The organism is Peptoniphilus lacrimalis DSM 7455 (genome assembly GCF_000378725.1).
Classification (GTDB): Bacteria; Bacillota; Clostridia; order Tissierellales; family Peptoniphilaceae; genus Peptoniphilus_A; species Peptoniphilus_A lacrimalis.
The window spans coordinates 1-57,671 of the sequence record NZ_KB900369.1; the positions used below are offsets into that span (position 1 = coordinate 1).

At 29.6% G+C, this 57,671-nt stretch carries 52 protein-coding genes and 5 pseudogenes (1 of these 57 running past the window's edge); 52 read left to right on the top strand and 5 right to left on the bottom strand.

The features are described 5' to 3' along the window. From metG to F594_RS0102870, 3 genes are all read left to right on the top strand, one after another. Positions 1 to 380: methionine--tRNA ligase subunit beta (gene metG / locus F594_RS09195; protein WP_019034479.1), on the top strand; the 380-nt coding region annotated here is incomplete at its 5' end. Between the two features lie 290 nt (positions 381 to 670). After that, positions 671 to 889 carry a helix-turn-helix domain-containing protein gene (locus tag F594_RS0102865; RefSeq protein WP_002839984.1) on the top strand — a complete coding sequence of 73 codons (219 nt, stop codon included), beginning with the start codon at positions 671 to 673 and terminating at the stop codon, positions 887 to 889. A 429-nt stretch (positions 890 to 1,318) separates the two neighbouring features. Then, a complete protein-coding gene (locus F594_RS0102870) occupies positions 1,319 to 1,813 on the top strand; it encodes a hypothetical protein (protein WP_019034480.1) in 495 nt (164 codons plus the stop codon). A 259-nt stretch (positions 1,814 to 2,072) separates the two neighbouring features. On the opposite strand, the pseudogene F594_RS09200 reads toward F594_RS0102870, so the two are convergent. Then, positions 2,073 to 2,789, bottom strand: a pseudogene (locus tag F594_RS09200) (helix-turn-helix domain-containing protein); the annotation flags it as partial. Positions 2,790 to 2,801: 12 nt separating this feature from the next. Between F594_RS09200 and mobQ the strand changes: the two are divergent. From mobQ to F594_RS0102915, 8 genes and pseudogenes are all read left to right on the top strand, one after another. Next, positions 2,802 to 4,440: pseudogene (gene mobQ, locus F594_RS0102880) on the top strand (MobQ family relaxase). Between the two features lie 73 nt (positions 4,441 to 4,513). After that, on the top strand, positions 4,514 to 4,687 hold the full coding sequence (locus F594_RS09725) for a hypothetical protein (RefSeq protein ID WP_019034483.1): 174 nt from the start codon (positions 4,514 to 4,516) through the stop codon (positions 4,685 to 4,687). Positions 4,688 to 4,817: 130 nt separating this feature from the next. Then, positions 4,818 to 4,931, top strand: a pseudogene (locus F594_RS09930) (PcfB family protein); the annotation flags it as partial. Positions 4,932 to 4,981: 50 nt separating this feature from the next. Further along, positions 4,982 to 6,241, top strand: a complete 1,260-nt coding sequence (locus F594_RS0102895; protein WP_019034484.1) for an erythromycin esterase family protein — start codon at positions 4,982 to 4,984, stop codon at positions 6,239 to 6,241. Between the two features lie 250 nt (positions 6,242 to 6,491). Beyond that, a complete protein-coding gene (locus tag F594_RS0102900) occupies positions 6,492 to 7,103 on the top strand; it encodes a class I SAM-dependent methyltransferase (RefSeq protein WP_019034485.1) in 612 nt (203 codons plus the stop codon). Positions 7,104 to 7,106: 3 nt separating this feature from the next. Continuing rightward, positions 7,107 to 7,313: pseudogene (locus F594_RS0102905) on the top strand (tyrosine-type recombinase/integrase); the annotation flags it as partial. A 30-nt stretch (positions 7,314 to 7,343) separates the two neighbouring features. After that, positions 7,344 to 7,811 (top strand): annotated as a pseudogene (locus F594_RS0102910) (lysine--tRNA ligase); the annotation flags it as partial. Positions 7,812 to 7,988: 177 nt separating this feature from the next. After that, positions 7,989 to 8,621 (top strand): L-2-amino-thiazoline-4-carboxylic acid hydrolase, encoded by a 633-nt coding sequence (locus tag F594_RS0102915; RefSeq protein ID WP_019034488.1) that lies wholly within the window; start codon positions 7,989 to 7,991, stop codon positions 8,619 to 8,621. A gap of 100 nt (positions 8,622 to 8,721) precedes the next feature. On the opposite strand, the gene F594_RS0102920 is transcribed toward F594_RS0102915, so the two are convergent. Both F594_RS0102920 and F594_RS0102925 read right to left on the bottom strand, forming a co-directional pair. Next, entirely contained in the window at positions 8,722 to 9,639 is a 918-nt protein-coding gene (locus tag F594_RS0102920) for a copper amine oxidase N-terminal domain-containing protein (protein ID WP_019034489.1), read from the bottom strand. Positions 9,640 to 9,648: 9 nt separating this feature from the next. Beyond that, the gene (locus F594_RS0102925; RefSeq protein WP_004824472.1) at positions 9,649 to 10,155 is read right to left on the bottom strand and encodes a hypothetical protein; all 507 of its coding nucleotides are present in this window, start codon (positions 10,153 to 10,155) and stop codon (positions 9,649 to 9,651) included. A gap of 132 nt (positions 10,156 to 10,287) precedes the next feature. Between F594_RS0102925 and F594_RS0102930 the strand changes: the two genes are divergently transcribed. The 5 genes from F594_RS0102930 to F594_RS0102950 are packed head-to-tail and all read left to right on the top strand — an operon-like array spanning position 10,288 to position 16,068. Next, complete coding sequence (locus F594_RS0102930) at positions 10,288 to 11,625, top strand: CCA tRNA nucleotidyltransferase (protein WP_019034490.1); 1,338 nt, start codon at positions 10,288 to 10,290, stop codon at positions 11,623 to 11,625. Beyond that, positions 11,618 to 12,961 (top strand): phosphoglucosamine mutase, encoded by a 1,344-nt coding sequence (gene glmM, locus F594_RS0102935; protein WP_019034491.1) that lies wholly within the window; start codon positions 11,618 to 11,620, stop codon positions 12,959 to 12,961. The genes F594_RS0102930 and glmM overlap by 8 nt, the downstream gene beginning before the upstream one ends. An 8-nt stretch (positions 12,962 to 12,969) precedes the next feature. Continuing rightward, a complete protein-coding gene (locus F594_RS0102940; RefSeq protein WP_019034492.1) occupies positions 12,970 to 13,806 on the top strand; it encodes a DegV family protein in 837 nt (278 codons plus the stop codon). 8 nt (positions 13,807 to 13,814) lie between these two features. Beyond that, complete coding sequence (locus F594_RS0102945; RefSeq protein WP_019034493.1) at positions 13,815 to 14,963, top strand: 5-bromo-4-chloroindolyl phosphate hydrolysis family protein; 1,149 nt, start codon at positions 13,815 to 13,817, stop codon at positions 14,961 to 14,963. Next, on the top strand, positions 14,947 to 16,068 hold the full coding sequence (locus F594_RS0102950; protein WP_019034494.1) for a toxic anion resistance protein: 1,122 nt from the start codon (positions 14,947 to 14,949) through the stop codon (positions 16,066 to 16,068). The genes F594_RS0102945 and F594_RS0102950 overlap by 17 nt, the downstream gene beginning before the upstream one ends. A gap of 277 nt (positions 16,069 to 16,345) precedes the next feature. Here the strand turns inward: F594_RS0102950 and F594_RS0102955 are convergent, their stop codons facing one another. After that, positions 16,346 to 17,362, bottom strand: coding sequence for a PTS transporter subunit IIC (locus F594_RS0102955; RefSeq protein WP_019034495.1), 1,017 nt, complete (start codon positions 17,360 to 17,362; stop codon positions 16,346 to 16,348). A gap of 317 nt (positions 17,363 to 17,679) precedes the next feature. On the opposite strand from F594_RS0102955, the gene F594_RS09500 reads away from it, so the two are divergent. Together F594_RS09500 and F594_RS0102965 are read left to right on the top strand one after the other, a co-directional pair. Next, a complete protein-coding gene (locus tag F594_RS09500) occupies positions 17,680 to 19,608 on the top strand; it encodes an acyl-CoA dehydrogenase family protein (RefSeq protein ID WP_019034496.1) in 1,929 nt (642 codons plus the stop codon). A 9-nt stretch (positions 19,609 to 19,617) separates the two neighbouring features. Beyond that, entirely contained in the window at positions 19,618 to 20,871 is a 1,254-nt protein-coding gene (locus F594_RS0102965; protein ID WP_019034497.1) for an FprA family A-type flavoprotein, read from the top strand. Between the two features lie 419 nt (positions 20,872 to 21,290). Here F594_RS0102965 and F594_RS0102970 read toward each other — a convergent pair whose 3' ends face one another. Further along, on the bottom strand, positions 21,291 to 27,014 hold the full coding sequence (locus tag F594_RS0102970) for an S-layer homology domain-containing protein (protein WP_019034498.1): 5,724 nt from the start codon (positions 27,012 to 27,014) through the stop codon (positions 21,291 to 21,293). A gap of 305 nt (positions 27,015 to 27,319) precedes the next feature. Between F594_RS0102970 and prfB the strand changes: the two genes are divergently transcribed. The 34 genes from prfB to F594_RS0103140 form a co-directional block, all read left to right on the top strand. Further along, entirely contained in the window at positions 27,320 to 28,432 is a 1,113-nt protein-coding gene (gene prfB / locus F594_RS0102975) for a peptide chain release factor 2 (protein ID WP_019034499.1), read from the top strand. A gap of 3 nt (positions 28,433 to 28,435) precedes the next feature. Continuing rightward, positions 28,436 to 29,137 carry an orotidine-5'-phosphate decarboxylase gene (pyrF, locus tag F594_RS0102980; RefSeq protein WP_019034500.1) on the top strand — a complete coding sequence of 234 codons (702 nt, stop codon included), beginning with the start codon at positions 28,436 to 28,438 and terminating at the stop codon, positions 29,135 to 29,137. Positions 29,138 to 29,139: 2 nt separating this feature from the next. After that, on the top strand, positions 29,140 to 29,766 hold the full coding sequence (gene pyrE / locus F594_RS0102985; RefSeq protein WP_019034501.1) for an orotate phosphoribosyltransferase: 627 nt from the start codon (positions 29,140 to 29,142) through the stop codon (positions 29,764 to 29,766). A gap of 301 nt (positions 29,767 to 30,067) precedes the next feature. Beyond that, entirely contained in the window at positions 30,068 to 30,901 is an 834-nt protein-coding gene (locus F594_RS0102990; protein ID WP_019034502.1) for an energy-coupling factor transporter ATPase, read from the top strand. Then, complete coding sequence (locus F594_RS0102995; protein ID WP_009346361.1) at positions 30,889 to 31,752, top strand: energy-coupling factor transporter ATPase; 864 nt, start codon at positions 30,889 to 30,891, stop codon at positions 31,750 to 31,752. Before F594_RS0102990 ends, F594_RS0102995 begins: the two co-directional genes overlap by 13 nt. Continuing rightward, positions 31,745 to 32,542, top strand: coding sequence for an energy-coupling factor transporter transmembrane component T family protein (locus F594_RS0103000; protein WP_019034503.1), 798 nt, complete (start codon positions 31,745 to 31,747; stop codon positions 32,540 to 32,542). Before F594_RS0102995 ends, F594_RS0103000 begins: the two co-directional genes overlap by 8 nt. Next, positions 32,539 to 33,270 carry a tRNA pseudouridine(38-40) synthase TruA gene (gene truA / locus F594_RS0103005; RefSeq protein WP_009346366.1) on the top strand — a complete coding sequence of 244 codons (732 nt, stop codon included), beginning with the start codon at positions 32,539 to 32,541 and terminating at the stop codon, positions 33,268 to 33,270. The genes F594_RS0103000 and truA overlap by 4 nt, the downstream gene beginning before the upstream one ends. A gap of 80 nt (positions 33,271 to 33,350) precedes the next feature. After that, a complete protein-coding gene (locus F594_RS0103010; RefSeq protein ID WP_019034504.1) occupies positions 33,351 to 34,295 on the top strand; it encodes an aromatic acid exporter family protein in 945 nt (314 codons plus the stop codon). 242 nt (positions 34,296 to 34,537) lie between these two features. Continuing rightward, positions 34,538 to 35,935, top strand: coding sequence for an alanine/glycine:cation symporter family protein (locus tag F594_RS0103015; protein ID WP_019034505.1), 1,398 nt, complete (start codon positions 34,538 to 34,540; stop codon positions 35,933 to 35,935). A 108-nt stretch (positions 35,936 to 36,043) separates the two neighbouring features. After that, positions 36,044 to 37,438 (top strand): alanine/glycine:cation symporter family protein, encoded by a 1,395-nt coding sequence (locus tag F594_RS0103020; protein ID WP_019034506.1) that lies wholly within the window; start codon positions 36,044 to 36,046, stop codon positions 37,436 to 37,438. Between the two features lie 106 nt (positions 37,439 to 37,544). Then, positions 37,545 to 37,928: an Asp23/Gls24 family envelope stress response protein gene (locus F594_RS0103025; RefSeq protein WP_009346385.1), complete on the top strand. Its 384-nt coding sequence runs from the start codon at positions 37,545 to 37,547 to the stop codon at positions 37,926 to 37,928. Positions 37,929 to 37,932: 4 nt separating this feature from the next. Continuing rightward, positions 37,933 to 38,352 carry a transcription antitermination factor NusB gene (gene nusB / locus F594_RS0103030; protein WP_019034507.1) on the top strand — a complete coding sequence of 140 codons (420 nt, stop codon included), beginning with the start codon at positions 37,933 to 37,935 and terminating at the stop codon, positions 38,350 to 38,352. Continuing rightward, positions 38,333 to 39,937 (top strand): exodeoxyribonuclease VII large subunit, encoded by a 1,605-nt coding sequence (xseA, locus tag F594_RS0103035; RefSeq protein ID WP_019034508.1) that lies wholly within the window; start codon positions 38,333 to 38,335, stop codon positions 39,935 to 39,937. Before nusB ends, xseA begins: the two co-directional genes overlap by 20 nt. Then, on the top strand, positions 39,921 to 40,127 hold the full coding sequence (xseB, locus tag F594_RS0103040; RefSeq protein WP_009346367.1) for an exodeoxyribonuclease VII small subunit: 207 nt from the start codon (positions 39,921 to 39,923) through the stop codon (positions 40,125 to 40,127). The genes xseA and xseB overlap by 17 nt, the downstream gene beginning before the upstream one ends. Position 40,128: 1 nt before the next feature. Further along, positions 40,129 to 40,998 (top strand): polyprenyl synthetase family protein, encoded by an 870-nt coding sequence (locus F594_RS0103045; RefSeq protein ID WP_009346374.1) that lies wholly within the window; start codon positions 40,129 to 40,131, stop codon positions 40,996 to 40,998. Further along, positions 40,998 to 41,798: a TlyA family RNA methyltransferase gene (locus F594_RS0103050; RefSeq protein ID WP_019034509.1), complete on the top strand. Its 801-nt coding sequence runs from the start codon at positions 40,998 to 41,000 to the stop codon at positions 41,796 to 41,798. The genes F594_RS0103045 and F594_RS0103050 overlap by 1 nt, the downstream gene beginning before the upstream one ends. Before the next feature lie 9 nt (positions 41,799 to 41,807). Then, positions 41,808 to 43,475: a DNA repair protein RecN gene (gene recN, locus F594_RS0103055; RefSeq protein ID WP_019034510.1), complete on the top strand. Its 1,668-nt coding sequence runs from the start codon at positions 41,808 to 41,810 to the stop codon at positions 43,473 to 43,475. Continuing rightward, a complete protein-coding gene (locus tag F594_RS0103060; protein WP_019034511.1) occupies positions 43,475 to 44,008 on the top strand; it encodes an NUDIX hydrolase in 534 nt (177 codons plus the stop codon). Before recN ends, F594_RS0103060 begins: the two co-directional genes overlap by 1 nt. A gap of 2 nt (positions 44,009 to 44,010) precedes the next feature. After that, on the top strand, positions 44,011 to 44,832 hold the full coding sequence (locus tag F594_RS0103065) for a purine-nucleoside phosphorylase (RefSeq protein WP_019034512.1): 822 nt from the start codon (positions 44,011 to 44,013) through the stop codon (positions 44,830 to 44,832). Then, positions 44,813 to 45,457: a site-2 protease family protein gene (locus F594_RS0103070; RefSeq protein ID WP_019034513.1), complete on the top strand. Its 645-nt coding sequence runs from the start codon at positions 44,813 to 44,815 to the stop codon at positions 45,455 to 45,457. The genes F594_RS0103065 and F594_RS0103070 overlap by 20 nt, the downstream gene beginning before the upstream one ends. Next, positions 45,436 to 46,161: a segregation and condensation protein A gene (locus tag F594_RS0103075; protein ID WP_019034514.1), complete on the top strand. Its 726-nt coding sequence runs from the start codon at positions 45,436 to 45,438 to the stop codon at positions 46,159 to 46,161. The genes F594_RS0103070 and F594_RS0103075 overlap by 22 nt, the downstream gene beginning before the upstream one ends. Further along, positions 46,154 to 46,675 carry an SMC-Scp complex subunit ScpB gene (gene scpB / locus F594_RS0103080; RefSeq protein ID WP_004824111.1) on the top strand — a complete coding sequence of 174 codons (522 nt, stop codon included), beginning with the start codon at positions 46,154 to 46,156 and terminating at the stop codon, positions 46,673 to 46,675. Before F594_RS0103075 ends, scpB begins: the two co-directional genes overlap by 8 nt. Further along, a complete protein-coding gene (locus tag F594_RS0103085) occupies positions 46,675 to 47,382 on the top strand; it encodes a pseudouridine synthase (RefSeq protein WP_019034515.1) in 708 nt (235 codons plus the stop codon). Before scpB ends, F594_RS0103085 begins: the two co-directional genes overlap by 1 nt. Beyond that, positions 47,379 to 47,924 carry a tRNA (mnm(5)s(2)U34)-methyltransferase gene (locus F594_RS0103090; RefSeq protein WP_019034516.1) on the top strand — a complete coding sequence of 182 codons (546 nt, stop codon included), beginning with the start codon at positions 47,379 to 47,381 and terminating at the stop codon, positions 47,922 to 47,924. The genes F594_RS0103085 and F594_RS0103090 overlap by 4 nt, the downstream gene beginning before the upstream one ends. Next, a complete protein-coding gene (locus tag F594_RS0103095) occupies positions 47,924 to 49,111 on the top strand; it encodes a BaiN/RdsA family NAD(P)/FAD-dependent oxidoreductase (RefSeq protein WP_019034517.1) in 1,188 nt (395 codons plus the stop codon). The genes F594_RS0103090 and F594_RS0103095 overlap by 1 nt, the downstream gene beginning before the upstream one ends. 60 nt (positions 49,112 to 49,171) lie before the next feature. Continuing rightward, positions 49,172 to 49,795: a (d)CMP kinase gene (cmk, locus tag F594_RS0103100; protein WP_004824083.1), complete on the top strand. Its 624-nt coding sequence runs from the start codon at positions 49,172 to 49,174 to the stop codon at positions 49,793 to 49,795. Positions 49,796 to 49,798: 3 nt separating this feature from the next. Continuing rightward, positions 49,799 to 50,386 (top strand): lysophospholipid acyltransferase family protein, encoded by a 588-nt coding sequence (locus F594_RS0103105; protein ID WP_004824039.1) that lies wholly within the window; start codon positions 49,799 to 49,801, stop codon positions 50,384 to 50,386. Beyond that, entirely contained in the window at positions 50,352 to 52,544 is a 2,193-nt protein-coding gene (locus F594_RS0103110; protein WP_019034518.1) for a bifunctional 4-hydroxy-3-methylbut-2-enyl diphosphate reductase/30S ribosomal protein S1, read from the top strand. Before F594_RS0103105 ends, F594_RS0103110 begins: the two co-directional genes overlap by 35 nt. Positions 52,545 to 52,654: 110 nt before the next feature. Next, the gene (locus F594_RS0103115; protein ID WP_019034519.1) at positions 52,655 to 53,203 is read left to right on the top strand and encodes a DUF5317 domain-containing protein; all 549 of its coding nucleotides are present in this window, start codon (positions 52,655 to 52,657) and stop codon (positions 53,201 to 53,203) included. A 1-nt stretch (position 53,204) separates the two neighbouring features. Beyond that, on the top strand, positions 53,205 to 54,038 hold the full coding sequence (gene cdaA / locus F594_RS0103120) for a diadenylate cyclase CdaA (RefSeq protein ID WP_019034520.1): 834 nt from the start codon (positions 53,205 to 53,207) through the stop codon (positions 54,036 to 54,038). Further along, positions 54,028 to 55,230: a CdaR family protein gene (locus F594_RS0103125; RefSeq protein ID WP_019034521.1), complete on the top strand. Its 1,203-nt coding sequence runs from the start codon at positions 54,028 to 54,030 to the stop codon at positions 55,228 to 55,230. The genes cdaA and F594_RS0103125 overlap by 11 nt, the downstream gene beginning before the upstream one ends. A gap of 12 nt (positions 55,231 to 55,242) precedes the next feature. Beyond that, complete coding sequence (guaB, locus tag F594_RS0103130; RefSeq protein WP_019034522.1) at positions 55,243 to 56,694, top strand: IMP dehydrogenase; 1,452 nt, start codon at positions 55,243 to 55,245, stop codon at positions 56,692 to 56,694. Positions 56,695 to 56,867: 173 nt separating this feature from the next. Beyond that, entirely contained in the window at positions 56,868 to 57,557 is a 690-nt protein-coding gene (locus tag F594_RS0103135; protein ID WP_004824119.1) for a response regulator transcription factor, read from the top strand. Next, a protein-coding gene (locus F594_RS0103140) for a sensor histidine kinase (protein ID WP_019034523.1) crosses the window boundary here: on the top strand, positions 57,558 to 57,671 show its beginning. The gene runs 1,293 nt beyond the window's last position; the window shows 114 of its 1,407 coding nt (coding positions 1-114); its start codon is at positions 57,558 to 57,560; its stop codon lies off the right edge, out of view.

Below are 57,671 nucleotides of genomic sequence, written 5' to 3' on the forward strand. Positions count from 1 at the left end.
AAATCGACTTTTCAAAAGTAAAAGTAGAACCATTATTTGAAGATATGGTTGATTTTGATACATTCTCAAAATCTGATTTTAGAGTTGTAAAAGTTAATAACTGCGAAGAAGTTCCAAAGTCAAAAAAACTATTGAAATTTACATTAGATGATGGTAGTGGAAAAGAAAGAACCATCTTAAGTGGAATTAAGGAGTACTACTCAGCAGAAGAACTTATTGGAAAAACTTTGTTAGCAATTTGCAACCTTCCGCCAAGAAAGATGATGGGAATCGACTCAGAAGGTATGATTATATCTGCAATTTGTGAGTATGACGGAGAAGAAAAACTTAACTTAATAATGTTGGATAATAATATTCCAGCAGGATCAAAATTATATTAAAGAACACGCTAATTATGAAACTGGGGTTTGTAATGAATCCCAGTTTCATTTTTATAATTGGGTTATTAGAATTATTAAGCTATAAAACAAAATCAATTTAAAGAAAAATAAATATTAGATAATCTCAGACGATAGAAATTAAAACCTCTATCGTCTTTTTATACTAAAAATAAGGACGGAATAACACAACAAACACTCTAAAACAAATCACTAAATCAATGTAAGATTGAATGTAATCAATATTTATGCTATAATTAAATAAAACTAATGAAGAAAAAAAGAGGGATATTATGGCACTTAACTATAAACCATTATGGATACAGTTGGCAAAAAAAGGATTAAAGAAAACAGATGTAATAGCTATGGCAGGACTAACAACAAATGTTATGGCACAAATGGGTAAGGATAAACCAATTACATTTAAGAATTTAGAAAGAATATGTAAGGCTCTATCTTGCACTCCTAATGATATTATTAGTTTTGAAGATGAATTTGAAAAAGAGATTTAAATTCTTATAGTTCTTTACACTTGATTTACAAGGGATCAAAGAAAATCTTAATAAAGGTTTCTAAAATTTTATTGAAATAATGTATAATTTGTGATAGCTTACTTACAATTTTAGAATTGTAATCTTTATATAGGGTGTTTTTATATCTTGTCAATGATTTTGTAAATATCTTTTAGATTGGAATCCAAAGTTTTGTGAGTAATTTATTTGAGAATTTACAAAACTTCTTAATACATGACCTGTATGCGTATAATGACATTGACAATAAGACATCTGTGATTATAGATTTTAAACAACCATATAAATTGTAAAAAAGTATAGCACTAATACTAGCAAGAAAATTTATACGAATTTAGTTGACACAACTAAGAAAAATTGCTCCCATTTACGAAATGGTTTATACTTCAAGAGAGGAGGTAAACTAAATTGATGAAAACACTTGGTATGTTAACAATCATCTGCTTAACAGCATCAATTATGATGATGAATTTTATACTTATTATACCGAAATTTGGCTCGAAGCATTTCGGCGCACCTGATGATATCAAAGTTATGATGAGTAAGTTGCCAGATAAACCGATTTGGGTCAATATAATCGGCGGACTTATCATGATACTTGGATTGCTAGCCATTGCAGCCGTTCTAGGCTGGGCAATTGTTGATACAGTAAAATTTAGTTTAACTTTTCAGCAAGCATTTGTTAGATTTTTAATACTATTTGAAGGATATAAGCTTTTTGATATTATCTTTTTTGATTATCACATGCTTACCAAGTTAAAATTGCCGACTAAAGTTTACCCAGAAACGGTTGGTGCTAAGGGTTATGATAATTTTGGTTTTAATGGGAAAAGTCAGATTGCAAAAATTATAATCTTCTTTTTCGTGAGCCTAATTTTGGCATATTTACTGACCGTTTTGGTTTAACTAGAAATTCATAACTTATAATGTTCAATTCGACTTCTTGGCTATTTGTTTTAAGGGGCTGTAGCTTAAAAAAACCAATTATCAGAAATAGATATAAGCCATGAACAGTTATATGAAGATGGGTTAGAGTGAAATATAATCGAAAGAAACTTCAATCTAATGAATGTGAGCATATCTTAAAAACAAGACAAGAACCATTCCTATACAAATATCTATACATGCAAATTCATATAAGATAAAGGCGTATAAAAAAATTAGTTTAATCACAGCAATCACAATTTAAATTGTGATGTTCGCAAGCTAAACTACGGACTTCACTAGGAAGTTTCCCTTTGTATCTTTTGTAACAAATAGAAAATTTGCTATGGGATGCGTATCCAACAGATTGAGCTATTTCCTTTATAGGAAGTTTGGTATTTAAGAGAAGAGTCTCAGCCACGTTCATTCTTTTTCTTTGAGTATATTCTGTAATGCTTTGACCATATTTTTCTTTAAACAAATTTTTTAATTTTGTTCCGCTCATTTTAGATATTTTTTCAAGTGTACCTTGATTTATATTCATGGCGAAATGATCATCTAAGAATCTTGCTACATCTTCAAGTGCTTTATTATCATCAGACTCAATTTTATATTTTTTTCTATTTAAGTATGTGTCAATCACTATACTTATCCACTCATTTGCTTTGGCTTTAAAGAAAAAATCAGCAGCAGGAGCATCCATCTTACAATTTAATATTTCCATTGCCACTTTTTCTAAAGACTTTGTAAGTATTATTTGATTAGTTTGAAGTAAAGCCCTATAAAATGATTCCGGATCAATATTAATGGCTGATAGGTGGTTTTCCAAAAGCTCTTTTTTAAAGCCTATAGAAACAGAAAGATAATTTGAATTCTCGTGTAATAAAAACAGAAAGTCATCTTTTATATTATCAAAATCAAAAGTACATAAGGAGTTTGCAGTAAGTGTTTGATAAGGAAGTGATAAAAAATGGCAGACAGTTTTCATTTTTCAGTAAACATAATATCAAGAGGAAAAGGAAAAAGTGCAGTAGCAAGTGCAGCATATAAGTGGAGAAAAAATAAAAAATGAATGGGACGGAGTAACCCATGATTATACAAGAAAAGAAAAAGTATTAGTAAAAAATATAATATTGCCTGATCATATACCAAAAGAATTTAATGATAGGTCTACCTTATGTAATAAAGTAGAAATGGCAGAAAAAAATTCTAATGCACAACTAGCAAGACAATTCATAATTGGACAACCAAAAGAATTATCTTTAATTGAAAATAAAAACCTAGTTGAAAGATTTATAAAAGAAAATCTAACATCACAAGGAATGATAGTAGATTATGCAATTCATGATGAGAGTCAAGATAAAAATGGAAATATCCATTGTCATATAATGACCATAATGCGACCCATAAACGAAAAAGGAGAGTTCTTAGCAAAGTCAAAAAAAGAATATATCCTAGATGAAAAAGGAGAAAAGATTTTAAACAAAAATGGAAAACCAAAGACAAGAAAAGTAGAACTAACAACTTGGAATGATAAGGGCAATGTAGAAAAATGGAGAGAAAATTTTTCAGACCTTTGCAATGAATATCTAGCAAAAAACAAGATAGAAAAAAGAGTAGACCATAGGAGTTTTAAAAGACAAAATTCAGATTATCTACCGACAATCCATTTAGGATCAGCAGCAAGTGCAATGGAAAGAAAGGGAATAGAAACTGACAAAGGAAACTATAATAGAGAAATAAGAAAATATAATAACCTTGTAAAAACAATAAAAGAAGAGATAAAAACATTAAAGTGTTGGATAGGAAATTTATTAGATAACTTATCTACTGCTTATGAAAAATTTAAGGATATAGAAAGAGATAAGGTAATAGACAATCCTAAACTTTTCAATCTAACAAATTATCTATTAACTTATTCAGAAATTCAAAAAGAAAAAAGTAAATATCTAAAAGGATATGCCAAAACTAATAAAGAAAAATATGACTTCAAAAAGCTAACAAGTGCATATAGTTATTTAAGTAAAAATGACATAGAAACCATAGGTCAGTTGCAAACAAAAATAGAAACTTTAAAGTCTAATAGTTATACTCTAAATAAAAAAGCAAAGACAATCCATAAAGAAATGGAAGATGTAGAAAAGAAAATTTTATACTATGAAATCTACAAAGCCAAAAAAGAAGTTTATGAAGAATATCAAAAGAAAAATATATTCACAAAAGAAGCATTTTATAATAAACATAAGAAAGATATAGACCAATATAAGGTAGTAAGAGAGAAATTAAAAAAACTCCTATCAGATAAGGAAAAACTAAGTCCTAAAAAATGGAATGAAGAAAAAAATCTTTTAATGGCAAATCTTGAAGAAATAAATAAAGAAAAAGACAAGATAAAAGATGAATACCAGGAAATTAATCATATCAAATATGCAGTAAATTTTGTAAACAAAGAATTAGGTATAGATTTATCCATAGAAATAGATAAGCTTATAAAACAAGGCGAAAAACCAAGTGTAATAGCACAGATTAAAAAATTCCAAGACCAAGTTAATAAAGATAATGAATACAGAGAAATGATGAAAAATAAGAAAATGGATCAAGAAAGATAAGACATGGTAAATATATCTTATCCAAGCTATAATATAACCAAGAAAATAAAGGCAGATCTAGGAGGTAATAGAGATGAATAAAAGGCAAGAGCTAATAGATGAACTCATAAAAGCAGATCAAGATGGAACATACAAAACATATAAAAGCACAGAAGAAATAAAAGCAATCAACAATGAAGAAGTGCAGATTATATATTCCAACATGAAAAATTATCTATCAGACAAAAGAACACACATAAACTACTAAAGGTGGAAAGGCATTGTAAGCTATTTTAAAGTATAAAAGGTACAAATACCTAAGAAAGCTATATAAACATCAAAATAAGGCATTCCACCACTACCAACAACCAAATAAAAACAAGCAAAGAGAGAAAAACATGATAAACGAAGAAATAAGTAAAGAAGCAGGTCAAGCAGCACAAACCATAATAACATACACAATAAAGGCAGCAAAAGCGAAAATGGAAGCAGAAAAAGAAGCGGCAAAAGAAGAAGCAACAGTATGATAAAATATTAAAAAAATGTAGTAAGAGGTGAGAAAATGATAAAGAAAATATTTAAAGGAATTTTAATTTTTTTAGTATCCCTTATTATTCTTATAGGGATTGGAGATTTTTTATGGATTAATCTTCCGAAGTTAAATGCCAGAAAAAATATTTCTGATATAGAAGACTATGGCAAAGCTGTAAGCCAAATAAACTTAGATGACAATATACAAGTCGTTGGACTTGGGGAAGCGGCTCACGGGAATTCTGATTTTCAAGATTTAAAATTAGAAGTTTTAAAGACTTTAGTTGAAAAAAATAATTTAAAGAGCTTTGCTATTGAAGCTGATTTTGGCGAAGGAATGATAATCAACAATTACATTCACGGAAACAAGAGAGATGAAAATATTTCAAGAATTTTTTCTTTTAATATTTATCACACAAAGAATATGAGCGATCTTATAAATTATATGTTTGACTACAATCAAAAAGCCAAGGATGAGGACAAACTTTCTTTTTACGGCTTTGACATGCAAAATCCAGAAAAATCTATTGATTTAATATTAGATTTTTGTAAGGAAAATAATATATTACAAGAAAAAGACTTGAAAAAGGAGCTTTCTTTTATAAAAGATGAAAAAATTAAGATTTCACAGATAAAAGATAAGGAAGCTTTGTTGTTAGAGATAAAAGCTTATGCAGACGCCCTATCCTCTTCAGATGCAAAAATAGCTTCAAGAGCTCTTACAAATATATTAAATAGCATAAAATATTACGAATTAGATTTTAATGACTATGTAAAAGTAAATAATGTTAGAGATGAGCTTATGGCTGAGAATGTTAAATGGATAAGTGATTTTGAAAAATCAAAGGGAAATAAGATGCTTTTAATTTCTGGACACAACGGTCACATTGCAAAAAGTGAAAAATTTTATGAGCCAATGGGGTCTCACTTAAAGAAAATTTTTGGAGAAAAATATTTTATTATTGGAACAGACTTTTATAAGGGAATTGTTAATATCAATGTGGCTGGTCCAGATAACAAGAGGTCAAACCATGTCTTTGTATCTGCTGATCCTTTAGCTTACAGTGCGAGAAAATTTAAAGGAAAATATTATTTAGATTTTACAAAAGTTAAAGATGGAGAAACTTTTGACCTTATAAATAAAGAAATCAACATGATAAGTCTGGGTGAAGGATATTCTCCTCTTATGAAATTCATGCCAAGGACTTATAGGGTAAAGGAAGTTCCAAAAGATTTATATGACGCAATGATCTTTGTTTATTATGCAAAGCCAATTGCTGTTAATGATTAATATTATTTATGAAAGAGATGGAAGATGTTAGAAGTTCAAAATATAAAAAAGATATGACCTGAGAAATCTAAGGGAGTAACGAAAAGTTACACTCTTAAATAACCATAAAAAAAGACTTCCGAAAAGCGGAAATCAAGAATTTCGATTATCGAAAATCTGGAAAATATCAAGGTGGATAGGATATAAAATTGAATAAACATAAAATTTATGATAAAATTATACTGATAATATTTATCAATAGGAGATAAAAATGTTAAAAAAATTTTTTGAAAATGTAAAAAATCCGAAAAATAATTTCGGCGGTCGCTTCATGGTGAAAGGAATGAATATTGGTCACGAAAAATTGGCGAAATGGGGCAGATCTTTTCTGAATATTAAAAGCTCGGATGTGGTTTTAGATCTAGGATGTGGCGGTGGACGTAATGTTCAATACTTCTTAACAAAGGCTAAAAAAGTATATGGAATGGACTATTCTAAAACAAGTGTAGATATCGCAAGTTCAGTAAATAGCGAAGCTATAAGAGATGGCAGGTGTAAAATTATTGAAGCAGACGTGGCTAAACTACCTTTTGAAGATGAATCCATAAATATAGTAACTGCCTTTGAAACCATTTATTTTTGGAAGAATATAGAAGTATCTTTTAGGGAAATCCATCGTGTTCTAGTTAAGGACGGTCAGTTTCTAATATGCAACGAAGGAGCGTATAGAGAGCATAAAAACATAAAAAAATGGGCGGATATGTTAGAATTTGAAGTGTATTCCCCCAAATATCTAACAGAAACATTAAATAAGATAGGATTTAAATGCGAATACCATCTAGACGAGAAAGAGCATATAGTATTTTTAGCTAGAAAATTATAAAAAAATTTGAGAATAATGAAAAACAAATCTAAATCTAATGATATTTTATTAGTTCCACATTTAAGCAATCACATTTTTAGACACACCTTTACTACAAGGCTTAATGAACAAAATATAAATACAAAAGCAATGCAGTCTATTCTAGGTCATTCTGATATTAGTACAACAATGGATATATATGTAGAAGTACCTAAAAATAGACTTTTATAGAGATTTAGACAATTATCTAAGGTAGAGGGGATTTTCCCAACAATGAAGCCAATAGGTAAGGAAAAATCAGAAAATGAAGATTTTTCAAAAGAAACTGATAATAAACCTAAAATAGAAAAAATCGACTTTTCAAAAGTAAAAGTAGAACCATTATTTGAAGATATGGTTGATTTTGATACATTCTCAAAATCTGATTTTAGAGTTGTAAAAGTTTTAAACTGCGAAGAAGTTCCAAAGTCAAAAAAACTTTTAAAATTTACATTAGATGATGGTAGTGGAAAAGAAAGGATTATTTTATCAGGAATAAAGAATTTTTATAATGCTGAAGAATTAGTAGGAAAGACACTTCTTGCCATCACAAACCTAGCCCCAAGACAAATGATGGGATTAGAATCTTGTGGTATGCTTTTATCAGCAGTATGTGAATATGAAGGTGAAGAGCTTTTAAATCTTATTATGCTTGATTCTAAGATACCAGCAGGTGCTAAAATATATTGATTTATAAGAATTTTTAAGTGAGACTAATTTTAAATTAGTCTCATTTTTAATAATATATATGTAATTTTTTAAAAATTGTAAAAAATAATTGTTATAAAATGAAAAAAGTAGATAGTTGATAATAATAACAAAATTATTAAAATTTACATATTGATATTAGGACAGTGGAGGTTATATATGAAATACAAAGCTATTTATTGGTTTATCCTTTCACCATTTATAAAATCATATTTGAATATACATTTTAGTAAAAGTCAAACTAAAGAATTTACTAAAAAAGCCAAAAGCTTTTATAAAGATTTGTTGGCAAAGGCTGATGACATTGGTGAAAAAAATCCCATGGCTAGTAATCTCTATTTTGCTTTATTGCTATTTTCATTCTTTTTGCCAAATAAAGCTAATATTTCACTAGATATGTTTAAAGATTTAATGAATTATGTTTTGAACCATCCATTTATTTTATTTTTCACTAAATGTGACCTTAATAATGATAAGACAATGAATATGATTAATAAAAAAATTAAAAAATCGGCTTTATGGGCAGAGAAAAATAAAGATAAGTATCCACAAACATGGGAATTTAATTTTTATGATAAGCCAAGAGAAGGCTGTGCTTATTATTTTACTAAGTGTCCTATTGCAAAGTTTTTTAAGGATAATAATTATGAAGAGTACACTGAGCTTTTTTGCAATTTAGATTATATCAAAATTGCTCAAAGTAATGGTATTCTTATAAGAGAGCATACTATTGCACAGGGTGATGATATTTGTGATTTCTGGATTATTGGTAACAAGGCAAAAAAAGAGTAAATTTAAAATTTGTATAAAAAAAGACGCTCCTTAAATATGATTTAGCGAAAATATTAAGTGAATTACATATTTAATGGGAGCGTCCTTTTATATTAATTTTTTATTTACCAATTTGTTTCATAAGATTTTCTATTGTTTTATCAGCATTATCAGTATAGGCTTTGATATCTTCTCTTGCCTTATAATTTTCACCCTTAAGGTTAGCGTTATAGGCATCTTGAAGTTCAGTCATTTTTATTTGAAAATCTGTAAATAAATTGACTACTTTTTTTGCGACATCTTCATCTTTATTTATAATAGCTTCTTTTAAATCGGGAAGCATTGTTAAGGCTCTTTCATTGGCTTCCATAGCTTTATTATAAGTATCTCTAAATTTATCAGAAACATTTATATTTTTAAGCTCTGAAATTGCATCTGAAATTTCTTTGTTAGCCCTATTGTATTCTTTTTCTAAATCTTCTTTTGATAAAGTGCTAGCTTTTTCAAAGAATGATTTTTTTAAAGAAGTCATATTGTCTTCAATTATTTTTTGTTTACTTTGAAATTTATTTAAAAATTCTTTTTCGTCACCACTTAAACCAGTAATTCCATCGGTGATATTATCTTTTTGTGAGTTTATAATGACCTTTTTTTCTTTTCCATCCCAATTAACTTTAAGATTCATATTTTCTGCAACAAATCTCAGAGGCACATAGGTTCTGTCCTTTCTTATTAATGGGGCAACGTCATTTTTAATTTTTTCATTATTCACTGTGATATTTGTATCGCCAATTGTCATAAGGATTTGTCTATCATTATTTTTTATAGTAACAAGCTTCTTATCCTTATTCCAATCCACCTTATAATTTAGGGCTTCACCAATAAATCTGATGGGAACAAAAGTCCTATCTTTTTCTATAAAGGGTGCGGCATCAGTTTTAATAATTTTACCATCAATTTCTATTGAAGGTGCTTTTGCAAATACCGTAGTACTTATAAGTAGCAATGAAGCAAGAACTAAAGTTATTATTTTTTTCATATTTACCTCCTAATTACTTCCTGTTGTTACAAACTTTTCATTTAAATATATTAAATTGCTATCATTTTCATCTTTTATTTCAATAAAAGAATCATTTCCTCTAGTTGGTTCAATTTTTCCATTATCTCCATCCTTATAAAAAATTATATATTCTTTATTGGGTATTAGTGATTTTGGTAATTCAATTTCAACGTTTGATAAATCTCCTACATAATCTGTTAAGAAGTTTGATTCAAGACCATTTGTAGAGGAATTTTGTATTCTAACTCTTGAAATATAATTTGAGTTTTCAATCAGATTATCAACAAATTCCTTATCAAAAGCTGATGTTATAGGAGTATTTGCTGATTCTTTAGAATCTTCACTTTCTTTGTTTGAGGATGCGTTGCTATTTACAACAACTTTATTGGTGGAGCTACCAATTTTAACATTTGAATCTTTACTTTCGTTTTTTTTGCCACAAGCACTCAAAAATAAAGATAAAGCCAAAACAGAGATTAATAATTTGCCTTTCATATAGACCTCCTTTTTTTCATTTTATCATATAAACCTCTTATTTTAAATACTTTTAAAATTTCTGATTTACTTGTATGAATACAGTAAATTATTTTATTTATCGTGTCTACATGATATAATAAAACTGTTATTATGGATAAGGATGTATTTGATTTATTAGAAAAATTAGATAATCATGGTTATAAGTCATATATTGTTGGAGGTTGTCTTAGAGATATACTTCTGGGAATAAGACCTAATGATTTTGATATAACAACAAATGCTAGACCGAGTCAAGTAAAAGAAGTGTTCAGAGAATATAAAATATTTGATTATGGCATAAAATACGGAACGATTACAGTAGAATATAGAGATAGATTGTATGAAATAACAACTTTTAGATCAGAAGGAACTTATAGTGATAACAGAAGACCTGATAGGGTTTTATTTTTAGATTCTATTGATGATGACTTAGCTAGACGAGATTTTACAATTAATGCTATGGCAATGGATAAGTCTTATAATATCTATGACCCTTTCAATGGTATAAGGGATTTAAAAAATAAAATAATCAGAGCTTGTGGAGATGCTAACAAACGTATTGAAGAGGATGCATTAAGAATTTTAAGGGCAATAAGATTTGCCACTAGGTTTAAATTTTATCTTGACGAAGAATTATTTGATGCCATAAGCTTGAACAGAAATTTATTAAAAAACATAGCTAGGGAAAGAATATTTAGTGAAATTTGTAAAATAATTACTTATGATAATCCTTCTTATGGATTTTTGCTAATGGAGGAAACAGGAATCCTTGATATATTATTTCCAAGTCTAAGAAAAACTGTCGGCTTTGATCAAAAAACTCCATGGCACGATAGAAATCTTTTTGATCATCTTCTGTGCGTAATGGATAATGTTCCTAATGATTTATCTTTAAGATTTGCTGCCATATTTCATGATATCGCTAAACCTCTAACTCTTAAAATAGATGGTGACGGCACAGGACATTTTTTAGGTCATGATGCACTAGGAGCTACAATGGCTGAAGATATTTTAAAATATTACAAGGCACCTAAGGCATTAATTGAAAAAGTTTCTATTTTAATTAAGGAACATATGAAAGTTCAAGAAGTAATGACAGATAAAGCCCTAAGACGACAGATTAAAAGAGTAGGAAGAGAAAATATTTTAGACCTATACGAACTCTTATATGCAGATTGTGTATGCACAAGATATGATCGAGATGGAAGCTTTATTTTAAATAGAAAAAAAAGAATAGAGGAACTTTTAGATGAAAAAGAAATGAAAAAAGAAAAGTTTCTCGAAATTAATGGATATGATTTAATTGAACTTGGTTTTCATGGAAAAATAATAGGTCAAATTTTAAAATATGCTGAAAATTTAGTTCTCAGCGATACAAGTTTAAATAAAAAAGAAATACTTTTAGAAAAGATTAAAAATAATTTTATAAGCGGTGATAGAAATGGGTAAACTTTTTGGTACAGATGGTGTTAGAGGTATAGCAAATAAATTCCTCTCTCCTGATTTATGTTTTGAGTTGGGAAGATCAGCCGGATTTGTTCTTTCAAAAGAAAAAAAAGGTAAAGTTATTGTAGGTAGAGATACAAGGTATTCAGGAGATTTGATAGAATCATCCTTAGTAGCAGGACTTTTAAGTATAGGATTTGATGTTGATATTGCAGGAGTTATTCCAACTCCTGGTATTGCATATTTAACTAAAACTTATGATTATTTATTGGGAGTAGAAATTTCGGCATCTCACAATCCCTATGAATACAATGGTATAAAATTTTTCTCCAGCCAAGGTTTTAAACTTCCTGATGAAGTGGAAAATGAAATTGAATCTATTATTTTAGATGATATAAAACTTTATAAAGATTTAACTGGTGATAAAATTGGTAGAATTAATAGGAGCGATAAATTTGTAAACATATACAAAAATTATTTAAAGAATTTAGTCAAAATGGATTTAAAGGGCAAAAAAATTGCTCTTGATATAGGTAACGGTGCTCTTTATGATATAGCTAAAGAAGTTTTAGAATCTTATGGGGCAGAGGTAATTGTTATTAATGACAAACCCAATGGTAAAAATATTAATGATAATTGCGGCTCAACCAATCCGAACCTCATAAAAGAATTAGTAATAAAAGAAAAAGCTCTAATGGGTATGTCCTTTGATGGAGATGCAGATAGGATAATTGCAGTTGATGAAAAGGGAAGCATTGTCGATGGTGATCATATATTAGCCATATGTGCTAGCTATTTAAAAGAAAAAAACAAGTTAAAAAATAATGCTTGTGTCGGTACAATTATGTCTAATATGGGACTTGAAAAATATTTAAAATCAATAGGTGTAAATTTTGTCGCAACTAAAGTTGGCGACCGATATATTATTGAAGAAATGCGTAAAAGTGATTATATAGTTGGAGCTGAACAATCAGGTCATGTTATATTTTTAGAACATAATACAACAGGAGATGGTCTTGCAACAGGTATCAATCTTTTAAATATTATGGAAGATACTGGTAAAAAACTTTCCACTTTAAATGAACTTATGACATCTTACCCACAAGTTCTAGAAAATGCAAAAGTTCCAGACGAACTTAAGAGAAAAGTTTTAGAAGTTCCTGAAATTAAAGAAAAAATTAATAAAATTGAGGAAAAATATAAAGGTAATGGTAGAATAGTAATAAGACCATCAGGCACAGAACCTTTGGTTCGTGTTATGATAGAAGGTGAAGATATAGTTTCTATAGGAAAAGATGCTATAGAATTAAAAAATTTTATTGAAGAGAAACTTAATTAGGAGTAAATATGTTTAAGATAATAAGTGATTCAAGCTGTGATTTAACAAAAGAAGAAATTAATGACCTCGATGTTTCTTATGTACCATTTAAGATAACAATAGATGGAAAAGAATTTATTGACGATTATGATTTTAATCTGAATGATTTTCTTACTGATATGGAAAATACGAAAAACCCGATTACTACATCCTGTCCGTCACCTTTTGATTATATGGAAGAGATAGAAAAAAATAAGGATAGGGATATATATCTTGTAACAATATCTTCAAAACTTTCAGGTTCATTCAACGCTGCTCAGGTTGCAGCAAAAGAGGCAAAGGAAAAATATCCTGATATTAATATAGGACTTATTGATTCAAAATCAGCCTCTGCTGGACAGACTAGACTTGTCTTAAAATTGCTTGAATATTTGAAAGAGAATAATTCTTTTGAAGAAACAATGGATAAAATTACAAAATATATTGATTCGCAAATTACAATGTTTGTTTTGGAATCAATGCAAAATTTAATAAAAAATGGAAGAATTAAAAAGTCAGCAGGCTTAATAGCAAATGTTTTAAATATCAGACCCATTATGATGTCAAATGATGGCGAAATTGAGCTTTATGAAATGAACAGGGGAATGAAAAAATCCCTCGATAAGCTGATGTTAGCAATAGGAAAGTTGAATAAAAATACAGAAAATGGTGTTTTATCTATTTCCCATGTAAATGCAAAAGAAAGGGCAGAAAGCTTTGCTCAAAAAGCCAGGGAACTTTATAAGTTTAAAGATATAGTTGTACGTCAAACAAACGGATTATCAGCTGGCTATGCAGATATTGGAGGAATTGTAATAGCTTTTTAAGGAGATTTATGGCAAAAAATAATAATCACAATAATAATCACATAGAAGATTTTGAAAATTTAATAGACCATGCTATAAAAGAAGAAAATTTTAAAGAAATCAATGAATTTATATCACAAAGCTTAAATTCGGCTGTAAATATAACCAAATCATCTATCAACAAGCTTTTTAATAAGACCAATGATAACAGACCATATAGAGTATGTGAGGATGATAATATTATAAACCAAAAGCCTAAAGCTGAAAAAAAAGTTCGTGCTTGGTCAAATTTAGCAAAACTATCTTTAATCTTTCATGGTATTGGAGCAATTGCAATCTTAATAGATGGAGTATCTAGTTTTGATTTAGATTCATTAATGGTTTTTGCTTTATATTTTGTACCGGCTATTATATTTTCTTTATATATTTTGTATAGAACAGATAAATTAAAAAAGCAAATTATAAGATTTAGAAAATATAAACGAGAAATAGGAAACAATACAGTTATACCTGTAATGGATCTTGCTGTAGCTACATCTAAGGCAAAAGACTTTACTATAAGTGATTTATTAGATTTAATAGATAAGGATTTCTTTAGACAAGCTAGAATTGTTGAAAATGGAGAATTGTTGATTCTCGATTCAAAAACTTACAAATTATATAAAAAAGAAAAACTTAATAATTTTAATGAAGAAAATGAAGATCTAAAAGTTAATGATTTTAAAGCATCAGATAGGGAAGAAATACTTTCAAAAGCAAAAATTCAAATAACAAAGTTAGCAAATTCTGTAGATGCTTTAAAAGAGCCTATGAAATTTAAGATAACAAAACTTCTAGGAACTTTAAGAAGGATATTTTCCATCGTTAAAGAAAATGATGTTGATTTAAAAGATCTTTCAAAGTTCATTGATTATTATTTACCAACAACAACTAAACTTGTAGAAACTTATAAAGAGATGCAGGATTCACCGACACAATCAGTTGAAGTTTCCCTAAAAGAAATTGACAAAACAATGGATATTATTAACGAAGCTTTTTTAAAGCTTTTAGATAATATGTATGAAGATAAAGTGATTGATATATCCTCAGATATTTCTGTTTTAAAAACTATGTTGAAACAGGAAGGTCTACTCGATGATGATTTTATGTTAGGAGGAAATAATGCAAAGAGAAATTAAGCTATCCTTAGATGGTTTAGAAAATAATGAAGAAGATAAGCTTGAAATAATACCGGAAAAGGAAGTAGCAAAAAGAAAAGTGAATTTAAGTCCTGAAGAAGCAAAACAAGTTGAAGAATTTGCAAAACAAATTGATATTTCAAACTCCAATTTAGTTTTACAATATGGTGCAGGAGCTCAAAAAAAGATTGCTAATTTTTCTGAAAAAACTTTAGATTCTGTAAAAACTAAGGATTTAGGAGAGATTGGAGAACTCTTAGGAAATGTTGTTACTGAGCTTAAAAATTTTGAAATTGATGAAGAGGATAATAAATTAGTATCTTTTTTTAAAAAACAAGTTAATAAAGCTAATTCAATAAGAGTAAAATATGATAATGCTGAAAAAAATGTAGATAACATTATTAAAGCTTTGGAAAATCATCAAATGATTCTTATGAAAGATATTGCAACCTTGGACCAAATGTATGATTTGAACGAATCATATTACAAGGAACTTTCAATGTATATATTGGCTGGTAAGAAAAAACTTGAAGAAGCTAGAGAGCTTGAACTTCCGAAATTGCAAAAAGAAGCACAAAATTCTAACCTACCCATAGATGCACAAAAAGCTAATGACTATGTTAATTTAATTAATAGATTTGAAAAGAAACTTCATGATCTTGATTTAACAAGAATGGTTTCAATACAAATGGCACCCCAAATAAGGATGGTTCAATCTTCAAACACTATAATGGTCGAAAAAATTCAATCTATTATGGTTAATACAATTCCCCTATGGAAATCACAAATGGTTATAGCTATGGGAGCTAATCACTCTAAAGAAGCTGCTAAGACTACAAAAGAAGTAACCGATCTGACAAATAAACTATTAAGAAAAAATGCACAGAGCCTAAATCAACAATCCATTGAAACGGCAAATCTTTCCGAGCGAGGAATAGTTGATATTGAAACAATAAAATACACAAATGACCAGTTAATTTCAGCCTTAACAGAAGTGAGAAAAATTCAAGAACAAGGACACGAGAGAAGAATTCAAGCAGAAGAAGAACTTGCAAAAATTGAAGAAAATTTAAAAAGTTCATTGAGAGAAATAGCTAAAAAGTAAGACTTTTGTCTTGCTTTTTTTTGATTCAAACATTAGATTTACTTAAATCGCACTTTATGACTAAATTCTAATTTTTATATAATTCATGAGGCATAACTAAAATTAAAGTCTTATCTTTTTATTGATATATTTTTGTTTTATTACGTGGATACAATAAAAAGCGAAGTCTTTAATAAAGATATATAAGTTAAATAAATAAAAAACTAAATAAATATCACTTGATATGATAAATAAAAGCTGTAGCAGATTAATTTCCACTACAGCTTATTTAATTATATTAAAGTTCTAATTTTAAATCTCCTTCTTTTATCCAGTTAATTTTTCTTAATGGTATATAAATTATATAAGAAACTAAAGCTGGCAATAAAATGTGAAGTAATATTATTAAGAATAATAAATTAAAAAAGGGAACTTCAGGCATGGAAGTGAAAGTTGCAATTTGACCAACAAGTCCACAAGTACCCATACCTGCACCTATTGGAATATTTGTCATTTTAAATACAACAGTGGCTAAAGGTCCCAAAATGGCAGAGGCTAAAGTTGGTGGAATTGCAATTTTTGGATTTCTCACTATGTTAGGCATTTGTAACATACTAGTGCCTAAACCTTGAGCTACAAGCCCTTCAAAGCCGTTATCTCTGAATGATATTACTGCAAACCCAATCATTTGACAACAACAGCCAATTGTTGCGGCACCACCAGCAAGACCTGAAAGTGATAACATCATGCAAAGTGCGGCTGATGAAATTGGTAATGTTAAAACAATACCAACTATAACAGAAACCACAATACCCATAATAAAGGGTTGTTGTTCAGTAGCAATCATTATTATATTTCCAATACCTGTCATTATTGCATTTATTGTCGGGCCAATTAAATTCGCCAGGAAAACACCAACAAGAACTGTTACGACTGGAGTAATAACAATATCAATTTTTGTTTCTTTTGATACAATTTTACCAAATTCAACAGCAAATAAAGTTGCTATGTAAACTCCCATTGGTCCACCCAACTCATTAGCAGCTATTCCTACAACTGTAGAAGCAAAAATAACGAGGTTTGGAGCTCCAAGAGCATAAGCTATTGAAACTGCAATAGCAGGGCCGGTTGCTTCTTTAGCTAAAGGCCAAATAGTTTCTGATAAAAATTTAATATTTAGTGAAGTGCCGATGGAATTAAGAATAGTTCCAACTAAAAGAGTAGCAAATAGACCAAAGGCCATAGCACCCAAGGCATCCACGAAATATGTCTTTGGAGAAAGTGAAACATTCTTTCTCCTTAGAAAGGATATCATAATTTTTCTACCTCCTATATTTAAATACACGTTTACAATTATATCACTTAATAAGTAATAAGTTAAATATTATTAATTTTTTTATTAAAATTTAATTTGTAAAAATAATTATTTATAAAGAAATATTATGGGTATAAGAATTTTTGAAAGACAATATTTTTAATTTTAGGTCTTTATAAAATATTATTTAGATAATGTAAAAAAACTTTGACGAATGATGTTAGTTGTGGTATATTATGCACATAGTATACCGAGCTGGTATAGTTTATTTTTTAAAATGATATTTTTCAAACATTTTAATTTTAAGGAGGCAAATAATGTATAAGACAACAGATGAACATGAAGCCCTTCGTAAATCTATTAGAGAATTTGCTGAAGCGGAAATTAAGCCTAATGCCTTTGCAATGGATCAAGCAAATGAATTTCCTGATGAAATTGTAAAGAAAATGGGTGAAAACGGTTGGATGGGTATTCCTTATAGCAAAGAGTATGGTGGTGCAGGTCTTGATGCAATTTCCTATGCAATAGCTGTAGAAGAGTTATCAAGAGTAGATGCTGGTTGTGGGGTTATACTTTCTGCACATACTTCATTAGGATCTTATCCAATAGAAGCTTTTGGTACTGAAGAACAAAAGAAAAAATATTTAGTACCTCTTGCTAAAGGTGAAAAATTGGGTGCTTTTGGTTTGACTGAACCAAATGCAGGTAGTGATGCAGGTGGGACTCAAACAACTGCTGAACTTGATGGAGATTATTACATTTTAAATGGTGGAAAAATCTTTATCACAAATGCTCCTAAGGCTGATTTCTATGTAGTTTTCGCTGTAACTACACCAGGAATTGGAACTCATGGAATTTCTGCTTTTATTGTAGAGAAAGGATGGGACGGATTTACATTTGGAGACCATTATGACAAAATGGGTATCAGGTCATCTTCTACTGCCGAACTTACTTTTAATAAGGTTAAAGTTCCTAAAGAAAACTTACTTGGTCAAGAAGGTCAAGGATTCAGAATTGCTATGCAAACTCTTGATGGTGGTAGAATAGGTATCGCTTCTCAAGCTTTAGGTATTGCACAAGGTGCTTATGAAGCAGCACTTAAATATGCTAAGGAAAGAATCCAATTTGGTAGACCTATAGCTCAACAACAAGCAGTCGCATTTAAGATTGCAGATATGGCTACTAAAATTCGTGCAGCTAGACTATTGATTTATTCTGCTGCTGAAATGAAAACAAATCATGAAAAATATTCTATGGAAGCTGCTATGGCTAAGACTTATGCCTCTGAAACTGCACTATTCTGTGCAAATGAAGCACTACAAATTCACGGTGGTTCAGGCTATATGAAGGGCATGGAAGTTGAAAGATTCTATAGAGATGCAAAGATTACAACTATATATGAAGGTACAAGTGAAGTTCAAAGAGTAGTAGTTGCTAATAATATCATCGGGAAAACAAAGAGAAAAAAGGGTAAAGCTGCAGTAATTCAAAAATCACAAGAACCAATTACAGGTGTTAGAAAAAGAGAAATAATTACTGCAGATTCACCAAAAGAAGCGGTTGATGTTTTAGTACAAAATCTTAAGAAAGATGGTTATGATTTTTCAGTTGGTATTCCAATGGATACACCAATTTATGATGCTGAAAGAGTTGTTTCAATCGGTAAGGGAATAGGTTCTAAGGAAAATCTTCCAATGGCTGAACAATTAGCTAAAGCTGCCGGTGCTGCTATAGGTTGTTCAAGACCAACTGCAGAAACATTGAAAATTTTACCACTTGAAAGATATGTTGGTATGTCTGGACAAAAATTTAATGGTAACTTATATATTGCATGTGGTATTTCAGGTGCTATTCAACACTTAAAAGGTATCAAAAATGCATCAACTATTGTTGCTATTAATACTAATGCAGGTGCTCCAATATTTAAGAATTGTGACTACGGTATCGTTGGAGATATGTTTGAAATTATGCCTCTATTAACTGAAGCTTTAGGAACAGAAGATAAAAAGGAAGCTCCACCAATGAAAAAAGTTAGAAGGTCTAAACCGAGAAAACTTGCACCAAACTATTCAGTAATGGTTTGTCCAGGTTGTGGATATGAATATGATCCTGATCTTGGTGACCCAAATGGTGAAATTGATCCTGGTACTGAATTTGAAAGACTTCCAGATGATTGGTCTTGCCCAGATTGCCTAGAACCTAAAGAAAACTTTATAGAAGCTGAATTTACTGAAGATAGAAAGTAAGGAGGAGTTATGTTTACTGTAAGAAAAGTTGTAGATGATTTATATTATGTAGGCGGAAGCGACAGAAGACTTGAACTTTTTGAAAATTTATTCCCGATTCCTAGAGGAATTGCTTATAATTCCTACCTATTGTTAGACGAAAAAACAGTGCTTTTAGATGCAGTTGACTGGTCTATAGCACGTCAATATATCGATAATGTTGTAAGAGTATTAGATGGTCGTCCACTAGATTATCTAGTAATACACCATATGGAACCTGACCACTGCGGAACTATTGATGAAATGATTTTAAGATATCCTAATCTAAAGATTATCTCTTCTGAACAAGGTTTCCAAATTATGAGACAAATCGGTTACCACGTAAAGGAAGAAAATTGTATAGTTGTTGAAGAAGGCGACACAATTTCCTTTGGTAGACACGAATTGTTCTTTATAGAAGCACCTATGGTTCACTGGCCAGAAGTAATTATGTCACTTGATACAACAAACGGAGTGTTATTCTCAGCCGATGCTTTTGGTTCATTTGGAGCATTAGACGGACAAATATTTGCTGATGAAGTTGACTTTGAAAGAGATTGGCTTGATGACGCAAGAAGATATTTAACAAATATTGTTGGCAAATATGGTCCTTTCATAACAAATGTTTTGAAAAAAGCTGCAACTGTTGATATTAAAGTTATTTGTCCACTTCACGGTCTAGTATGGAGAAAAGATTTGGGATGGTTCATCAACAAATATGCAACATGGGCATCATATACTCCTGAAGTTGAAGGTGTACTAATCTGTTATGGTTCAATGTACGGAAATACTGAATTTGCTGCACAATCTTTAGCTACAGCACTTTGTGAAAAAGGAATGACTAATGTTAAGTGCTATGATGTTTCAAAAACTCACTATTCTTATTTAATAAGTGAAGCATTCAAATATTCTCATATTGTTTTGGCTAGTCCAACTTATAACTTGGGAATTTACCCTAACATGAAGAATTTTATAATGGATATGGCTGCCTTAAACTTACAAAATAGAACCGTTGGTATAATTGAAAATGGTTCTTGGGCTTGTACTGTTGGAGATAAACTTGAAGAATTCCTTGATGAAAATTGCAAGTTGATGGATGTTCTTCCAGAAAGAATTACTCTTAACACTTCATTAAATGCCGTTCAATTAAATGATATTGATACTATGGCTAATGCTATCTTAGAATCAATGAAAAATTTAAGAGAACTCCATGCAAAACTTGAACAAGGTAAAGGGGAAAAATAAAAAATAAGATTAATTTTTAATAGAAAAATTATAATTTAATGGTTATAGGTTAAGGTCAACATTTGATGTAAGCGTATTGGAAAAAACTTTTAAGAACACTCTATATATCTTTGGTGGTAACAATAGTCATCGCAAATCTTTCTATGTGATAATTATTATATGTAACTTAACCAAGATAAATTTGAAAAAAGAGAATTTTTTGCAAGGGTGATTTTCCATAAAAAGCTTAAAATTGATATGGTTCAAGATTTAAAAGAACTAGAATAAAAATATTTAAAAATTTTTGCTGATTTAAGTAAAGATGGAAATTTAGCTTTTGTTAAACCTTATCACAAACTATTAAAAATTTTAGTTTTGAATAAATAAAAATAAAGGGGGCTTATAAATTGAGCCTCCTTTATTTTTTAGCATATTAAATTTTACCTAAGCACTCTTTCGAATTTTTTTTGCTTGATTTCAAAATCATTAGTATCAATATTAAATGAGTTTTTGCTATCCTTATTCGCGTGTGCCTTTATAGCATTGCCTTGGTACAAGAAAGTATTGCTTGCACAAATAATATCAGCATAAGACCACATATTTTCATTGACATCTTTGAAGTTTATTAGGTTCTTACTATTCTTTGCAATGTAGTCCTTATCAACAAATCTTTTAAAGGCCTTGTTAGAAATAGATACAACTTCTTCTCTTGTTATAAATTTATCACCCTCATACTTAACCTTTCCTTCTTCATAAATCTCTAGCCAGCCTTCCTTGTATGCGGCTTCCACATCACTAATTGCCCAGTGTCCAGTCTTTAAATTCATATGGTTGCCATTTGAATTTCCAAGTTCTTGAAATCTCTTTAGAGTTGAAATCCATTCATTTCTTGTAATCTTATTTTGTGGTTTGAAATTTCCATCATTATAACCTGAAAATACTTTTGCTTGGCTTACAATTTTAATAGCTTTGGTGTACCAAGCTTCTCCAATGTCCTTATAAGAAATTTTGAAATCATTATGGTACTTGTAGCCATCTTCAATTAAGACATTTGCAAGTATTTGTGCAGCTTCTGCACGAGTAAGACCATCCTTAGGTCTAAAATTACCATTGAAACCTTGAATATATCCAACTTCTTTGAAATAAGAATTATCTGTAGGATTTTTTTCGACTTTATTTTGAAAATTTGCTTCTTTATTTACTTCTGCATATTTTTGATTATTAAAACTATCCGCAATAACAGAGTATTCAAAATTATTATCTTTATCAATCACAGGATAATTAGGATCATTATCTTTTGGAGTAAATTGAATTTCTGGTTCTAAATCTTCTGGATAATTTGGCTTGTCATCACCAGGAGTTAGTGGAAATTTAGGTTCTGAATCATCTGAGTCTTCAGGTTTTTGTCTATTTGAGGGATTTTGTTTATTATCATCTGATTCATTTGGCTTTGGTTTATCACTTGGCTTATCAGGTTGTTCCGGTAATTCTGGTTTTTCTTTTGTTCCTGGATTTTCTGGTTTATCCGGTGTATCTGGAATAGATGGAATATCTGGCACTATAGGTTTGTCCGGTGTAAGTGGATTTTCTATTTTATTTTTCTTTTTCGGCTTTTGGTCATCAAACTGAGCAGTAATATTTGTGTCTTTTGTAAATTTATGACGTTTATTAAAATCAAAATCTTCACCAGCTTGGCTATCACTTAACCACTTAACTAATTTAGGTTCTTCTTCGCTATTATTTATGCCAATTTCAGGAATATTAACCCAAGCATTTGGATTTACATAGTAAATTTTACTATCTTTATTATTTGCCTTTCCCGTTGGATCAACTGTAACTTTTACATAGTTGATATTATTTAGGTCATTTTTTTCAGCCTCAGTTAAAAATAATGGCTTTTCTCCTGATGTATTTGCTTCATAAATATTTTTGTATACCTTAATTGGTATTTCAAGTACTTTTTTATCTTCGCTAGTACCAAATTGCACCAATGCCCTAATCTTTACTGTACGGACAAGTTCATCCTTATCAGATGTATTTTTTTCGCTGCAGAGGTTAAAAAGTTTTTCATCAGTTAAGCTAGTTCCATTTTCATCTACAAACTCTAAATTTGCAATAGTTCCACTATCTTTTCCTGACCAAGTAACAAGACTCATAATATCAGAAATTTTCGGTGCAAAGCTATTAGTCCATTTACTATTAGGATCCATAAAGGATTCTGTTGTAGTTAAACTATTTGCATCAATTTCAGACCAATCAAATTTTGCAGTAAATGTATAATTTTTATCAATTGGTGTATTCTTGTCTAATAGGGGAGAGTCCCATTTGATAAATTCTCTTCCAAGGTCTGGTCTTATATGGTGCTTATCAGATATATCTTCACCATCTTTTAATAAGTCAGGCACTGATAATAGACCAAATTTAAGACCCTTTATAACGTCGTAATTAATTTCCTTAATTTCTTTACCTTGAACATCCTTACCGAAACAACCTCCATCAGAAGCCTTAAATGTTACTCTTACATATCCATCTGGTACAGGGTCATTAGGATTTTGACATTCAATTACACGAGCATCTTGGTAGTAGAAGTTGATTTCATCGGAACCACTTCCGTTAATACCTAAGAGTTTATTTGTATTTTCGTCAATATCATAAAAAAGTTCTTTCTGTGGCTTTTCATCCTTTGCCAAAACCCAACCTGGTATAGGTCTGTAATTTCTGACATCAAAATCACGGCATGGACTAATAACTTTTTCTTGTCCAATGATGCTATTTTCTCTAATAAGCCTTCCTTTTTGACTAGGTTCTGTAGCTGTTTCAATATCTTTTTTTGCCCTTACATCAACATAATTAACCTTATATTTACGTGTCTTATATCTTCTGTAGAAAAATTTAAAAATATTATTTTCAAATTTTGGATTTTTACTTGATATGCCAGTTTTTTGATCAACAATATTTTCAGGTTCTACACGGAAAGTTTGGAAGTAGGTGTTGTTGAATTTAACCCTATCGTTATAATCCTTGTATTCCTTGTAAATATCAGAATTGCTATGTTGCTTAAACTCTTCATCAGTTGCTAAAATCCATTCTTCGTTTTGTTGGTCACCTATTGTTGCTGCTAAATAGTTGACACGCTTGTTTTCAAGCTCTTCCTCTAAAGGATTCCTCAAAATAGACTTATCAAGATTAAAATCTTCATCTAAGAAATAATGTTTAATCTTCACATCAACGGTGTCAGTTGGCAGCCAAATGGCTCTTAAATAAATTGGACTTACAACATCATTTCCAAAGGCATAGAGTTCAGGAGCTCCTGAAATATTACGGTATTTTTTGCTGTAATCTTTGTCCAAAACATCAGTATAATTACCGTCATTATCTTTTTTATAACGGATAAGTTCCCAACCTCGAAATTCATATCCCTTTCGTCTTGGCTTTTCTGGCAATCTTAATTTTTGATGTTGGACTACTGTAAATACTTCTTTGTCGCCATCTTTTTCTCCACCTAAGGGATAAGTTACTTCTTTTTCCTGTCCAATATCTCCTTCTACAATTGTTTTTTTCTCAAGGCTTAGATTATCAGTGTCGATATTTGGTAAGGTACCACCATTAGCATCAAAGGTAACTTTCCATTTGTAATCAGGTTCGCCCCATTGAGCATATAAGACTAAATTTCTCGCTGGCATGGTTTCATTGTTTTTCCATATAAGCTTTTGTCCTTTAGTATCCAATGCCCAACCTTTAAATTCCCATTGCTCAGGGATTCCTTTTGGTTTTTCAGGCTTATGAACTTTATCGAGATTCAATTTCTTTAGAGGGTATTGGTAGTAAACCTTAATTTTATCCTTATCTTTATAGGCTGCATCATCCTTTTCTTTTGATGGGTCATTGTTAAGTTTTATTTCATACTTATTTCTTGAGTATTCAAAGGCTATATAACCATTTTCATCGAAATCTTCACTTTCGTCACCACTATCACCGTTTTCATCATCCTCTAGGTCCTCAATAGGCTTCTTTGGATCTTCCTTATCATCTTCATTTAGCGAGTTTATTTTAGGAAAGGCCCACATAAAATACATCTTGCCCTTTTGTCTTTTCTTACCATTGAATCTGTAGTAAACCTTAGGAAATGGCGTTTTTTCATTTCTTTCTTCATTCTTGTCATCTTGCAGGTCAGGTTCATCGAATCTTTCAGCTTTCTTTTTCCCCTTGCCCCTAAAACCTTGAAGGTCTGGCGGTGTAAAATCATAATCGCTATTATTTGTATCAGACTTTACCATATAGAGGTCATAGTCATAGTTTTGTTGACCTTCTTCAAAACCGTCCAGCAAAAAGTCAACGTGAATTGGAAAAACTTGATAATGTTGGTCAATGCCAAAGGCTATATCAAAGGGACCAGCTTTTTTTGCAGGCACTCCTTGACCCATAGGAATTTCCTTTGCTAATCCATTTTTACTAAGATCTGGGTAATCCACAAATTCGTTGGCAGTAAGCCTATAAGGAGGGGTATCACGATAGTTTCGTTTATTTACATCTTGCAAGATAGACCATCCTAAAGAGTTGTAGCCATCTTTAAAACCACTGACTTCCAAGATATCATTGGGCCACATGCCCACAAGGCTTTGGTTAAAGCGAGCCTTAAAGTGATAAGGAGCTCCCGGTTTTCCCAGCACTTCTCCATTTCTTGTAAGTGTCGGATAAAAACTGTCCTGAAATGAACCTTTAGTAAACCAAAGATTGTAGACCTGCCTGTCATAGTAGATGTTATAAACAGTTTCTCCTGTAGCAGACACTTCCTTTACAAGGCTAGGATTCTTTAAATCGGCATTCTCTTTATTGGTAAGTTCTTTATTGTAGACAAAAAACTTATTAAGGTAGGGGATTTCCATTTTTTCTGTGTTTTTCGGATCATTGACCTTTACTTTTTCTCCGTCGTAAATCTTTTTTAATCTAGCACTATCCAAATCTGTAAACTCTACGCCTTTTACAGGTTCTTTTTCGAGTTCTGGACGCATACCTACTAACTGATCCTTATATACATGGGTTCCCACAAAGTCATACCTATCCAAAAGCTTAGCATTTTTTGGGTAATCCGACTTTTCTGCCCAAAATAAAACAGTATAGTCTGCTTGTTTTTTTCTTTCCCAAACTGCAATAAAGGTTACTTTTTCAGCAGGCATCTCTAAATTGAGGTCTAGATTTAAACTTGGATTACCCGATGAATCCTTTATAATTTCATCTTTTTTGAAAATAGTATCTACGCCATTTATATTTCTCTTTAAATCAACAGAAGGCTTCCATCCTTTGAGAATCATTCCAGCCTTAGTTGGAATATCCCCATCAGCAATCTTTGGAATTTTTTGTTCGTAATATAGGTTTCTTGCAGGTATTGGTGTACCATCACCACAGTCGAACACAAGATCAAAGTATGCACGATTGTAACGATACTCCAGTTCAAAATCGTCTGTATCTTCAGGAACTTGTGTCATAATAAAGTCTGTCTCTGGTTCAAATCCAATTGTATGTTCCTTATCCAAAGGTTGAACCCTCATTATAGAACCTGTGTCACCAGTTTGTTCTCCTATAAAATAATTTTCTTTACCATCTTTGTCTCCATATTTATTAAAATCTTTTAATTGTTGGAATAAATGCTTAACTTTAACTTTTGCTTTTTTAGCCTTGTATTCAAAGTCTTGTTCCGCTTGGTGATTATTCACATCATCTTTTTTTATTGTGGTTCCTTTTTCTGCTTTACTTTTTATTTCATCATAACTAATTGAAAATGTATCTTGCGGTTTTATATAACCTTTAAGATCAGGTAGTTTAATTTCTTTATTTACCTTAGCCTTATCTTCTTCGCTTATATCTGCACCAACACTTGCAACATAAGGCTGGTAATTTTTCTTATATTTATCGTCCTTTTGTACCTTATAATTTGTGCGAAATGTGTAAATGTCAGGTTGACCTTTTTCTATTAATAAGTCTGCTGCCTTTTGATTATCCTTAAGTTTATAAGGTGTAACAGCTAAAGTATTAATAGGATCACTTTTATTTGATAGTAGAATTAAATCTGCACTATATGCAAAAGCTTGCAAGGGAATAGTTAAAACCATAAATGCTGATAGTAAAAGTGTTGCAGTTCTTTTTAAATAATTTTTCAAATTCAATTCATCTCCTTAAATATTTTATTGATATAAACAGTTCTATATACAAAATGTATAAGAAATTTTTTAAAGCAATATTATACAATAATTATTTTATTTTAGAAACTATAAATTTAAAATTTTATTAAAATTTTATAAATTTTATTTTTACTTTAAAGCATTTAGTATTACTAAGTGTTTATTTTTATATTTTGTAATATAAAAATATTAAAAAAGCCTCTTTAAGTGTAGTTTTTACATATTCCTTAATTTTTATATTTTATATATTAAGTCCTTATATGTTATAATAAAAAAGATAAGGAGGATTTATGGAGCAAAATATTTATTTAGATAAAGAAAAACTTGAAAATGCAATTTCAAGCCTTGATGAACTTGCTTTATCTTTAGACGTAAATGGTTTAAGAGATAAAATTAAAGAACTTAATAAAAAACAAATGGAACAGAATTTTTGGGATGACAACGAAAAAGCCCAAATAATCATTAAAGAACTCAACTCTTACCAAAGAAAAGTTAATCCTTATGATGAAATTTCAGACCTTATAGAAGATGCCAATGATATTTTACTGCTTATGGAAATGGAAGATGATTATTCTTCTTATGATGAGTTTAAGAAGTTAATTTTAAATATAGAGAAAAAAGTTTCTGAATATAAATTAGAAACCCTATTAAATGGTGAATTTGATGAAAATGATGCAATTTTATCTATTCATGCGGGTGCTGGTGGCACTGAAGCTCAAGACTGGGCATCAATGCTTTTAAGAATGTATGTAAGATATGCTACTAACAAGGGATTTAAGGTAGAAACTTTAGATATTTTAAAAGAAGATGAGGCGGGAATAAAATCAGTTACTTTAAAAATATCAGGTGAACATGCCTATGGTTTTTTAAAGGGAGAAAAAGGAGTTCACAGACTTGTAAGGATTTCTCCTTTTGATGCAAATAAAAGACGACATACTTCATTTTCATCTGTAGATGTATTCCCAGATATTGATGGCGATATTGATATAGAAATAAAGGATGAGGACTTAAAGATTGATACTTATAGATCAAGTGGTGCAGGTGGTCAACACGTTAACACAACTGATTCTGCTGTAAGGATCACTCATATTCCTACAGGTATAGTTGTTCAATGTCAAAATGAAAGAAGTCAAATTCAAAATAGAGAAAGAGCTATGCAAACTTTAAAGGCTAAGCTTCTTGCCTTGGCTGAAGAAGAAAGAAAAGAAAAAATTGATGACCTTCAAGGTAACTATTCACAGATTGCTTGGGGTTCTCAAATAAGGTCTTATGTTTTTCAACCATACACTCTTGTTAAAGACCACAGAACTAATTGTGAAGTTGGAGATGTTAATAAAGTTATGGACGGGGACTTAGATCCCTTTATTAATGCTTATCTGCAATCTAATGCTACTAAGGAGTAAAAATTGAAAGATTTAATAATTGCTATGGATTTTCCATCCAAAGAAAAAGCTGATGAATTCCTTGTTAATTTTAAAGGACAAAAATTATTTTTAAAAATTGGTATGGAACTTTTTTATAAGGAAGGTCCTCAAATAGTTAAAGAATATAAGAAATTAGGTCATAAAATTTTCTTGGATTTAAAATTACACGATATACCAAATACAGTTAAATCAGCTACTAAATCTCTTATTGATCTAGATGTAGATATGATTAATTTTCATATTTCAGGTGGATTCAATATGTTAAAAGAAGCAAATGAGGTAATTATAAATTCAAATAAAAATATTATTGCCTTGGGAGTTACTATGCTCACTTCTAATGATGAAAATATTATGCATAAGGAAATAAAAATTGACAATAATTTATCTTTAAACGATGTAATTTTATCTTATGCTAATTTAGCGAAAAATGCAGGTTTACAAGGTATTGTTTGCTCAGCTTTAGAAGTTCCAAAAATTAAGGAAAATTTGGGAGATAATTTTGTAACAGTTACACCAGGAATAAGAGCCAAGTCTTCTCAAAGTGATGATCAAAAAAGGGTAGTGAGTCCAAGTGATGCAAGAAATTTGGGAAGTGATTATATAGTTGTCGGTAGACCTATCACTAAGTCAGAAAATCCTTTAGATGCTTATAGAAAAATAAAAAAAGAATTTTTAGGAGAGTAAAATTGAAAGAAATAGCTAAAATACTTCTAGATATAAATGCCGTAACTTTAAGCCCACAAAAGCCATATACCTGGGCTAGTGGAATAAAAAGTCCGATCTATTGTGACAACAGGTTAATTTTTTCTTATCCTAAAGAAAGAACTATTGTTGAGAATTCATTAGTTGAACTAATTAGAGAAAAATTTCCTCAAACTGAATATATCATGGGTACAGCAAGTGCTGGTATAGGTCATGCTGCTATTGTCAGTGATATAATGAAATTACCCATGGGATATGTAAGATCTAAAGGAAAGGACCACGGTAAGAAAAATCAAATTGAGGGTAAGATAGTTAAGGGAGCAAAAACTCTCGTTATTGAGGATTTATTTTCTACGGGTAAGTCTTCAATAGATGCGGCTTTAGCCTTAAAAGAAAGTGGATTTGATGTTATAGGAATTGTTTCAATTTTCACCTATAATTTAAAATCCTGCCAGGAAAATTTTCAAAATTATGATTTGAAAAAGTCTTCTCTTACTGATTACGATGAGTTATTATCTATTGCACTTGAAAGAGCATATATAAAGGAAGAAGATTTAAAGAAATTACAAAAATTTAAAATCAATCCAAGCGATCCATCCTGGATGTATTAAGTGTTAAAAAAGAAATTATTAAATATTATAATTGTAAAATTTTTAATAGTGATTTCTTTAATAAAGATTCAGCACAATAGCTAGAGAATTACCGGGTAAATATCTTAAAAGAAATTATGCCGGTAATTTTTTCTTGCGAGTGTATTGGTATTGATTAAGCCAGGGAGGCAAGGGACTATCCCTACAGACTTTATATAGATAATCCTTATGTTTCTAAAAATTGTAAACAAAATTTTAAAATATGTAGATAATTAATAACTTTTATTTTATAATAAGACCCAGAGTATAGAAAGGAACAAACATGATAGAAATTAAGGACTTGTATTTCTCTTATGAGAATGAGGGAGAAAATAAAAATCCAAGAAATGTAATAAATGGTGTTAATCTTAATATAAAAGAGGGAGAATTTGTTGCCTTATTAGGACATAACGGCTCAGGAAAATCTACTTTAGCTAAACTTATTAATGCACTTTTTATTCCTAAAAAAGGTCAAGTGCTTGTAGATGGTTTTGATACAAAAGATGATAAATCTGTATGGGATATCAGGTCTAGAGCTGGAATGGTATTTCAAAACCCCGATAATCAATTAGTTGCAACTGTAGTTGAAGATGATGTCGCTTTTGGACCAGAAAATTTGGGAATTGAATCTTCTGAAATAAGAAAAAGAGTAGACAAGGCACTAGAATCAGTCAATATGGAAGATTTCAAAAAAAATTCACCTCACTTGCTTTCGGGTGGTCAAAAACAAAGAGTAGCAATTGCTGGAATTTTGGCAATGAGTCCCACTTATATAATTTTAGACGAACCTACAGCCATGCTTGACCCAAGTGGCAGAAAAGAAGTTATGGACACAGTCTTAAAGTTAAATAAAGAGCAGGGAAAAACTATAATTTTAATCACTCACTATATGGATGAAGCAGCTATGGCAGATAGGTTGATTATTATGGAAGAGGGAAGCATAATTCTTCAAGGCAAGCCTAGAGAAGTATTTTCTCATGTAGATGAGATTAAAAATATTGGTCTTGATGTGCCACAGGTCACTGAATTGGCTTTTGATTTAAAAAAGCAAGGATTTAATATTAGAAATGATGTTTTAACAGTAGAGGAGTTAGTGGAACAAGTATGTCATTTATAGAAGTTAGAAATTTACAACATTTATATTCACCTAATACTCCTTTTGAAAAGCTAGCAATTGATGATATAAATCTTGATATAGAATTAGGGGAGTTTATAGGCTTAATCGGTCATACAGGTTCAGGTAAATCTACTTTTATTCAACATCTCAATGGTTTATTAATGCCCTCAAGAGGTTCTATTAAAGTTGATGATATAACTATTACAAGTAAATCTCAAAATCTTACTGATTTGAGGAGAAAAATTGGATTAGTTTTTCAATATCCTGAATATCAACTTTTTGAAGAAACGGTAGTTAAAGATATTGAATTTGGTCCTCGAAATTTGGGACTTGATGATGCTGAGATTGACAAAAGAGTAAGGAAAGCTATGAATTCCGTTGGTCTAGATTATGAAAAATATAAAAATAGATCACCTTTTGAGCTTTCAGGAGGTTTAAAAAGAAGAGTAGCTATAGCCGGAGTTCTTTCTATGCAACCAAAGGTATTGATTTTAGACGAACCAACAGCAGGTCTTGACCCTAGAGGACGTGATGAAATTTTAGAGGAAATTAAGAATATTCATGCCCAAGGAAATATAACTATTATTTTAGTATCTCATTCTATGGAAGATGTGGCAAAAATTGCAACAAGATTAATAGTTATGGACAAGGGACATGTTTTGATGGATGATGTGCCTAGAAAAATTTTCACACGAGAAGAAGAGTTAAAAAAAGCTGGATTGGGAATACCTCAAATAACCTCATTTATGAGATCTCTTAAAAGAAAGGGACTTGACGTAAATACTGATTGCATAACCGTTGAAGAAGCTAATATTGCTTTAGTAGAATATTTAAGGAGTAAAGATGTTTAAAGATATAACAATAGGACAATATTTTCCAGGAGAAAGTATAGTTCACAGATTTGACCCTAGATTAAAAATCATTACAATGATTTTCTTTATAATTTCATTATTTTTTATAAATACATTTATTCCTTATATATTTGTTGCTATATATTTATTCATAATTATAAAAATTGGAAATTTGCCTTTAAAAGTAGTATTAAAGGGTTTAAAACCATTGAGATGGATTTTATTAATTACTTTTGTTATTAATATATTCTTTTTACCTGGCGAACCCTTATTTAAATTAGGTTTTCTAACAATATCTAAGGAAGGCTTAAAAACAGCTTGTTTAATGGCAATAAGGCTTATGTTTTTGGTATTGGGTACAAGTTTACTAACTTATACAACTTCTCCAATTGAACTTACAGACGGTATAGAAGCCCTCTTAAAACCAATGAAGAAGATAGGTGTGCCAAGTCATGAAATTGCAATGATGATGACAATTGCTCTTAGATTTATACCAACTCTAATTGAAGAAACTGACAAGATTATGAAGGCTCAAATGGCAAGAGGAGCAGATTTTGAGTCTGGAAATATTATAAAGAGATCTAAAAATTTAGTTCCTTTACTTGTGCCTTTATTTGTAAATTCTTTCAGGCGTGCAGATGAACTTGCAACAGCCATGGAAGCAAGATGTTACAGAGGTGGAGTAGGAAGAACTAAAATGAAAGTTTTAGTTTTAGAAAAATATGATTATGCAATTTTCTTAGGGAATATTGTGTTTTTCCTAATTTTAATTCTTGCAGCAAGATTATGAATATATTAATAAAAGTTACCTATGATGGAACTAATTATCATGGTTACCAAATACAAAATAAATTGAAAACCATAGAAGGTGAACTTTCTAAAGCTATAAATGACACCTTAAAAAAGGAAACAAAAATTTATTCTGCAGGTAGGACTGATAGGGGAGTTCATGCCCTAGGTCAATACGTCAATTTTTATACTGACACGACAATTGATCTTGGAAACTTACCAAGAGTAATAAATTTTCACCTGCCTGATGATATATCTGTAATATCTGCCAAAGAAGTTCCCTTTGATTTTCACGCAAGATTTTCTGCTAGAGAAAAAATCTACAGGTATGTGGTTTATAATAATAAATACAGAAATGCAATATATCACAATAGAGCTTATCAATATCCATTCTCTTTAGACTTATCTTTGATGAATGAATCTTTTAAGTATTTAATAGGTCAAAAAGATTTTAAGTCTTTCATGGGCAGGGATGCGATTGTTAAGGATACAATAAGAACTATATACTCTATAAAAGTAAAAAAAGACAATAAGTTTATTTATTTTGATTTTCAAGGTAAATCTTTTTTAAAAAATATGATAAGGATAATAATGGGGACTGCCATTGAAATTGGCAGGGGTAAAAAAGATCCAATTTTCATGAAAGAAGTTCTAGAGAAACAAAATAGAAAATATGCAGGTCCAACAGCTCCATCCTGCGGACTATACCTAATGAATATATTATACTAATATCCTAAAATTAAATTTTGAAGATAATTTTAGGATATTTTTTTTTAATTTAGGATATATTTATAGTAAGGAGTGGATTTATGAATAAGATAGTGCTTATCAGAACTTTAAAAACTGCCTTTGCAGCATTATTTTCAATTATCTTGGCACAAGAAATAGGACTTGAATATTCAGCAGCTGCTGGAATTATTGCCATATTAAATGTTTTTGCGACTAGAAAAGAAACCCTTATAGGTGGTTTAAAAAGAACTTTATCTGCCGCAATTGCATTAACAATCTCTGCTATATGTTTTGAAGTTTTTGCTTATAATACGTGGGTATTTGCCTTATATTTATTACTTTTCGTACCAGTTTCATTTTTGTTGAAATTAGAACTTGGCATAGGTCCGTCAAGTGTTCTTGTTACACATTTATTAGCACATGGACATATAGATGCTCAAATAATAACGAATGAAATTGCTCTTATGGTTATAGGGACTTCATTTGCTATTTTAACAAATATATATGCACCAAGTGAAAGAAAAAGGTTAAACAAACTTATTAAAGATATTGATGACCAAATGAAATTTATTTTAAATTTATTTGGAAGAGTATTAACAGAAGAGTTAAATATTAGATTTTATGACCAGCATTTTCAAAGATTAAAATTAGATATAGAAGAGGCTATAAAAATAGCAAGCATAGAAAGAGATAATATAGTAATTGGATCCTTGGAGATTTTATTAAAGTTAAAGCTCAGAAATGATCAAGCTTTTATCTTGTCAGATATGTATAATAATATTTTAGACATCCCACCTGAATTTAAGGAGGGAAATATAATGAGCCATGTGCTTAAAACTACATCTATCCAATTAACAGAATCTGATGCAATAAAAGAGATTAGAAAAAATATTAAATCAATAAAGGAAAATATGGAAAATTTATCTTTTTCTGAAGATTATGATACTCTAATTATTAGAAGTGCTTTAATGCAGATTATAAAGGATTTAGACAGATTTACAGAGATTTCAAAGGATATTTTTTAAGTATATTAGCCAATGTTATTTAAATAACTTGGCTTTTTTTAAAAATATCTTTTATTATTATTTTAATTATGCTATAATAATTGAAGATAGGACATATTATCTCGCTTTGTTAGATAAAATATAATAAAGTAAAGTAAATGTTTAATTTTCACTCAATATTATTACTCGATAACATTATTAAATTTTTAATTTTATAAAAAATTTTGTTAGTGTAATAATTGCATAATTAGGGGGTGCAATTAATGTTAGAGAAACTTAATGGCTTTGTAAATGGAATTGTATGGGGATGGCCTATGCTGATTCTCTTAGTTGGATGTGGAATAATATTATCTTTTAGGTTGCGTTTTATTCAACTGAGAAAATTCAATTTCACAATGAAAAATACAATGTTTAAGGTATTTAGGAAGGATACAAGTGCAAAAAAAGGAGAGCTCACTGCATTTCAAGCAGTATCAACTGCCTTAGCAGCAACTGTTGGAACAGGAAACATAGCTGGTGTAGCCTTAGCTATTGCAACTGGAGGCCCAGGAGCTGTATTTTGGATGTGGATATCTGCATTTTTTGGAATGTGTACTAAATTTGCAGAAGTAATCTTAGCCGTTACCTATAGAGAAAAACACTCTAACGGAGAATATTCTGGCGGACCTATGTATTACATTAAAAATGGTCTGAAAATGAATTGGCTTGCTATATTATTTGCTTTTTTTGGTGCATTTGCTTCCTTTGGTATAGGAAACATGACACAAGCAAATGCAATTTCTCAAGCTATGTCTACAACATTTCATATTGATACCAAGATTACAGGTATTATTCTTGTAATATTAACAGGAATTGTTGTTATTGGTGGTATCAAAAGGATAGCACTTGTCACTGAAAGATTAGTTCCTTTCATGTCTATTTTTTACATTATTGGTGGTTTAATAATTTTAATACTTGAAGCTAACAAAGTGCCTTCAGCAATTTGTCTTATTTTTAATTCTGCTTTTAATCCAAAGGCTGCTTTTGGTGGGGCAGTAGGTACTTCACTTAAACTGACAATGAAGATGGGTATTGCTAGAGGTGTATTTACAAATGAAGCTGGTCTAGGTTCTGCACCAATTGCTCATGCGGCTTCAAACACAGACCATCCAGTTAGACAAGGATTGTGGGGAATATTTGAAGTATTTACCGATACAATTTTAGTATGTTCAATAACAGCTTTAACGATAATGACATCAGGGCTTTGGAACAGTGGTCTTGAAGGAGCAGATTTAACTGCTGCTGCATTTGAAAGTGGTTTTACAGGTGGAAGATATATTGTTTCTATCGGTTTGTTGTTATTTGCTTTTTCAACAATTTTAGGTTGGGCATATTATGGAGAGAAGTGTTTTACATTTTTAGTTGGTTCTAAAATAGGTAAGTACTATAAATATTTATATGTGCCGACTTGTTATTTAGGAGCTACTGGAAGTTTACAATTATTGTGGAATATTTCAGATACTTTAAATGGTCTTATGGCTATTCCAAACTTGGTAGGACTAATTTTATTATCTAAGGTAGTAGTTATATTAACTAAAGATTTCTTTAAAAATCCGGATTATATTCGCAATAATCCAAGTGAATATCTTGATATATTGCCTGAAAAATATAAAACATCATAGACTTATAAAAGCCTTAAAAAATATCCATTTTTTTAAGTGGATATTTTTTATGGGCAAATTTTTAAAATTACAATTGGAAAATATAAAATAATAAAGGGAGATTAGAAGATGCTAGACACTATTAATAGTTTTTTAAGCAGCATAGTATGGGGTTGGCCCATGATCATACTTTTAGTGGGTTGTGGAGTATTTCTCACTATAAAATTGAATTTTATTCAAATAAGAAAGTTTAATTTTACAATGAAAAATACTTTGCTAAAAGTATTTGTTAAGGATAATAATAAAAAAGAGGGAGATATAACTGCTTTTCAAGCAGTATCAACTGCCTTAGCGGCAACTGTTGGAACTGGAAATATTTCTGGAGTTTCACTTGCTATAGCTACTGGAGGTCCAGGTGCTATTTTTTGGATGTGGTTTTCTGCAATATTCGGCATGTGCACTAAATTTTCAGAAGTAGTTTTAGCAGTTACTTACAGGGAAGTTAATTCTAAGGGTCAATATTCTGGTGGACCCATGTATTATATTAAAAATGGTCTAAAAAATAAGTGGCTTGCCTGTGCTTTTGCTTTATTTGCAGCTTGCACGTCCTTTGGTACTGGAAATATGACTCAATCTAATGCAATTTCTCAAACTTTGCATACAACTTTTAATGTAAATGAAAAATTAACTGGTATTGTCTTGGTTTTGATTATAGGAATTGTTGTTATAGGTGGTATTCAAAGAATTTCTCAAGTTACTGAAAAACTCGTACCCTTCATGTCACTGTTTTATATTTTAGGTGGAATTATTATTTTAATTATAGAAGCTGATAAAATTCCTGCTGCCTTTTCCTTAATTTTTAGGTCTGCTTTTTCACCAAAAGCTGCTTTTGGTGGGGCAGTTGGTGTTGGTTTAAAAGAAACTGTAAAAATGGGAATTGCAAGGGGACTTTTCACAAATGAAGCAGGGCTGGGTTCAGCTCCAATAGCTCACGCAGCATCAAATACTGACCATCCGGCAAGGCAAGGATTATGGGGAATTTTTGAAGTTTTTACAGTAACAATTGTTGTTTGTTCAATTACTGCTTTAACAATTATTGTTTCAGGACTTTGGGATAGTGGACTTCAAGGTGTAGATTTGACAGCAGCCGCCTTTGAAAGTGGATTTACAGGTGGGAAATATATTGTTTCAATTGGTCTTGTTTTATTTGCTTTTTCAACAATTTTAGGTTGGGCTTTTTATGGAGAGAAATGTTTTTCATTTCTAGTTGGAGAAAAAATTGGCAAATATTACAAATATGCTTATGTATTAACTTGTTATTTAGGAGCTACAGGAAGTCTTCAAATAATTTGGAATTTATCTGATACTCTAAATGGTTTGATGGCGCTACCAAACTTAATTGGATTAATAATGCTTTCAAAAGTTGTTTTACTTATGACAAAAGATTTCTTTAAAGATCCCTATTATATAAGAAAATCTCCAGAAGAATATTTAAACATTCTTCCAGAAAAATATAAATTTTAATATGAATTTTTTATACCCTCTTATGCAGGGTATTTTTTATTGAAAGGTCTAAAATTGATATTGATAAGCAAATTTGATATAATATAGAAAAAATGGAGGTGGGCTTATGGACAATAAATATCTAATTGATGAAAGCTCCGTTGAAGGAAATGTAAAGATTTCTGATCAAGTAATTGCAACAATAGCATCTGTTGCAGCCGAAAAAGTTGACGGTGTTGTTAAAATGCAATCAAATTTAAAATCACAAGTTTCTGATATTTTTTCTGCAAAAAACCTAAATAAAGGTGCCAAAGTTAATTTGGGAGAAAAAGAAGCTCTTGTTGATATATATGTGACCGTAGAATATGGTAAAAAAATTGTAGATATATGCAAGGAAGTTCAAAGAGTTGTTAAACAAGCGATTGAAAATATGACTGATCTTTCAGTTGTTGAAGTAAATGTTCATGTTTCAGGAATTGCTGTAGAAAAAGAGGAGAAATTAAGGGCGTAACATAATGGGAAGAAAAAACGCTAGAGTAGGGGCAATGCAGTTACTCTATTCAATGGAATTAAATAAGGATTTTTCACAAGAAAACATAGAAAAATTTTTTGAAAATTATGATTTTTCAGAAAGTGAACAAAGTTATATAAATAGTGTGATTTCTGAACTTGTCAATAATCTTGATTCTGTTGATAAGGTTTTGTCTGATAATTTACAGGGTTGGACTATACCAAGACTAGCTATAGTTGATAGGGAAATATTGAGAGTTGCCATATTTGAATTTTTATACAGAAAAGATATTCCAGTTGAGGTTTCCATAAACGAGGCTGTCGAAATTGCTAAAAAATATTCTTCGGAAGAATCGCCAAAGTTTGTAAATGGTATATTAGCTTCTATACTTAAAAACTTAAAAGATGAAAGCGATAAAAGTTAAGGAATTAAATTCCTACCTAAAAAAAATTGTATCTATGGATTTTCTTCTTTCAAATATTGCGGTGGAAGGGGAAATTTCTAATTTTAAGGCACATGAAAATGGCAATCTATATTTTTCATTAAAAGACGATTTTAGCCGTATAAATGCAATTATTTTCTATAAAAACGCTATAAATTTAGATTTTAAAATGGAAGATGGGTTAAAAATTATTGCTAAAGGGTCTGTAAATTATTATGAAAAAGATTCGCAGATAACCTTATATATTAGTGAAATTATTAGCCATTCATCAGGAAATTTATATGCTGAATTTGTAAGATTAAAGAAAAAACTTTCAAAGGAAGGACTTTTTGATCCAGGGCATAAACTTAAGATTCCAACTTTTCCTAAAACCATTGGGATAATTACATCAGCTTCTGGAGCTGCTGTTAAAGATATTGTAAATATGCTAAAAATGAGAAATAATTTAGCTAATATTATTATTTTTCCGTCTTTGGTTCAAGGTGATGATGCTCCTAGTGACTTAATAGAAGGTATTAAATATTTCAATGATAGAGAAGATATTGATTTAATAATTTTAGGAAGAGGGGGAGGCAGTTTTGAAGACCTCTTCTGTTTTAATGATGAAAACCTTGCAAAAGCTATTTATAATTCAAATATACCAATAATTTCTGCTGTGGGTCATGAAGTTGATTATTCTATTTCAGATTTTGTAGCTGATATGAGAGCAGCAACTCCTACAAAAGCCGCTGAACTTGCTATAATTAGTAAAAAAGAGCTTAGTGAAAATTTAAAAAGTAATTATGAACTTTTGAACAGTTCTCTTAATAAAATTATTTTTGATATGAGAGAAAAGCTTTCTAATTATGGGAATTTGCTGAGGATTTTTTGCCCCTTAAAGGATATATTGGTCAATAAAGATAATTTAAAAGATAGGTTTAATAGATTAAATATTTCGCTAAAATCTTCAGTTTTTAATAATCAGAAGATATTAGAATATGGAGTGAAATCCATAAAATCTTATGATTTTAAAATTGAAGAGAGAAAAGTTTACTTAGAAGATAAAAAATTGACCTTAGTTAGCGGTTTAAGTCAAAAAATAAATATTGAAACCAATAAACTTAATTATTACTATAAGCTACTTAACTATAATATGTTCCAACTTCTTAGGTCAAATTCTATAAGTTTGAAAAATTTTAAATATTATTTGAAAACTTATAAAGTAAGTGATGAGATTTTGAAAAAAAATTTATATTTACACGCTTTAGAATCACGACTTAAGGTTATGGATTTTAAAACAGACTTTAGATATAAGAAAGATTATCTATATAACAAAAAATATATTTTAAATAATCTCACTTTAAATATAATCAAAAATGAAAGAAATAAGTTAAATACTTTAATTTATAATTTAAACACCTTATACAATGATATTAATAAGGTTAAAGTTTATCTAAAAGATGGAAGTTTATTAAAAGACATAAGGCAGATTAATGAGGGAGATTTTTTAAATATTCATTTAAAAAATGGAGTAGCTAAGGCTCAAATTAAAGATATTGAGGGGAAAAATTATGCAAAGAGATTATGAAAGTTCATTAAAAGAACTTGAATCTATTATTAAAGATTTGGAATCTAAGGATATCAGTTTAGAAGAATCTATAAAAAAATATGAAAGAGGAATTGAACTATACAGATACTTAGATAATGTTCTTAAAGAATATGAAGGTAAGGTAAAAACCATAATTAAAGAGAATAAAGACGTATTAGAAGGCGATTGATATGAAAAATTTAGAAGAATTAAATACAATAATTGGAGAGCTTGATTCTTATTTAAGTAATACTTTTACTTATGTAGATGATTCATTGGCAAAAATTTACGAATCTATGAAATATTCTTTATTTTCTGGTGGTAAAAGGATTAGACCCCTTCTTTGTATGATTACTTATAATGAACTAGCTGAAAATCCAACTTTAGATAAGATTTTGCCCTTTGCAGCAACCCTTGAAATGATTCATACTTATTCTCTTATTCATGATGATCTACCAGCGATGGATGATGATGATTTGAGAAGAGATAAACCAACTAATCACAAAGTATATTCTGAGGCCGTGGCCATTTTAGCTGGTGACGGTCTTCTAAATATGTCTATGGAAGTTATAAGTAAGTACATGGAAAGTCTTGACGATATTGATGAATTAAAGAAGTGTATAAAAGCTTTAAAGTTTATTTATAATTCTTCCGGAGTTTTGGGTATGATTGGTGGGCAGCTGCTTGATATTGATTACTTAAATGAACAATACAATGAAGAACTTTGCGAGGATATGTATAGTTTAAAAACTGCAGCTCTTTTGAAAGCTTCAATTGTCACAGGGGCTATAATGGCAGGGTGTGATGGTGAAATTATAACTAAATTAAAGGAATTTGGTCAATATATTGGACTTGCATACCAGTATAAAGATGACCTATTAGATATGAATAAAGATTTAAAGAATGGACAAAAAACAATGCTTGATTTCTATTCTGCCGAAGAAATAGAAAATGAAATTAAATCTCTTACTAATAAAGGCCTTGAAAGCATAAAAGATATTGAATTTAAAGATGATATTTTAAAGGATTTTTGCCTTGCATTAATTAAGAGGGAATATTAATGTCAAAGATTAGAGCAGACCTATTAATTGTTGAAAAAGGGTTGGTTTCTTCAAGAGAAAAAGCTAAAAGAATCATTATGGAGGGCAAAGCTTTTGTAGGCACTAATAGGATTGATAAAGCAGGTCAACTTTTAGACCCTGATAGTAATATCCACATAAAAAAAGACTCAATTGAATTTGTTTCAAGAGGCGGATATAAATTGAAGAAAATGATTCAAAAGCACCATATAGATTTAAAAGATAAGATATGTATGGACATTGGTTCTTCTACGGGCGGTTTTACTGACTGTATGTTACAAAATGGAAGTAAAAAAGTATATGCAATTGATGTGGGATATAATCAACTCGATTATAAAATTAGGATTGATAAAAGAGTTGTAGTCATGGAAAGAACTAATATAAGATTTTTAGATAGAGAAAAAATCATGGATAATATTGATTTTATCTCCATAGACGTTTCTTTTATATCTTTAGAGCTCGTTCTTCCTAAAGCTGTGGAATTAGCTGGAGAAAAGTGTCAATTTGTAGCTCTAATAAAACCTCAATTTGAAGCAGGTAAAGACAAGGTTGGTAAGGGTGGAATAATAAGAGATTCTAAAGTTCATTTGCAAGTACTAGAAAAAATTTATGAATTTGTAAAATCTTTAAATTTAAGTATAAGGGATATATCTTATTCTCCTATTACTGGTACAGAAGGAAATATTGAGTTTTTAATTTATATGGACAATTATAGTGAAGACATTAAGAGTTTTGATTTAAAAGCTATTGTAAATGAAGCAAAGGTAAAACTTACGAAATAAAGGTGTTTTATGTTATTGGAATTAAATATTGAAAATTATGCAATAATTGAAGATATGAAGATAAATTTCCAAAAAGGTTTAAATGTTATTACTGGTGAAACAGGTAGTGGTAAATCCATAATTATTGATGCCTTAGGTATGGTTTTAGGAGGACGTGCAAATAAAGATGTAATAAAAGCTGGCAAAGATTTTTGCCATATTGAGGCAATATTTACTACATATGATAAAGATATAAAAGATCTGCTTGAAAGTATGGGTATTGAAGTTGATGATTATCTTATTATAACAAAAGACATAAGTAAAAATGGTCCAAGTATTACAAGGATAAATAACAGGGTTATAACAAGTTCTAATCTTTTAAAAATAATTCCAAAAATTATTGATGTTTTTGCTCAACATGAGTCAATATCTCTAATGAATCATGATAATCAAAGGAATTTATTAGATGATTTTTGTGACAATAAACACAAAGAGAATCTGCTATTATTAAAAAATCTTGTACATGAAATTAATGAAATAAAAAAAGATTACGAAAATAAGCTTGATTCTTCAACTAATAAAGATAGGGAAATTGACATTTTAAATTATCAGATAAATGAGATAAATGAGGCAAACTTAACTTCTTATGATGATAAAGAGCTTGAAGAAGATTATTTAAAACTAAATAATGTAACAAGTACTGCTGAAGCTCTATCAAAAACTATAAATATTTTAAAATCAAATTATGAGGGTTTTAATGTGGAAGATGGTTTAGACAGTGCTATCGGAGAAGTTAATTCTATACTGAAATATAATAACGAGCTTAAAGATGATTATGATGAGCTAGAAGATGTGAGGTTTAGATTAAAAGAATTAATTAATAGCATAGAATCTTACATGAATAATTTGAATTTTGACGGACAAAAATTACATGAGCTTGAAAGTAGACTTGACCTTGTAAACAGACTTAAAAGTAAATATGGTAAAAGTATAGATGAAATAGATATATTTCTTGAAAGTACCCAAAAAAGATTGGATTTTTTGTTAAATTCAGAAAAAAATTTAGAACAATTAAAAAAGATAATTCAAGAAAAGGAAGAAAAAGCCCTATATCTTGCACAAAATATATCACAAGAAAGAGGAAAGCTTGCTGAAGATTTAAGAAAAAAAATTTCTAATGAATTAGAGGAATTAAATATAAAAAATGCAAAATTTAAAGTTTCGTTAAGTCCAAAAAAATTATCATATGATGGAATTGATAATGTGGAATTTCTTATATCCTCTAACTTAGGAGAAGAATATAAGCCCATTTCTAAAATAGCTTCAGGCGGTGAAATGTCTAGAATTATGTTAGCATTCAAGTCCATTATTGCAAACAAGGACAATATAGAAACTTTGATATTTGATGAAATTGATACTGGTATAAGTGGTAAAACCGCTCAAATTGTTGGCAACAAAATAAAAAAACTTTCTAAAGATAGACAGGTTATTGTAATAAGCCATTTGCCACAAATAATATCATTAGCAAATTGTCATTTCTTAATAGAAAAAGAAATTAAAAATAAAAAGACAATATCAAAAATAAAAATGCTTAATCAAGATGAGAGAGTAATGGAACTTGCAAGATTAGTTGGGGGAATAAATATAACAGATGCTGCAATAAATGCAGCAAAAGAAATGTTAGGAGTGAAACATTGATGAGCCAGATTGAGCGTACTATGAGTTCCCAAAGTATTTACGAAGGTAGAATTCTTAATTTACGAGTTGACACAGTAGAAATGGAAGGGAAAAAATATACAAAAAGAGAGATTGTTGAACATGATCCTGCTGTTTGTATATTAGCTCTTACTGATGAGGGCAAAATCTTAATGGTAAGGCAATTTAGAAAGTCTGTAGACCAAGAACTTTTTGAGTTACCAGCCGGACTTGTTGAGGTTGATGAAGAACCTGTCAAGGCGGCTTTAAGAGAATTAGAAGAAGAAACTGGATACTATGCCAAAAAATGTGAATATATTGGTGAATTTTTTACATCTCCAGGATTTTGTAATGAAAAAATATATTTATTTTTAGCTGAAGATTTAGAAAAAAAAGAACAAAAATTAGATGATTTTGAAAATATTGCTGTAGAAGAAATTACTTTAGATGAGGCTTTAAAGCAAATTAAATTTGGAGATATTGTCGATGCTAAGACGATAATTGGTTTATTGTTGTACAAAAATTTAAGAGGTTAATTATGGATAAAAATGTAATGGATGCAGTTGATGCAATAAAAAGTAAAATTGATGCCGATGCTGATATAGCAATAATATTAGGTTCAGGTTTGGGTAATTTTGCTGATTTAATTGAAGACAAAACTGAAATTCCCTATAAAGAAATAAAAGGATTTGCTAGTTCAACTGTTAAGGGACATGAAGGAAAACTTATTTTTGGGAAAATTCTTTCTAGGAATATTATAGCTATGAAAGGCAGAATACATTATTATGAAGGAATGGGCATGGATAAGGTTGTTTTTCCAACAAAGGTTTTAAAGGGACTGGGAATAAAAAATCTTATCGTTACAAATGCTAGTGGCGGAGTAAATAAATCTTTTAAAGCATCTGATTTGATGCTTATTAATGATCATATTAATTTCGCTGGAATTAATCCCTTAGTTGGACCAAACGATGACAATGACGGTCCTAGATTTCCTGATATGACTTATACTTATGACAAAAATTTACAAGAGATAGCAAAAAATTGTGCAAAAAAATTAAATATTGATTTAAAATCTGGCGTATATATGTATTTCACAGGGCCCACATATGAAACTCCTGCAGAAGTTAGGATGGCAAGAGTTATGGGGGCAGATGCAGTCGGTATGAGTACAGTTCCTGAAGTTATTGTAGCTAGACATTTAGGATTAAAGGTTTTAGGAATTTCTTGTATAACTAATATGGCTTCTGGAATATTGGATAGACCATTAAATCATAAAGAAGTAATGGAATCTGCTAAAAAAGTAGAAACAAACTTTCAAGAACTTGTAAAGAATATAATTAATGAAATTCCAAATTTCTAACATTAATTTTAGCTCTATAATCATTAATATCTTAGCATTAATGATAGTAATTATACCTCATGAAATAAGTCACGGTTATGTTGCTTATTGGTGTGGAGATAACACGGCAAAATACGATGGTAGGTTATCCCTAAATCCTTTAAAGCACATAGACCCAATTGGTCTTATTTGTATGGTGGTTTTAAGATTTGGTTGGGCTAAACCTGTCCCAATCAATACTTCAAATTTCACAAAAAATAAGAGATTATCCACTTTTCTTGTTTCAATAGCTGGAGTTTGTATGAATCTTTTAATGGGTTTAATTGCAGGGATTTTTCTCGTTTATGTTTATTACAAAAATCTTTTTATTAGACCTTTACTTGAAGCTATCTTTTGGTATTCTATTATGTTAGGAGTTTTTAATTTTCTTCCCTTGCCACCTCTTGATGGTTCAAAAGTTTTATTGAGTTTTCTACCCTATAAGTATCATCATTTTTTTTATAAATACGAAAAATATTTTTATCTGATACTTGTTGTTTTACTTTTTAATGGGACTGTTTCAAAAGTAATTGGTCCTATTATAGATTTTATTATGGAAGAGATTTTAAAATTAGGTGTTATTATATGGAATATAATATTGTTTTAGAAAGATATCAAGGTCCAATGGATTTATTATTGGACTTAATAAGAAAAAATGAGATAGATATTTATGATATTCCTATATTTGAAATAACCGAACAATTTTTAGATTATATGGAAAAAGCAAATAAAATTAATCTAGAACTCACATCTGATTTTATTTTAATGGCATCAACTTTATTAGAAATTAAGTCAAAAATGCTTCTTCCTAAAATTAAATTTGATGATGATGAAGAAGAAGAAGATGAAGAAGATGCTAGGAAAGAGCTTGTAGAAAAATTGTTGGAATATGAAAAATATCAACAACTTTCGGGCTTATTAAAGAAAAATGAGGAGTATGAAACTCGTGCTTTTTATAGAAAGAAAAGTGAGATGCCTGATTTTTCTGATAAAAATTTGCTTAAAGATTTACAAGTAAATGATCTTTCTAAAGCCTTCATGAATATTTTAATAAGAAATAAAAATAAAGTCGTTAAAAGCATTTATAGAGAGAATTTTTCCGTTGAAACAGCTATAAATGTTTTAAAATCAAGACTCTTAATAAATAATAAATTCTATTTCACAAAATTATTAGAGGATTATCCTTCAAGAGAGGAGCTAATCAGCTTATTTTTGGGACTTTTAGAATTAATCAGAAATGGAATTTTATCTGCTAAGCAAACTGAGAATTTTACTGATATTTTTATTGAATTAAGGAATTTAGATGAATAAGGATAAATTGAAATCTATAATTGAATCTTTACTTTTTTTATGGGGTGATCCCATTTCAATTAAGGATATAGAGAAATGTCTAAAAGTTGATAAGAAAGATTTAAAAATGGTATTAGACCAGATGAAAAGTGAATATGAAATTGAATCTAGTGGTTTAAGATTAATAGAGGTTAATGAATCCTACCAATTATCAACAAAACCGGAAAATTTTGACTTTATAAAAGATTTTGTCAGAGAATCTGCAGAGAAAAATTTAACTAAGCCGTCACTAGAAACTTTATCTATTATTGCCTATAAACAGCCTGTAACTAAAATGGAAATTGAAGATATCAGGGGAGTAAATTGTGATTCAACAATTAAAGGACTTTTAGATAGCTCTTTAATTGAAATTTCAGGCACACTTGATAGAATTGGTCATCCAAATCTTTATGTTACTACTGATTTTTTCTTAAAAAAATTTGGCATAAAAAATTTAGAAGAATTACCAAGTCTTGAAGACTTAAGGAGAGACTAATGAGATTGCAAAAATTTATGGCTCATGCTGGAGCTGCTTCAAGAAGAAAATCTGAAGAACTTATAAAAGAAGGCAGAGTAAAGGTAAATAATAATATAGTTACTGAGATGGGACTTGTTGTGGATCCCAATAAAGATAGGGTATATCTCGATGGTAAAAGACTTAACTTAGAGAATGAAAATATTTATATAATTTTAAATAAACCTATTGGAGTTGTAACTACAAGTTCAGATGAAAAAGGCAGGTTGAATGTTGTTGATTTAGTGGATGAAACTAAAAGAGTTTATCCAGTTGGAAGACTCGATATAGATACTACTGGACTTGTTTTATTGACTAATGATGGGGCTCTTGCAAATATTTTGATGCATCCAAAAAACAATATATATAAAACTTATATTGCAACAGTTGAAGGTAAACCTAATGCAAGAGAGCTTAATCTTTTGAGAAATGGGCTAAGTTTAAGAGATTTAAAAACCTCAAAAGCTAAAGTAAAAATTTTAAAAAATTTTGATAAGGATTCAATTGTTGAAATAAGTATTCACGAAGGAAAAAATCATCAGGTAAAAAGAATGTTTTCTTATATAGGTCATGAAGTAAAAAAACTAAAGAGAATTTCGATTGGAAAAATTGAATTAGGTAATTTGGAAATTGGAAATTATAGATATTTAAATAATGAAGAAGTTAAATATTTAAAGGCATTAAAATGATAGCAAAAGAAAAGTATTACGAAATTGTAGATGAAATTTTAAAAAATGATTTTAAAGGTAAATCAGCAGTAGATGCTACCATGGGTATGGGTAATGATACTGAAAAACTTTTAAAAGTTGTAGGTGAAAAGGGAAAAGTTTTTGCTTTTGATGTACAAGACCAGTCGATAAATTATTGTAAGGAAAAATTCAAAAATATAAGTAATTTAGAAATATTAAAAATAAGTCATGAGTTTATTGACATATTAGAAAATTTTGACTTGGCAATTTATAATTTGGGTTATCTACCAGGTTCTGATAAAAGTGTTACAACAATGGCGATGTCTACTGTTATTTCTTTAATGAAAGCTACACAATTAATTAATAAGGGTGGAATCATTATTGTTGTTTCATACTTGGGACATGAAAATTCACAAGAAGAAAGGGACTCTTTGGAAAAATTTTTAAAATCATTAGATCAAAAAAAGTTTATTGTTGAAAAAAGAGAATTTTTCAATCAAATTAATAATCCACCTATAGTCTATGTTTTGGAGAAAAAATAATGAAAATAGCAGTAATAGGAGCAGGACCTTCTGGGATGATGGCTGCTTTTGCAGCAGCTTCAAATCATGATGTTACTATTTTTGAAAAAAATGAAAAACTTGGTAAAAAATTATATATAACAGGAAAAGGAAGATGCAATTTGACAAATTATGTCGATGCGTCTGATTTTTTTAAAAATGTTATTTCTAATAAAAAATTTGTATATTCATCAATCTATTCTTTCGACCCTTTTATGACCATGGATCTTTTTAACTCTTATGGTTTACAATTAAAAGTCGAGAGAGGTAATAGAGTTTTTCCAATGTCTGATAAAGCTTCTGATGTTATAAAAACCTATGAAAAAATGTTAAAAGAAAGAAATGTAAAAATTTTCTTAAACACTTTATGCAAAACAATAGATAAAAAAGATAAATTTATTATTAATGGTAGGTATATTTTTGATAAAGTTATTATAGCTACTGGTGGAATATCTTATAAAGAAACTGGTTCAACAGGTGATGGATATATCTTTGCAGAAAAATTTAATATTAAATCAAAGCAAAGGAAACAAGCACTGTGTGGAGCTTTAACAAATGAACCTTTGGATTTAAGTGGTTTATCATTAAAAAATGTTGAAGTCTTGGCTTTTTCTGAAGGAAAATTAATTGCTAAAGAGTTCGGTGAGATGTTATTTACTCATATAGGTGTTTCAGGTCCAATTATATTAACTTTATCTTCAAAAATAAATAGATTGTCAAAGGTAAAATTATATTTAGACCTAAAACCTGGTTTAACTTACGATGAATTGGATAAAAGAATACTGAGAGATTTTGATAAATTCCCCAATAAAGATATAAGAAATGCCTTGATAAATTTACTTCCAAGAGATTTAATTTTTTATGTTTTGAAAAAGTCGAATATCTCATCATATAAAAAAGTAAACCAAATTACAGGACAAGAGAGGGACAGGCTAAAAAGTTCAATAAAAAAATTTGACCTTGATTACAAATGTCTTGAAGATATAAATAGGGCTATAATTACAAGTGGGGGAATATCTGTTGATGAAATTAATCCTCATACAATGGAATCTAAAAAAGTTGAGGGACTTTACTTTGTTGGAGAAGTTTTAGATATAGATGCCTTGACAGGGGGGTTTAATATTCAACTTGCAAATTCAACTGCCTATCTGTGCGGTTCGAATATATAAGTAAAATTTGTCTTTAGATTTTCACACTAAAATTTTCAAATTAATAATTGGAGGAATATGATGCAAATTGCCATAGATGGACCTGCGGGCAGTGGTAAATCAACTGTAGCAAAAAAAATAGCTGAAAAATTAAATATTATTTATATAGACACAGGTGCTATGTATAGGGCTATAACATTAAAATTAAAGGATATTGACAAAAAATTCTATGAAGAAGCCTGTAACAATACAAATATTGAATTTATTAACAATAAAATATTTTTAGATGGTAAGGATGTAAGTTCACAAATTAGAAGTGAAGAAATTTCAAAATTAACATCAGACATTTCAAAAATTGATTTTGTTAGAAAAAAACTTGTTTCAATCCAAAAAGAAATTGCTGATAAAAATTCTGTAGTTATGGAAGGAAGAGATATAACTACTGTAGTTCTTCCTGATGCAGATTATAAATTTTATTTAAATGCCAGTCCTGAAATTAGAGCAAAGAGAAGGACTCTACAATTAAAAGAAAAAGGGTTAAATGCTGATTATAAGGAAATTATAAGAGATATAAAAAAACGCGATAATAATGATATTAAAAGGGAAAATTCTCCCTTAAAAGTTGCAGATGATGCAATTGTAATAGACTCTTCAAATTTAACTGCGGAAGAATCCATAGAAAAAATATTATCTTACATAAGGTGAAATATGTATAGGTTTTTAAAAATTATTTTATATGTTGTATTTAAACTTCTTTATAGAGTTGAAATAGTTGGAATAGAAAATATACCCAAAGAAAATAATTTAATAGTAGCAGGCAATCACAAGAGCAATTTAGATCCAGTTTTTGTTTCCGTATTTTTTAAAAGACATATATATTGGATGGCAAAGAAAGAATTATTTAATAATAAATTATTTGGAGCATTTTTAAAAAAACTCGGAGCTTTTCCCGTTGCCAGGGAAGAAGTAGATATTAAAGCAATTAAAACTAGCCTTAGGCATATAAAAAACGGTCAAGTTTTAGGTATTTTTCCTGAGGGTACAAGAGTAAAGAAAAAAAATTTAGATATCATTAAACAGGGGACTGCTTTGATAGCACACAAATCTAAGGCTTTAATTCTTCCTTTATATATTGAAGGCAATTATATTCCATTTAAGAAAATGAAACTAATATATAGAAAACCTGTTGATTTATCTTCACTAGGAAAAATAAAAAATGAAGAATATGAATTAATATCAAAAGATATTATGAGAAGGGTTTATGGTGATAAAGAAATTGGAAATTTACCTAGCTGATTATGCTGGATTTTGTGGCGGTGTTAAAAGAGCATGTAAACTTGCTTTTGCTGCAGCTGATGATGGTGTTTACTGTCTTGGAGATATAGTCCATAACGAAGTCGTAATAAATGATCTAAAAGAAAAAAAAGTTAAGACAATTGAAAATACACAGGTATATAATTCTAAGGTAATTATTAGAAGCCATGGTGTACCCAAAGAAGATTTAGAAAAATTAAGATATAATAATAATGAAATAATTGATTGTGTTTGTCCAAAAGTTAAGAAAATATATAATATAGTGGAAAAATATTTTAAAAAAGGTTATAATATTATAATTGTAGGTGATGAAAATCACCCTGAAGTTAAGGGAATAAATTCTTATTGCAATAACGAAGCTATAATATTTAATAAAGAAGAAGATTTGAAAGTACCTGTAGGTAAAACAATAGTGGTTGCTCAATCTACAAGTAATGAAAAAGTCTTTGATTATTTAACAAATCTTATAAAAAACATTTCAAAATCTGAAATTTTAGTTTATAATACTATATGTGATGCAACTTTTAATAGGCAAAATAGCATTAGAAAGCTTGCAAAAATTGTAGATGCTGTTATTGTATTGGGAGGAAAAAAATCTTCAAATACAAAAAAATTAGCAGAAGTAGCTAAGGAAAGTTGCAAAAATGTTTTTTTAATTCAGTCAATAAAAGATATTGATATAAATATATTAAAAAAATTTAATAAAATTGGTATTACCGCCGGGGCATCCACACCGGATAAGGTAATCAAGGAGGCTGTTAGTAGTATGGAAAATTTTGACAAAGGTGAGATGATGGAAGCCATAGATAATTCTTTCAAAAGAATTAAGAAAGGCGAAATCGTAACAGGAGAAGTATTGTATGTAACTGATAATGAAGTCATGGTAAATCTAGGATATAGGTCAGATGGAATTATCTCAAAAGAAGAGTTATCTAAGAATACTGATGCAAAACCTTCTGATTTGTATAAGCAAGGCGATGAAATCGAAGTTTTCGTTTTAAAAATGGATGACGGAGATGGAAATGTTGTGCTTTCAGCAAGAAGAGTTGAAGACATGAAAGTTTGGGATGAAATTGAAGAATCATACAATAATCATGAAATAGTTACTGCCAAGGTAATTAACCAAGTAAAAGGTGGTTTAACTGCTAGTTTAGATGGTATCTCTGCATTTATTCCTGCATCTCATGTGACTGTAAAGTTCCAAAGAGATTTAAGCAAGTTTGTCGGAGATGATTTTCAATGTGAAATCATTGATTTTGACAAAAGAAAAAGAAGAATTGTTCTTTCAAGAAAAAATGTATTAATGCGTGAACTTGAAGAAAAGAGAAGTCAAATTTTTGAATCTCTACACATTGGAGATGTAATTGAAGGAACTGTACAAAGACTTACAAATTTTGGAGCATTCGTTGATATCGGAGGCATTGACGGTTTAGTTCATATTTCTGAATTATCTTGGAATAGAGTTAAGCATCCTTCAGAAGTTGTTAGTGCTGGCGATAAAGTAAAAGTTCAAGTTTTAAGTCTTGATGAAGAAAAAGACAGAATTGCTTTAGGATTAAAACAAACTACTGAAAAGCCTTGGGATAAATTTATAAACGCTGTTAAAGTTGGAGATGTTGTAAAGGGTAAAGTTGTAAATATTCTTGATTTTGGTGCTTTTGTAAGACTTGAAGAAGGTGTTGATGGATTACTTCATGTTTCTCAAATTTGTAGAGAACATATTGAAAAGCCACAAGATAGACTTGAAATAGGTCAAGAAGTTGAAGTTAAGGTAATTGAAATTGACCAAGAAAATAAGAAAATTTCTTTATCTATTAAGGCTTTACTAGAACCTATAGAAGATGACGAAAATAAAGAAAAGACTGAAAAACCAAAGGTTAAAAAAGAAAGACCAAGAAGACCTAAGGAAAATAGAGTTAAAAAACAAATTCAAGAACCTAAGGAAGATGAATTTAATACAACTATAGGTGATTTACTAGGATTCTCTATTGGAGATTCATCTTTTGATGTTGTTGCTAGCGAAGAAGAAAATAAAGAAGAATCTTCTGATGTAGAAGAAACAACTGAAAGTGAAGAATCCACCACAAATGAAAATGAACAAGTAGAAGTAAAAGAAGAAGATAATAATTCTGAAGAATAATTTATTATAGAAGTAGATGCTACGCTAAGTCGCAGCATCTATTTTTATAAAATAATTAATAATTATAAATTTTATCTCAATTTTGTGATATTATTATTTAAGGTGATACAATGATTTTTTCTGCCTTAATATTTTCAATAATATTAATTTATTTGTCCAAGGGGTCATTTAAAAATATTTTAAATTTTAATTATCAAAAAGTAGAAGTTGCTCTATGTGGAATTTTGATAATTTTTTTAATTAATTTTTTTACTATATATGATTTTTCATCTATAAGTGATTTTTTTGTAAAAAAATATTTTTATTTTACTATTTTGGCTTTATTTTTTATCATTATTTCTTTATTATTTAATTATAAGGTTCGAGGAATGATTGTTATAGCTTTTGGACTTTTTTGTAACACCCTTCCGATTATCTTTAATGGTAAGATGCCAGTTTCATTGAGTGCATTGTCTAAAATTAATAATGATAAAGTTTTTCGTATAATATCAGAAGGATTATCTTTAAGTCATGGAGTTTTTGAAAATCCAAAACTTTATATTTTATCCGATATATTCCCGATAAATCCTATTTTTGGGCAAGGTAAAGTATTAAGTATTGGCGATTTTATTGTTTCTATTGGAGTAATTCTTTCTTTATATAAAATATCAAGGAGGTAATATGCACAATTTAAATAATTATTTAGCTTTTTTAAATTTGAGAGATATTATTGATATAGCAATTGTTGCAATTTTAATTTACTTTATCTTGAATTTAATAAGAAATACAAGGGCAGAGCAAGTTTTTAAAGGTATAATTATTTTACTTGCTTTTATGCTAGTTTCTCAATTCTTTCAACTCTACACAGTAAATTGGATTTTTTCTAAATTAATTACAGGTGGACTTTTGGCACTAATTATAGTTTTTCAACCTGAATTAAGAAGAGGTTTGGAATTTTTAGGTAGAACGTCCACAATAAAAAATAATTTTGGTCCAGAATCAGATAAAATTCCAGCAACAGTTTCTGAAATATGTAAGGCGGTTGCATCTCTTTCAAGGCAAAAAATTGGTGCCTTAATAATAATTGAAAAAAAAGTCGGTCTTACTGAAATTATAGAAACTGGAACTGCTATTAATGGAAATGTTTCAAGTGGTCTTTTGATAAATATATTTATTCCTAACACACCACTTCATGATGGTGCCGTTATTATTAAGGGAAACATAATTTTGGCTGCTGCTTGTTTTTTGCCTTTAAGCGATAATAAGTCAATTTCTAAAGAATTAGGTACAAGACACAGAGCTGGCATTGGTATTTCTGAAAAAAGTGACTGTTTATCAATTATGGTTTCTGAAGAAACGGGTTCAATTTCTACAGCTGAAGATGGAGCTATTTCAAGGTATTTGGATATAGATACACTGGAATCAAAGCTATTAGAAATTTATAGCCCACAATTAGAAAACGAAAGTCCCTTATTAAAGAAGTTAAGGAAATGGAGCGAAGGTAATGAAAAGTAACAACAGAAGAGAATGGATGTTTAGAATTTTATCTTTGCTTTTTGCAATACTTCTTTGGGCATATGTTAGAAATGAATCTAATGTCTTAGAAATTAAAACTATAAGAAATGTTCCGGTAACTTATGAAGGTATGGATGATTTGAAGGATAGAGGATATATAATTATCTCTCCTAAAGAAACAAAAATAAATGTTACTGTGGAAGCTTATTCTAACACTATGCCTTATGTAAAAGATTCTATATCAGCTAAAGTGGATTTAAAAGATTATAAGGATGGAGAATTTTCTCTTCCAATTAGTGTAAGTTCTATTCAGTCGGATGTAAAAATTAAAAGATTTGACCAAACTACTATTCCATTTAAAATTGACAAAAGGTCAAGTCAAACTTTTTATGCAAATATAAAAGCCTTAGGAAAACCTGCTGATGATTATTCTTTAGGTAAAATAGCAGATTCTGAGAGAGTGACTATTTCTGGAGCATCAACTTATGTCAGTCAAATAGAAAAAGTCGAAGCTATTGTTAATGTCGGAAATTTAAAAAAGACTGATTATGTGAAAGCTGATGTGAAAGCATTTGATGCTGATGGTCGTGAAATTGATAATTTAACTATTGAACCCTCAACAATTCAAGTTGAAGTACCTATTTTAAAATCTAAGTCAGTACCTATAAAGCTTAATATTGTTGGTGATATTCCAAAGAATGTTAATTTAGACAAATTTTTCGTTGAGCCTGAAACAGTCACCATAATTGGTAATTCTGATTTAATTGATAGTATAGATCAAATCGAATCTAAAGAAATAACTTTAGATCAAATCAGAGAAGGTTCTAACACAATAAGTCTAATCCTACCAAAAAATATATCACTTGTTGATCCAAAACTTACTTTTAAGGTTATAGACGGTGATAATCAGCTTGGTAATAATGGTAAAAATTTAGTCATAAAAAAAGATAATATTAATTTGTTAAACACTGATGCAAAATTTTCCTATAATATCTCTTTAGATAGTGATATTATATTAAAATATAACGGACAAACTGATAGAGATTTAACAACTGATGAACTTAATTTAAATGTTGATTTAAAGGATGCTAAGAATTCTGGAGAATATCCATTAAATTATGTTTTACCGCAAGGTTTCAATTTAGTCAGTATAAATCCCAAAGTCGTACACATTGATATAAAAGAAAAATAAGTAGGAGGGTATATGAAATTTTTTGGAGAAGGATTAACTTTTGATGATATTTTATTAATGCCGGCAAAATCTAGTGTTCTGCCTAACCAAGTAGATTTAACTACAAATTTAACAAGAAAGATTAAATTAAATATTCCTTTGATGTCTGCTGGTATGGATACAGTTACAGAATATAGAATGTCTATTGCTATGGCAAGAGAAGGCGGCATAGGTATTATACACAAAAATATGTCCATTCAAGAGCAAGCTCTTGAAGTTGATAAGGTTAAAAGAAGTGAGCATGGCGTAATTACTGACCCATTTTCTTTATCTAAAAACCATACTATTGGCGATGCTTCTGAATTAATGGAAAGATATAAAATTTCTGGAGTTCCAATTATTGATGACAAAGGTAGATTAGAAGGAATAATAACCAATAGGGATATAAGGTTTGAAACTGATAATAAGAGGAAAATTAAGGAAGTTATGACTTCTGAAAATCTCATTACAGGCACCCCAGGAATTTCTTTAGAAGAAGCTTTGAAAATTCTAAAGGGACATAAAATTGAAAAATTGCCTTTAGTGGATAAAAATAATATCTTAAAGGGATTAATAACTATTAAAGATATAGAAAAACATGAACAATATCCACATTCAGCAAGAGATGAATCTGGAAGACTCCTTGCAGGTGCAGCAGTTGGTGTAACAAAAGATGTACTCGAAAGAGTTGAAGCTTTAAATAAATCTAGGGCTGATGTAATTGTTATTGATACTGCTCATGGTCAATCTACAGGTGTTCTTGATACAATTAGAGAAATTAAATCTGCTTTTCCTGATATTCAATTAATAGCTGGTAATGTTGCAACATATCAAGGTACTGTTGATTTAATAAAAGCTGGTGCGGATTGTGTTAAGATAGGTATAGGACCTGGTTCAATTTGCACAACAAGAGTTGTAACAGGTATTGGTGTTCCTCAAGTAACAGCAATTATGGAAGCAGCAAAAGCCGCTAAGGAATATGATATTCCTATTATAGCTGATGGTGGTATAAAATATTCTGGTGATGTAACTAAGGCTCTTGCCGCTGGCGGTAATGCTGTTATGATGGGCTCATTATTTGCTGGTACTGAAGAATCACCAGGAGAAGAATTATATGTTGAAGGTAGAAAATTTAAAACATATAGAGGCATGGGCTCACTAGGTGCAATGTCTTCTGGATCCTCTGATAGATATTTCCAATCAGAAACAAAAAAATATGTTCCTGAAGGTGTTGAAGGTCGTGTACCTTTTAAAGGTAAAGTTGGAGACATAATTTACCAATTAATTGGTGGTGTTAAATCAGGTATGGGTTATTGTGGAGCTGCTAACTTAGAAGCTTTAAGAGAAAATACTCAATTTGTTAAAGTTACTCAAGCTTCATTACAAGAAAATCATCCTCATAATATTACAATAACTAGAGAAGCACCTAACTATAGTGTAAAATAATAAAAGAAATTTCACTTATTTATTAAATATTTAAAACTTTTATAAATGATGTTTTAAAGTATTTTTAAATAATATAATTTTGAATTTAATTTTTTTATTTATATAACTCATAAGTTCTAATTATTGAATTTATGAGTTTTTTTCTTTATAATAAAATTGAGAAGGTGAGATAAATGGCTGTTAAAATATTATTAGTAGAAGATGAAGAACCTATTAGAAAGTTCGTTAAAATAAATTTAGAAAGAGAAGGATATACAGTCTTTGAAGCTGGAAGTGGAGAAGAAGGTATTGACATAGCTAGGAGTAAGCAACCTCAAATAGTTGTACTGGATATAATGTTGCCGGGAGTTGATGGTTTTGCAGTTTGTAAAGTTTTAAGAAAAGAATTCCCAAACTTGGGAATAATAATGCTTACTGCTAAGGCTGAAGATTATGATAAAATAATGGGCCTTCAATATGGGACTGATGATTATTTAACTAAACCTTTTAACCCTACAGAGCTAACTTTAAGGATAAAATCTTTAGAGAGAAGGCTTGAACCGGAAGAAGAAATCGATGAAAATTACATTATACAAGAACCTTTTAAGCTAGATTACTATCAAAGAAAATTTTATAAGAATGATGAGGAAATTGAGCTTACCCCAACTGAATACCAAATTATGAAGATATTTATGGAAAATCCAAAAAAGGCTATGAATAGAGATGAAATTTTAAAAATAGTTTGGGGCAATGATTTTATTGGCGATTCAAAAATTGTTGATGTAAATATTAGAAGATTGAGGGCAAAAATTGAAGAAAATCCCGCAAAACCTGAATATATAGAAACGGTATGGGGTCTAGGTTATAGATGGCAAGGTGAATAATTGAAAAATAGAATTGGTAAGAGACTTGTAAAAAGTTACTTATTATTGATTATTACAACAATTGTTATATTAGATATATTTTTGCTGATAGGTTTTAAAACATTCTATTACACA

Excerpts from the sequence above, each read along its gene's own strand:
- F594_RS0102930 (WP_019034490.1), top strand. The coding sequence starts at position 10,288 with ATGGATAAGGATGTATTTGATTTATTAGAAAAATTAGATAATCATGGT.
- F594_RS0102990 (WP_019034502.1), top strand. The coding sequence starts at position 30,068 with ATGATAGAAATTAAGGACTTGTATTTCTCTTATGAGAATGAGGGAGAA.
- F594_RS0102900 (WP_019034485.1), top strand. The coding sequence starts at position 6,492 with ATGTTAAAAAAATTTTTTGAAAATGTAAAAAATCCGAAAAATAATTTC.
- F594_RS0103065 (WP_019034512.1), top strand. The coding sequence starts at position 44,011 with ATGGATAAAAATGTAATGGATGCAGTTGATGCAATAAAAAGTAAAATT.
- F594_RS0102920 (WP_019034489.1), bottom strand. The coding sequence starts at position 9,639 with ATGAAAAAAATAATAACTTTAGTTCTTGCTTCATTGCTACTTATAAGT.
- F594_RS0102955 (WP_019034495.1), bottom strand. The coding sequence starts at position 17,362 with ATGATATCCTTTCTAAGGAGAAAGAATGTTTCACTTTCTCCAAAGACA.
- F594_RS0103135 (WP_004824119.1), top strand. The coding sequence starts at position 56,868 with ATGGCTGTTAAAATATTATTAGTAGAAGATGAAGAACCTATTAGAAAG.
- glmM (WP_019034491.1), top strand. The coding sequence starts at position 11,618 with ATGGGTAAACTTTTTGGTACAGATGGTGTTAGAGGTATAGCAAATAAA.
- F594_RS0102950 (WP_019034494.1), top strand. The coding sequence starts at position 14,947 with ATGCAAAGAGAAATTAAGCTATCCTTAGATGGTTTAGAAAATAATGAA.
- F594_RS0103110 (WP_019034518.1), top strand. The coding sequence starts at position 50,352 with ATGGTGATAAAGAAATTGGAAATTTACCTAGCTGATTATGCTGGATTT.
- cdaA (WP_019034520.1), top strand. The coding sequence starts at position 53,205 with ATGCACAATTTAAATAATTATTTAGCTTTTTTAAATTTGAGAGATATT.
- F594_RS09500 (WP_019034496.1), top strand. The coding sequence starts at position 17,680 with ATGTATAAGACAACAGATGAACATGAAGCCCTTCGTAAATCTATTAGA.
- guaB (WP_019034522.1), top strand. The coding sequence starts at position 55,243 with ATGAAATTTTTTGGAGAAGGATTAACTTTTGATGATATTTTATTAATG.
- F594_RS0102945 (WP_019034493.1), top strand. The coding sequence starts at position 13,815 with ATGGCAAAAAATAATAATCACAATAATAATCACATAGAAGATTTTGAA.
- cmk (WP_004824083.1), top strand. The coding sequence starts at position 49,172 with ATGCAAATTGCCATAGATGGACCTGCGGGCAGTGGTAAATCAACTGTA.
- F594_RS0102895 (WP_019034484.1), top strand. The coding sequence starts at position 4,982 with ATGATAAAGAAAATATTTAAAGGAATTTTAATTTTTTTAGTATCCCTT.
- F594_RS0103090 (WP_019034516.1), top strand. The coding sequence starts at position 47,379 with ATGATAGCAAAAGAAAAGTATTACGAAATTGTAGATGAAATTTTAAAA.
- prfB (WP_019034499.1), top strand. The coding sequence starts at position 27,320 with ATGGAGCAAAATATTTATTTAGATAAAGAAAAACTTGAAAATGCAATT.
- F594_RS0102965 (WP_019034497.1), top strand. The coding sequence starts at position 19,618 with ATGTTTACTGTAAGAAAAGTTGTAGATGATTTATATTATGTAGGCGGA.
- F594_RS0103115 (WP_019034519.1), top strand. The coding sequence starts at position 52,655 with ATGATTTTTTCTGCCTTAATATTTTCAATAATATTAATTTATTTGTCC.
- F594_RS0103020 (WP_019034506.1), top strand. The coding sequence starts at position 36,044 with ATGCTAGACACTATTAATAGTTTTTTAAGCAGCATAGTATGGGGTTGG.
- xseA (WP_019034508.1), top strand. The coding sequence starts at position 38,333 with ATGAAAGCGATAAAAGTTAAGGAATTAAATTCCTACCTAAAAAAAATT.
- F594_RS0103085 (WP_019034515.1), top strand. The coding sequence starts at position 46,675 with ATGAGATTGCAAAAATTTATGGCTCATGCTGGAGCTGCTTCAAGAAGA.
- F594_RS0103025 (WP_009346385.1), top strand. The coding sequence starts at position 37,545 with ATGGACAATAAATATCTAATTGATGAAAGCTCCGTTGAAGGAAATGTA.
- F594_RS0103050 (WP_019034509.1), top strand. The coding sequence starts at position 40,998 with ATGTCAAAGATTAGAGCAGACCTATTAATTGTTGAAAAAGGGTTGGTT.
- F594_RS0103070 (WP_019034513.1), top strand. The coding sequence starts at position 44,813 with ATGAAATTCCAAATTTCTAACATTAATTTTAGCTCTATAATCATTAAT.
- truA (WP_009346366.1), top strand. The coding sequence starts at position 32,539 with ATGAATATATTAATAAAAGTTACCTATGATGGAACTAATTATCATGGT.
- nusB (WP_019034507.1), top strand. The coding sequence starts at position 37,933 with ATGGGAAGAAAAAACGCTAGAGTAGGGGCAATGCAGTTACTCTATTCA.
- F594_RS0103060 (WP_019034511.1), top strand. The coding sequence starts at position 43,475 with ATGAGCCAGATTGAGCGTACTATGAGTTCCCAAAGTATTTACGAAGGT.
- xseB (WP_009346367.1), top strand. The coding sequence starts at position 39,921 with ATGCAAAGAGATTATGAAAGTTCATTAAAAGAACTTGAATCTATTATT.
- F594_RS0103010 (WP_019034504.1), top strand. The coding sequence starts at position 33,351 with ATGAATAAGATAGTGCTTATCAGAACTTTAAAAACTGCCTTTGCAGCA.
- F594_RS0102925 (WP_004824472.1), bottom strand. The coding sequence starts at position 10,155 with ATGAAAGGCAAATTATTAATCTCTGTTTTGGCTTTATCTTTATTTTTG.
- F594_RS0102865 (WP_002839984.1), top strand. The coding sequence starts at position 671 with ATGGCACTTAACTATAAACCATTATGGATACAGTTGGCAAAAAAAGGA.
- F594_RS0103095 (WP_019034517.1), top strand. The coding sequence starts at position 47,924 with ATGAAAATAGCAGTAATAGGAGCAGGACCTTCTGGGATGATGGCTGCT.
- F594_RS0103000 (WP_019034503.1), top strand. The coding sequence starts at position 31,745 with ATGTTTAAAGATATAACAATAGGACAATATTTTCCAGGAGAAAGTATA.
- F594_RS0103075 (WP_019034514.1), top strand. The coding sequence starts at position 45,436 with ATGGAATATAATATTGTTTTAGAAAGATATCAAGGTCCAATGGATTTA.
- F594_RS0102870 (WP_019034480.1), top strand. The coding sequence starts at position 1,319 with ATGAAAACACTTGGTATGTTAACAATCATCTGCTTAACAGCATCAATT.
- F594_RS0103125 (WP_019034521.1), top strand. The coding sequence starts at position 54,028 with ATGAAAAGTAACAACAGAAGAGAATGGATGTTTAGAATTTTATCTTTG.
- F594_RS0102940 (WP_019034492.1), top strand. The coding sequence starts at position 12,970 with ATGTTTAAGATAATAAGTGATTCAAGCTGTGATTTAACAAAAGAAGAA.
- F594_RS0102995 (WP_009346361.1), top strand. The coding sequence starts at position 30,889 with ATGTCATTTATAGAAGTTAGAAATTTACAACATTTATATTCACCTAAT.
- F594_RS0103015 (WP_019034505.1), top strand. The coding sequence starts at position 34,538 with ATGTTAGAGAAACTTAATGGCTTTGTAAATGGAATTGTATGGGGATGG.
- scpB (WP_004824111.1), top strand. The coding sequence starts at position 46,154 with ATGAATAAGGATAAATTGAAATCTATAATTGAATCTTTACTTTTTTTA.
- F594_RS0102915 (WP_019034488.1), top strand. The coding sequence starts at position 7,989 with ATGAAATACAAAGCTATTTATTGGTTTATCCTTTCACCATTTATAAAA.
- F594_RS0103105 (WP_004824039.1), top strand. The coding sequence starts at position 49,799 with ATGTATAGGTTTTTAAAAATTATTTTATATGTTGTATTTAAACTTCTT.
- F594_RS0103045 (WP_009346374.1), top strand. The coding sequence starts at position 40,129 with ATGAAAAATTTAGAAGAATTAAATACAATAATTGGAGAGCTTGATTCT.
- recN (WP_019034510.1), top strand. The coding sequence starts at position 41,808 with ATGTTATTGGAATTAAATATTGAAAATTATGCAATAATTGAAGATATG.
- F594_RS09725 (WP_019034483.1), top strand. The coding sequence starts at position 4,514 with ATGAATAAAAGGCAAGAGCTAATAGATGAACTCATAAAAGCAGATCAA.